A 57,671-nucleotide genomic window follows, 5' to 3' on the forward strand; every position below is an offset into this window, starting at 1 on the left:
GGCCGGCTTCAGCTAAAAAAGATGTTTTATTAGCGATGATTAAGGCTGGTGTTAACATTTGCCGTCTTAATTTTTCGCACGGTAAGCCCGAAGATCATAAAGTAGTGATCGATCTTATCCGCGAAATTAACGAGCAATACAAAACCAACGTGGGCATCCTTGCCGATTTGCAGGGCCCTAAAATCCGCATCGGCCTGGTAAAAGACGGCGGGATTAACCTGGTAAACGGTACCCGGATTAAAATTACCACACACGAGTGCATTGGTAATGATGAGCAGATTTACATTACCTACCCAACCTTCCCGCAGGATGTACAGGCAAATGAAATTATTTTGCTTGACGACGGTAAATTACAGCTGAAAGTTATTGAAACCAACAAAACTGATACCGTAATATGCGAGGTTGTACACGGCGGCATCTTAACATCGCGTAAAGGCGTTAACCTGCCCAATACCAAAGTATCAATTCCAAGCTTAACCGAAGAGGATTTGGTTAACCTTGAATTTGCCCTGCAACAGGATGTTGAATGGATCGGCTTATCATTTGTACGTACCGGCGAGGATATTGTGGAGTTAAAGCGCATCATCGCCCGCAACGGCTCATCGGCCAAAGTTATTGCCAAAGTTGAAAAACCGGAGGCCATTGAAAATATCGACGCCATTGTTGCCGCTACCGACGGCGTAATGGTAGCCCGTGGCGACCTGGGCGTTGAAATGCCGCTTGAGCAGGTGCCTTTGCTGCAAAAAATGATTGCCCGTAAATGCCGCGCCGCATCAAAACCGGTTATTGTAGCTACCCAGATGCTCGAATCGATGATTACCACCCCGCGCCCAACCCGTGCCGAGGTGAATGACGTTGCCAACTCTGTACTTGACGGTGCCGACGCGGTAATGCTGAGCGGTGAAACATCTGTTGGCGAGTTCCCGGTTATTGTTATTGAAACCATGGCCAAAATTGTTCGCGATGTTGAAGAGTACGGCTATCCTTTTTACTCGCCTAAAGAGGCGGTTGTTAAAGACCCGGCTTCTCCAAACTTCCTGAGCAATGCCCTTTGCGAATCGGCTGTTCATATCGCCGAGCAAAGTAACGCCGCAGGTATCGTATCAATGACCACTTCGGGTTACACAGCTTTCGAAATTTCGAGCCACAGGCCTAAAGCAAGCACCTATATATTTACATCAAACAAACAGCTGCTAAACGCGCTGAGCCTAGTTTGGGGCGTACGTACATTTTACTACGATCAGCTGGAAAGTACAGACCAAACCATTGCTGATGTAAACAACCTGCTTAAAGCCGAAGGCTTAATTAAAACCGGTGATGTTGTTGTTAATACAGCCGCTACGCCTATTACCAAACAAGGTAAAACCAATACACTTAAATTAAGTGTTATTGAATAAGGCTTAATACAATATACTTCAATAAGATTGCCTGCCGTGCGAACGAAGGGCTCAAGAAAAAAAGGGGATGGATCATCATTGATGCCATCCCCTTTTATTTGTTTTTTACAACAGCCCCGTGCAATACAAATAATACCGGGCAACACCTGATCAATGTACAGGTGGTTACCCGGTAAAACCGCGTAGTCAATCCTGAGCGCGAAGCCAATAATTTATCTGATCATTGTATAGTGCTGCGTCACTGTTAATTGGCATCGGGCAAACCATCTTTTTTCATGCCTTGCACAAGTAAACAATGAATGATATAATCCATATCAACACCGGTATCTTCCCAGTTGCCGTTAAAGCCGTATGGCCATGAATGCAAACCATCGCCATAAAGTTTGGCTGTAGGGTTCCTGGTCATGAACTGTAGGATCTGGTTGGTATGCTTACCCACACAAACACCATTCACGATAAGCTGGGGCCAAAACCAGCTGGTACCGCCGCCTAATGTATGTTCTATTTCATGAAGTATTGTACCCACGCGCTGGTAACCCGGATTAGCGCCCACATTGATCCATCCCCCATTTACAGCATCAGCAGTAGGTGTTCCGGGCGAATAGTTGATGGATAACGTTTTTTCGCAAGTAGAGAAGTTATTCTGGTACTCAACCGCCTTAGCTGTTGCTTCATCAATTCTCTTATAAGCGGCTTTGGTATCGGCATCCGCGTTAGGGTCTTCATTCACCATACTGTAGGTAACATGCCCGCGCCGGATGGTGGAAATTAATACGTTAGGGCCATAAGTGATTCGCCCAAAGTTATTGATACAATATGCCCTGATATTATAATTGGTAGCTTCGTGGAGGCTGTCTATCCGCACAAAAATATCCAGATCATTATGGCCGGGTGTAATAATTTTACGATCTGTAATTTGCGGGTTAGCGCTGGTTGCGATACAAATACCCGATTCCTTGATGCCCGCAGCTAAACTATCGCGAACGGTACCGGCTGCAAATGCGGTAAAGGCGCCTGAAGCAAACATGGTATCAGTTGCCACACTTATATGGTTTGGCGGGCTCATGGTGGTAATTTGCTTGTCAACACTATACGCAACACCTTTACTGTTAACCGCGTAACTCCTGATCCAATAGTTGGTGTTAGGCTGCAAGCCGCTTATTTTAACCTGGAAGCCGGCATTACCCGAAGAATACGAGGTAGCGGTGGTTTTATTATCAGTAGGATGCTGGCCTGTGCCCCAGTAAACACCCCTGTCTGATATACTGACACCGGACTTGGCGCTTGCGTAAATGGTCATCGAAGTTGCGGATAAACTTCCGATGCTGTCAACCGTTACAGTTGCCAAACCGGGGTTCGCGCTATCAGTCCCCTGCGTGGTGGAAGGGCCCGGTATCGTGTTTTTTTTACTGCAACAAACAGCTGTAAAGATGAGTATAAACAAACAGCTTTTTAGTAGGTTAACTAATTGATTATTTTTCATAACATAATTTAAATTTTAAAGGTTTAAAGAGCAAAAAGGCTATCTGATATCAGAACCGTCCGTATTATCAATATATAGTTGCGTCATTACGCCGTGCTATAGGCGCGTTGAGCAGACGTTATTCCCCTTTATCCTGTTCTATTTTAAGATTAGCTGATTGGATTCCGGATCCGGACGCCGATAAGGTAAACGCTTCCGGCCTGGTACCCGAACGAATAATTACCTGGGCTTTACCGTTAAACAATTTCCTTTGCCAATGGCCGCGAGCGCATTGATCGTGTTCGTGACTACTGGGATCCCCATTGCCAACACCTATTATTTCGGCACTTCCTTTCAGCGTAAAGTTGATCAGGTTGTCGGCGTCGGGAACTTCACGTCCATTCTTATCTAAAACACTAACATTCACAACAACCGCGTCACTGCTGTCTGCGGTCAGCTTTAACTTTGATGGTGTAAGTAAAATTCTTGCTGCCTGCTTCGTGGTCTCTACCGTCGACTTTATCACCCTCGTTCCCTTGTAGCCCACGGCCTGCAGTCGCCCCGGTTCATATTTTACAGACCATACCAGATGCCCGTTACGCGGCATCGCTTTAGTTCCGAGGTTTTTGCCGTTGAGAAACAGGGTTACCTTATCGGCATTAGAATTTATCCATACATCTATGGGCTGCTCCTCTTTGCCTTTCCAGTTCCAGTGAGGGGAAATATGCAATACGTCTTTATCAGTCCACCATGCCTGGTAGTAATAATAAATATCCTTTGGAAACCCGCACATATCCATAATACCAAAGTGCGAATTCACATTAGGCCAGCGGTAAGGTGTAGGTTCACCACGGTAATCAAAGCCGGTCCAGGCAAAGCCACCGATAAACCATTTCCTTTCGTCAGCAATTTTCCACCATGTTTCGGCGGTCGAAGCCCATGACGGGAAGGTAATATCATGGTCGGGTACGTAAGCCCGCACCGTGTCTTTAACATAAATACCCCTGGTGGTAACGGTGCTGGCCACCTCTGTTCCTATTATTGGTTGTAACGGATGCTGCTTATGATAAGCATCAATTCCTGTTAAGTTATAATTGAACCCTCTAACGGGGATTACCTCGTTAACGCCGGGATAGTAATTACCGAGATTAGCCGCGTAGGTGCTTGTTCGGGTGGGGTCAAGTTCCTGCTGCAATAACAGCTGATGCTGAGCCATACGCTTACCAATATCGGTGCGTTGTGTAACATACTCTTCATTTCCTATCGACCACATAAAAACGCTGGCATGATTGCGATCACGGAGAATCAGGTCGCGGAACTGCTGTTCGTATTCCTGTCCGCTGTTTAACAAACGGGTTTCATCCATAACCAGCATACCAAGGCTGTCGCACGCGTCCAATAGTTCCGGCGTTGGTGGGTTATGGGTGGCACGGTAGGCGTTCACCCCCATTTTTTTGAGCAGGTTAATGCGGTAAAATTGCAGATAATCAGGCAGGGCCGTTCCGAGGCCAGCATGATCCTGATGGCAGCTCACTCCCTTTATTTTAACCGGTTTATCATTCAGAAAAAACCCCGAATCGCTTTGGAACCTTAAAGAACGGATACCAAACCGCACCATTGTGCTGTCAACTGTACGGCCGCCTTTAATAATTAATGATATAGCGCGGTACAGGTAAGGATCATCAAGCGACCATAGCCTCGGCTTGCTGACGGCCAGGGAATCGGTCAGTTCCCCGACGCCATTAACAGATAGAGAAACGGGCAGCTTTCGCCCCTTTACAATTATTTTACCATTCCTGTCGGTGATATAACTATATACACTGTCTGCCAACGTACGTAGTGATTTGTTTTCTACCGCGTTTTTCAGGAAAACCTTTGCTTTATCGCCCGTTATGGAAGAATATACAAATACCCCGCCCGCGGTTTTGAAATGAACGTTATCATAACTATTTAACCAGGCATGCCTGTAAATGCCGGCGCCTTCATAAAACCAGCCCTCAAATTGCGTGGCATCCACCCTTACCACCACTACATTCTTTTTACCAAACTGTATAAAATCCGTAATATCAAACGCGAAACTGGTGTAACCGCTGCTGTGCCCGCCAACATAATACCCATTGATCCATATTTTGCTGTCCCGGTAAACGCCGTCAAACTGCAGTTCAAACCGTTTACCCGAATCCGCTTTTTGAATGGTAAAGTTCTTTCTATACCATCCGATGCTATTTTGGGGGAATAAGCCGCCTACAGGTTTATATCCATGCGCATCGATATCATCATTTTTGACATAGGTAAAAGGCAGCTTTACTACCCAATCGTGTGGTAACCGCACATTTTGCCAGGAAGAGTCCGCGTAGTCAACTCCGATACATGTATTACTTGTCTCTCCTGATTTGGAAAAGATGTTACCTATGCCATAATTGAAATCCTTTTCCGGATCTGCGGCATTACCGGGGCTGAATTTCCAGCTGCGGTCAAAATTGAGGTGTTGCCTCGCACTTTGTTGTTGCCCTTTCGCGGAAAGAGCAATTGACAGCAAAAAGAACAACAAAAAGTAGTTGACGTAAAATTTATTTATCATAAGCGCGTTGTGTAACTTTCTATTTACCAACATACTGAACACCATGCATGAATATTTTAAAACCTGTATCACCTGATTGTATCAGAAATTTAAATCATATGACCCGGCAATAACTCAACAGAGCATCGCCGGGCCATACAGATGGGGTTTCGGTTTAATTTATTGATATGCTTCTTTATATAGCCTTACACTACCAATTTTGATATATTGACCAGAGGCATCGATAGTAACTGCAAAGCCTATCGATACTGTTTTAGCTGTGGCCAGCGTAAAATTGAGCTCAGCTGAGGCGATATCTGAAAACGCGATAGACTGTGAACTGATCTTATTCACATCGGGCAATGTAGTACCTTCCGCCACAGCGATAAACCTGCTTCCACCCTTGTTTTGGTCAATTCCACTCAATTTAAAGCTGTAGTTACCAGCCGGAAGGGTGATGGTTTGGTAAATCAACCCGTTGTTTAATGCAGGGAGGCCCCAGCCCGCTTCAAAAGAAAGCACTCCCGTTCCGCCACGGTTTTCAAAGCCCCCATATTTACCATTGCTGATATTCAGGGCGCCCTGATTGCTTGTCCAATCGGCTACGCTGCCCCATCTCGACCCATCATATGCGCCGGATTTAAACGGAGAACCCGTATTCTTCAGATAAGTTGCGGTAACGTCCTCCTGTATAAACTTAGGCACATAACGTGTGGTATAATCAGTACTGAAAGTATCTATCGAAACCGTATCCGGAAGAAAAAGCGTACGATAACGGATATTAGAACTGGTTTTAAAGTTTGCCAGCCTGGTAACCGACGAGTCGATCGGTGTGCGGAGCGTAACGGTTTTTCCGCTTGTGTTGGTGTATTCAACTTCTGTAGCGAAAACCCCTGTTAAACGATCCATCCCTAACCACTTGATAGCAGTGCTGCCGTCAGATTCGGTTTGCGCGCTCGCTATCCCCCTGTTGGCAAGTGAAGCCTGGTAACGGTCACCGTAAGCTTTTCCGGTTTTATAAACCGGTATTGATTTATTGCCCGAAGCATCATAGGTAAATAAAACAAAATTCTGAACACCCTCCCCTATATTGCTTACAAAATAAGAAAGCGTATCTACGGTATTTTTACGCACAACCGGTACTGTTACCGAATCCTGATAATTGTTCCAGAAAATTTTGAGGCTCGTAACTTTTGGGTCGGCCAGGAAAAGCCCCTTAACTAAAACACGGTTACGGCCAGACATTATTTGAACAGAGTCGACCTTACCTGTGTAAGATATTTCGCCGCCCGCTACAAACTTTTTATAATCATCCATTTTTCTGCAGGACGACAGCACTACTGCCCCTACAAAGCACAAGACGAATAATGCAGTATTTAATTTATTTCTCATATATCCTTAAGTTAAATGTGATGTTACCGGGGATCGCCATATACCTGAACCTCCGAAATACTCATAAAAGATGTGCCCGCCCAGTTTTTGATTGATTTGATACGCAGGTAACGTACTTTTTTAGGCGCTACGTTGAAAGTATAGCTGATACCCGCGTTGGCGAAAGCGTAATCTTCGGCTGTTTGAACGCCATAGGCACTGCCGGAAGGCTTTTTGGATGTAAACGAACCTAACAAGATCCAGTTATTAAAGCTGCCGTCGGCCGGAGGGTTATCAGTACCCCATACTTCAAATTGCTTGAGGTCGCCTCCATAAAAGTAAGTTCGGCCATTAAGGTATTCCGGGTAGTCCCAGATCACTATCCGGCTTAAGGTAGCCAGTTTTCCAACATCAAAGGTGCTCCATTGCGGATCGGTGGTTGTCGTATTCGTAAAGTTAACGCTTGGCCAGTCCATAATATTTCCATCCCACATCGCGCTAACACTTGTTCCGCCGTACTGCTGGTGGGTATCTGTAGGAAGAATAACTTCCTTATAGCCACTTTTCGGTATGACAGTTTCGTACAAAGGTTTTAAACTTAAAAACAGCGTATCCGTGTGGTTAAACCAGCGATCGCGAATGGTAATACCGAATTTTTTGGTGAGTGTGTCCATGCCGCGGATAGACTGGTCGAGCTGGCTGGCCGAGGTATAGATATTTTTTCCCGTAGACACCAGTTTGCCTTTCGTTTCCACAAATATTTCGATGGCCAGATCTGCTTTTGCCGGGTTACTGGCCTGGAAATTAATGCCCCCAAAATCGGGTATTACCTTAAGGCTCCTGTATACTCCCCAAATCGGGTTCTCGAGCGGCTTTACTTTTACTACTGTTGGCGCCGATGCTTTTTCACTGCGGTTAACCGCGTATAACGATACATCGTGCTGATCGGTGTCACCAAAACCCTCAACTGTAAGGTTGTTGCCGTAATAAGAGGATTTTACTTCCATAACCTTGCCGTTGGCCAGCGTATAAACCGCTTTAACGTATAAAAGGTCTTTATCCTTGGGCAGGGTGTAGGTAATTGTTGCGTTTCCGGGCCCGTTGGTTACAGATACATTGGTTACCTGGCCGGGCGGCGTATCATTGTTTTCTAATGGTCCGATGCGATCTGCTTTGCAGCTGTAAAGGATCGCCATGATGATGAGCGTTATGCTAACCGGCAATATTTTATTTTTCATGTTTATATCTTTAAGTGGTGTATTACCAGCCCGGATTTTGTACCAGGTTCGGATTAACTGTCAGGTCGTAAGTTCTGATCGGCGACAGGTAGTCGCGCGGTGCGATAAAACTTTGCGAGAAAATAGTACGCACGCGGTAATAATCAGCCGTTGTTCCCTGGTATATACTCCATCCGGTTATAGGCTGGTTAAACAGTTCGGTAGCTCTCTTCCAGCGCAAAACGTCCCAGTAGCGGCTTCCCTCAAAGGCAAGTTCAATCATGCGCTCCTGCTGGATAATGCTGCGCATCCCGTCTTTGGTGGTATACTTGGTGGGATTGGTTGAATAGGCCGACCATGAAGCTTCGACGGTCCCCAACCCGGCCCTTGCACGAATCTGGTTTACATAATTATAAACATCGGCGTTTGGCGCCGCAAGCGATTCATTCAGCGCTTCCGCGTACATCAGGTAAATATCGGCCAGGCGGATTTCAGGCCATGGGTAATCACGATAGGTAGCGCCGTTTTTTCCGTTGGTCATGTTCCAATCCACCACTTTCTTGATAAAATATCCCGTTTCATTATACCAGCCAAAATTATTGGCGCCTGCTACATCGGTAGCCTTGGCCTGTACATAAAACGTACCTTCGTCAGAGTTGGTGGGGCTATCATATTTATACCATACCCCGCCGTCAAATCCCAGGTCGGCATAAAAACGAGGTTCACGATCAAAGTTGATCCTGGCTGTGGTGAACCCGTCCTTAATATAGAAACGCTCGCTCGCAGTAGCTTTTCGCAGCGCGTATTTATCCGAAAAATCCAGCGTTTTGTCTTCGGTAATAGGAACCCCGTTCCTGGTATAAAACATTTCCGCAATTTTTAAAGGAGGAGCCAGCTGCTGTCTTGCACTGCCAACAACCACATCGGCGGTTAAGCGTGGCATGGCATAAAGTTGCAGATCACCTGTACGGCTGTTAGGGTTAGCCCAAACATGTTCAAGGTTCTGGTTAAACCGTTCCGTTACCGCTCCTTTAATAGTTAACTGGCGCAAGGTGGTATCAGACAATTTAAAGGTGGTTCCCGGAAATTGGTAAAGCTTAAAGCCCGCGGTAGTAGCGGCATCAATAGCAGCTTTGGCCGCGTCTGCCGCTTTTTTCCATTTACCCTCATCATATACTGTGTTGAACAGCGCAACGCCATCCTTATCTTTAAACCCGCTGTAATCCGGATTCCCGTTAAACAAAGGGCTGGCGGCCGTCAGTAGCAACTTAGCTTTTATAGCCAGCGCGATAGGTTTAGTGATCCGGCCAAGTTCTGTCGACCTGTCGGTAATAATATTAGGCAAATCCGGAAGGGCCTCATCAATTAAGTTTGAAACATAATTAACACATTCATCAAAAGGCGCTCTTTTTACGCGCACCTGGCTTTCGGGCGCGCTTATTTCCAGGTTCTTATCAATTATTGGAATAGGGCCGTACTTTCTGATCAGGTAAAAATTGTAATAAGCCTTTAAAACCTTCGCTTCTGCCAGCCAGCGCTGGCGTTCGTTAAGTGAAAGGTCGGGCACTTTTGAGCGGTCCTCTATATTGGTGATAAAGATATTGCAGTTACGGATAGCCTTAAACAAACCGTAGTTATCGCCCGGGCCCCCGCCTCCGTAAAAGCCATTCCAGGCATCAAGGAAAGGCTGGGCGGCATTCTGACCGCCTCTTGCGATGTGCCATCCGTAAGAAATAAACTCACGCTCATCCAACGAAGTCCACACTTCATCACCGCTCATATAACCTGCATTAAAAAGCGGATTACCATCTTTAGGCAGGTAAGAATAACAGGTAAACAAAAACTTTTCAGCTTCATTGCGAAGCGTAAAAGCATTATCAATGGTCGCTACGTTATCCGGAACGATATCAAGGTATTTTTTGCAGGAAGTAAGACCCAGTAATCCACATGAGAAAATCATCAGAAATCCCAAACTGATCTTGTTAAATTTCATGGCTTGCATTTTCGTTTTCATAATTATGTTCAGCTTGGGTTACTATAATGAAACACTTAATCCGAGGTTATATACAGTTTGGATAGGGTAACCCAATCCGTTCCCTCCCATCTCAGGATCCCAAAGTTTGAACTTACTGAAGGCGTTCAGGTTGGTTGCATTGAGGTATACGCGGAGGTTTTTAAGCGTGATCTGTTTTAACAGCTTTGGCTGAAAGTTGTAACCCAGCTCCACGCTTTTTAATCTTAGAAAAGCCCCGTTCCGCATCCACCAGGTTGAGGTTTGGAGGTTATTGTTTACGAAGGTTGGACCGAGCCTTGGCCAGAAAGCATAGCTATCGCGGTTTTGCTCAGACCAGTGACTGTCGGCTATCACCTTTAGCAAACCATTTTGCGGTACATTGGGGTTTCCTTGTTCGGTACCAAAGGCAAACGGGGTAATGTTGCCCGGATTGATAAAGAAAGACGACCTTGAAGATCCCTGTAAGAAAGCTGAAAAATCAAATCCTTTGTATCCTACTGTGCCGCCGAAACCGTAGATAATTTCAGGCGATGTTGGCAGGCCGATAGGAACCATGTCCGCATCGCTGATGATACCATCTTTATTTACATCGCGATATTTAATATCCCCGCCGCCATAGTCAGCTCCGGGGCGGCCACCAAATTGTACCGGCGAATTCCGCGCCTCGTTATCGTCTACAAACAAACGCTCGGCGATGTAACCCATTGTCTGTGTAGTTGACAGGCCTACATGAGAACGATAGGATTCGTTAGCCGGGTAAGTGGGTTCATCGTAAATCAGGATCTTATTTGTTGCATAGGTAAAATTGCCACGGGCCTGGATGTATAGCGAATTGCTGAATGATCGGTTATAATTCATCGAAAAGTCTATACCACGGCTTTCGGCCTTGTTGGTATTGGCCTGTATATTGGCCTGCAAACCCATAGTACTTGGAATATAGGTACGGGCAGTTAAGATATTGGAGCGTTGCTGTTTGTAAATATCGAAGGTTAAACTTAAATCGTTAAACAGGGTCATGTCCCAGCCCAGGTTTATTTGCTTTGATCGCTCCCAGGTGATCTGAGCGTTAGGATAACGCGATATCGAAATTCCCGGCCTGGTGTATCCGCCGTCTTCGCCGAAAGTAGCGCCAAAGTTACCGTCATTCATATTAACCTCCGACAGGTAGAAGAAACGGTCTTCAGGCCTGCCGATCTGATCGTTACCGGCAAGACCATAAGTTGCGCGAAACTTCATGGTTGAAATCACGCTGGTGAGTGGCTTAAAAAACTTTTCGTTAGAAATTACATAACCTAAACCGAAAGAAGGGAAAAAACCAAAACGTCCGCTTGCGGCAAAACGCTCCGAGCCATTATAACCAAAGTTAAACTCGGCCAGGTAGCGGTTGTCATAACCATAAGTTGCACGGCCAGATACCCCCTGGTTCCTGGAAGGCAACGACAGTTGCAGCGAACCAGGGTTACCGGAAAGGTAATTACGCATAGTGGTGATCACCATTACGCCCACGGCATGCTTTTGGGCAAATGTGCGGTTATAGTTAGCCGCGAGTTCCGCGTAAAATACGGCATCAAGCGTTTTCTTGCCCTCCGCATAATTGAGGTATTCGGTTCCGACAGGGCCTGTAGATAAGGCGCCGCCGCCATTGATGAGCGTAAGCCCGGTAGATCCATCAGGCTGCTCTGTAGCGCTGTAATAAAAAGGACTGTAAGCTCTCGAAATATCGAAATAGGAGTAACGGCGCACATAACTCATTAATCTTAAGTCCAAACCCTGGGTAATGCCTTTAAGGTCCTGCTTAACCTCAAGCTGTGTTTGAACGGTAGAGGCGTTGGCATCCTGGTAACCTTTAACCATTTCAGCATATGGATTAATGTATAATGCCCCTGTGGGTGAAATGGCATTTCCAAACAAGGGGTGCTTGCTGTAGGGCGACAGGCTGGCAGGAAATATGGCCGGGAACATAACCGGGTTTGACCATATAGCACGGTTAAAAGTAGTAGCTCCCCCGCCTACCGGACCATTATAATCGTCAAATTGGCCATATAAACGAATGGCAGCCGTGGTGGTACCGGTCAGGTTAACGTCGACGTTTGAACGGATGGAGTAGTTTTTTAATTTGATATTGCTGTTAAAGTTATTAAGGTCAGCTACCTTCAACACGCCGTTATCAATATTATAGGTTCCTGCTATATAATAGCGGGCCTTGTTGCTGCCGCCGCTAACGTTCAGGTTAAACCTCTGGTTTAACGTATAATCTTTGATGAGCTGTTTAATCCAGTCGTTGCTTGGATATAATAAGGGGTTATCCCCTCTTGCCGTAGCATCAATCTTGGTTTGCAGATAAGGCAGTACAGCAAGCCTGTTCCTGGTTAAAGCAGCTTCGTTGGCCAATTCCATGTAGGTAACGTTATCAGCAAACCTGAAATTTTTGGTATTGGAAGACAACGAATTTTCTGTACGGAAAAAGAACTGGGTATTACCGGCCTTTCCCGCCTTGGTTAAAATCAACACTACCCCGTTGGCGCCGCGCGCACCGTAAACCGCTGTTGCTGTAGCATCCTTCAACACGTTGAATGATGCGATATCATCGGCCTGCAGGCGCGCCAGATCATTCTGTGTTGATTCGATACCATCAATCAGGATAAGCGGATCCTGCTTACCTGCACCAAAAGTACCAAGCCCCCTGATAAAGAACTGCGCGTTATCTGCTCCCGGTTCGCCGCTTCGCTGATAAGCGATCATACCGGCAACCCTTCCCGCAAGCATGGTAGTAAGGTTACTTGTAGGGCCTTTTAATTCTTTAGGACTGATACTGGTGATGGAACTGATTACGCTGGTTTTTTTCTGCGTTCCATAACCTACCACCGTTACCTCACTCAACCCGTTTTCGCTTTCATTCAGGGTGATATTGATAACGTAGGTGCCGTTCATCAGCGGCGTTATATTTTTCAATGTAGCTTTCTGGGCTTCATAACCCACCGAAGTAAATACCAATTGGGCATCCTTAGCCACATCCAGCTTAAACCGGCCTTTGGTGTCGGTCGTTCTGACCAATGCAGTGCCCTCTACTTTTACCGTGGCACCCGGCAGCGGACCAACCTTATCAGACACCACACCCTCTACGTGTACGGTCTGGGCTTTTACGCTAACAACCATCATCAGCAATACAGCTATTGATAAGAGGCAGCGTTTAAGAATCATTTTTTTGTAGTTTTTTTCCATTTAGTTGTTTTATTTTTTCGTAATCAATTACAATAAGAACCTGCGTAAACCCTGTTTTTCATCTCTCCATAGGCATCGTTTTTTAAGTGTTTAAATGACAATTATTTGATCATAACGAACAAAACCTCCCGGCACTGTCCCGGGATCAGCTCAGAATAAATTTTACCTTTAATGATTTATAATTGGTTTGCTATTTTAGTCAGCAGGTTATTAAAGGTTGTGCTTCCCGCGCCGTTTGATTAAATACAGCCAGCAAACGAGGAACTTCTCAAGCATCATTGACGTTAAGCCATTATGTACTTTGACAATATTAGTGTTATGCGAAAGGAATATTTACCACTATCTTATGAGTTTGTAATATTATCATTACAGTACAATATTATATCCTAAACAAGTCTGTACTATCCGATCTCGTCATAATCGCCTCAGGCAGCATAATTCATATTGCTTTTTTGCTTACTCACCGCCTCAAATTCCTTTTTGTACCTGGAAGGGGACATGCGTTTGTATTTTAAGAACTGCTTATTAAAGTTTGCCGGTGTATTGAAACCGCATTTTAAATAGATTTCGCGGACACTCATTTCAGATTCGACCAGTAATTTACAGGCAAAACTTATCCTGAATTGGTTCAGAAATTCTATATAAGTTTTCTGCACGGTTCTTTTAAAATATTCGCAAAAAGTTGGGATGCTCATGTTCGCTACAGCCGCTATCTCTTCGAGAGTGATCACCCGGTCGAAATTATCATGGGTATATTGAAATACTCTTTCAATCGTATTCCGGTTCCTGCTGTAGTAATTGTTCGGGTCGGCAGTAGACAGCATCTGGGAACCGTCATCAGAAGCCATCATATTCAGGCAGGTGCACAAACTGATGATGCGGTTAAATCCTGTTTGCGATTTGAAATCCTGAACCAAACGCAACACGTCCGGATAAATGCTTTTGCTTAATTTCAAGCCGCTTTTCGCCCGGTTAAACAGCGTTTTGATCTGCGAGGTTTCCGGCAGATCAATAAAATCCTTCCCCAAAAAATCCGATTTAAATTGAACTGAAATAGCTTTGGTTCCCGTTTCGCTTAAACCCTCAAACGCATGTGGTACATTGGTGCCTATCAAAAATATATCGCCGGAGCGGTAAACATCCACGTGGTTTCCGATAAAGTAATTTCCTTTCCCTTCTTTAATCAGAACAATTTCTAAATCATGATGATAATGCGGCGGGATCCCGGGTGTTGATGAAGTAATCCCCGGAAGAAACTTCTCTTCATCGATAACAGGCAAGCTTTGAAAAAAAGGTGTCATAGCTGGATTTTAATAATTTGGTTAGTATCTGGTTCGGCCGGATCAAAGAGAATATTCCTCTCTTGGCTGCCGTTTTTATGATCGCAATCCGAAATTACGGGTGTCATTGCGTTTGCCAGGGGGGTAATTATCGCTAAAAAGGGGGGTGATTATTTTAAACAACCAGGTATAGCGGGTATGTTATCCGGGAGCATCAAAATATTGTCGTCAAATTCACCGGGAAACTAAAAGCTCCGCAAGCTAATTATACCTAACTGTATAAGTGTGGCCGCATTTGCATCAGATAACCGCATTTTAAAAATTAAAAAAATCGAATAGGAAAATTTCAGGCACCCCTATTAGCGATTTTTATCCACCGTGTTGTTTAGAGATACTGCATAAATTCAAATATCGGCAGGGGGACTTTTTGCACGAGAGTTATGCATGCCCCTGTTAAATAAATAACCAAAAAGGGTGTACATGCATACGCCCTATAAACCAAACAAACTTATTATGGAAAGAAATTTTATGAAAGGCCGGGTTATGCATTTGCTTTTGCTATCGGTAATTTTATTCTCGTCAAATTGCAAAAAGGAAACTACACCTGCCTCGCTATCGCAAAATGACAGCGATGCGAAATCTTTAACCGGTAAAATAAAGCTGGCCGCGTTATCCTCGGCAGAACCGCTACAAACGGTAGCTAACGGTACCTTTGTTATTGTTAACAAGCTTAGCGGAAAAGTATTGGATGTAGACGGCTACAAAACAACCGATGGAACCACCGTATGGCAATACGGGGCTACCGGCGGAAGTAATCAAAAATGGACGTTGAAGCTTCGGACCGGAGGGTACTATTCGGCGATTGACAATTCAAGCGGCAAGGGGCTGCAGGTTGATGATGCGGGTAAATCAGATGGCGCTATTACTACCATCGCTACCTACACGGGCGCAACAAAGCAACAATGGCAATTTGTTTCATTACAAAATGGCTATTATAAAATAGTGAACAGATACAGCGGTAAAGTGCTTGACGTGAACGGTGGTTCGTTAGATGACCTGGGCAAAGTACAACAATGGACCAGCAATAATGGTGATAACCAGCAATGGGCGCTATTAAAACCCACTTACAATGGCCAATTAACCTGGCAGCTAACTACAACCAACGTTCCGGCCGATGCGCAGGCCAGAATCAAAGCTGCAATGAACGATGCCTGCGCGCGTTTTAACGCCGGGGCAAACTGGCCCGCACGCACATTAACTGTTGAGTATAACCCGGACGTGCCCACGGCCGATGGAAGCAGCGGATCCAGCAATATCCGGTTCGGGGCTGATGCAAGTTATCAAACCGTACGGACGGCCATGCACGAAATAGCGCATACCTATGGCGTTGGCCAAAGCGGCGGCTGGTATTCCAATACATCTACCGGCGACTTCCTTGGCTCAAACACGGTTGCAACTATCCATGCATTCGAGACCCCTACAAGTGCGATCCATACAGGTGGAGGCCATTTTTGGCCATATGGCTTAAATTACGACGATGAATGGTCAGAAACAGCCGCATTCCGGCAGGTGAAACTGGTATATGCTATGCGTACGGATGGCATGTAGGCGCTTAACCAATCTTCAATAAACCAAAATAAATCAAAAGGATGCTCATGAACAGGGCATCCTTTTGATTTGGCGGTGAACGAGGAATAAAGCAGGAATAATAAACTTAGCCACCATGGTATGGATTTTTTTTCAGGCTGACATTCAGGGAAAGGGTTTTTGAAAAATTTTTGCGGTATTTTTTGATGTAATCTGATGGCCTGAGCCCAAAAAGCTGGAAAAATTGTTCCCGGAAATATCTAACATCTTTAAAACCTACCAATAAAGCTATTTCATTTACATTGCCACCGGAATTGATAAAATATTCTGCAGCTTGCTTCAGGCGTATGTATTTGATAAAGTTGTTAGGTGTTTGATTTGACACTGCCTTAATCTTTTTAAACAAATTTGAGCGGCTCATATGAAGCTCGGTAGCCAGCACATCAACATTAAAATCATCATCATCAATTCTTTGCTCAATTATCCTGATACACTGATCAATAAAGTTTTTTTCATCTTCCGAAATCTTAATATTATGCTCCTGCATGGTAATTTTTCTGAAAAAATAATTTTGCAGGTTGTTCCGGTTTTTCAACAAGGTAGTGATACGGGCAGCTAATAATTCCTTATTAACCGGTTTGGTAAAATAATCGTCAGCGCCGCCTTGTACGCCGCTTAGCCGGATCTCTGGAGAAACGCTGGCGGTGATCAGGATCAGCGGGATATGGGTTAAAGAAGGATTCGCGCGCACTTCGTTGCAAAACTCTATGCCGTTTTTATTGTCCATCATCACATCGCTAAGAATAATATCGGGTATATACTCCTTTGCTGCCTGTATGCCCATCTCCCCGCTGTTAGCCTCAATCACCATAAACTCCCCGCTAAATATTTGTTTGAGGTAGGTCCTCATGTCGGTGTGGTCATCTATAATCAGCATGATCTTTTTGGATGATACCGGATCATCTGCCAGATGGGGCAATCCGGATGCGGGAGGCATGGTTTCACCAGGCCGGGAAGCATTTATACCGGCGTTTGCAAAACCATCAAAAGCGGCCATTTGTTCGCCGGAAAGTTCATCTAAAAAAATAGCCTCCTGATCAGAAGATACTGCGGTTCCTTGTCCCTCGAAGTGTTCTTTCCCTTTCTTAAACTTTAAATAAAAGGTAGTGCCCTCGCCCATGCGGCTGCTGTAAGTTACCTCGCCCTCGTGCATGTCTACAAACTGTTTTACCAGGTACAAGCCAATACCAAAACCGGCCTTGTGCTGCGCTTCTTTATCCTTCGACCTGTAGAATTTTTCAAAAAGCTGATTCCCGACTTCGGGCGCAATCCCTTGTCCGTTATCTGATACTGATACATTTATAGTGTCGTCCAACTCTTCTACCTTTAAAATAACGGCTCCGCCGGTTTTGCAAAATTTAAAAGCGTTGGATAATAAATTGTAAAGGATCACCTCCAATTTAGCCATGTCGCCGTATAAAATTATTTCGTCTCCGCCGGCAACAAACTTATAATCGATGTTTTTAACACGGGCCTGCTGAGTAAAACATTCAAACGCCAATTTGCACAAGCCAGAAAAATTAATGCGGCTTATCTCAAATTTATCATTATCGTTTTCGGTTTTATTAAATAACAACAGTTGATCTACCAAACTTAATAAACGGCGCGCGTTGCGGTAAACTATACCCAGGTTTCCGTCATTATCAGTTTTTGGCAGCATTTCCTGCAGCGGGTTGATGATCAGCATGAGCGGCGTTCGGAACTCATGAGAAACATGGGTAAAAAAAGAGGTTTTCCTTAAATTAATTTCATGTTCCTTCTCGCTGTTCATCCTTTCTAACTGAATTTGAAACTTAAGTCTTTGCTGCTCCGATCTATACCTTATAAAAGGGTAAATCAGGCCGCAACAGCAAATGGTATACAGTATATAAGCCCAAACAGAGCGAAACCACGGCGGTAGGACCACAATTTGTAAAGTGGTTTGTTTATCATTCCATTTCCCTAAGGCATTGGTTGATTTAACATGAAGTGTATAATTTCCTTCCGGAAGGTTGTTATAGTTAATGGTTCGTTGTTTTCCGGATTGAATCCATTTTTTGTCCCAGCCCTCCAGATAATAAGCATACGAAATATGATCAGGCGAAGAAAACTCCAAACCGGCAAAAGAAAATGAAAGAACGGCGTCGTTATAGGGTACCCTGATACCCTGAAGTTGGTTTGTATGGTGGCTGCTTATGATTTTATCAAGGTCGGTTATGTCCCTGTTGTTGATATTAATATCGGTGAATACCACATCGGGCATCGTGGTACGCGTGGTAATTACAGCAGGATCAACAACATTAAACCCTTTTATGCCGCCGAATAACAGCTTTCCTGATTTTAGCTTCAGTGCCGCATGCAATGAAAACTGGTTACTCTGCAAACCATCGCTGGCGAAATACCCGGTGAGTTTTTTTTTGTCAGGATCAAAATTCGTCAATCCCTGAAAGGTACTTAACCATAATTTACCCGCCCCGTCTTCCAGGATATTTAATACCGCGTTGTTAGACAAGCCGTCCGAGTCTGTGAACCTCTCGGTAATCTTTTCTTTTTTCCTATCAAAAAGGCATATACCGCCGCCTTCAGTACCTACCCAAAATCTTCCGGCATGATCTTCATAAATTGCACGCACAGGTTTGTCAAAAGCATAATATTGATGCCGTTTTGCCGCTGTGTCAATTTTTATAAGGCGTTCGGCAGTTCCGCACCATAGCTGCCCCCGCCGGTCTTCATAAAAACAAAACGGATCGCTGATATTCTGATCAAACACCTCAAATCGGTTCTTCGCTCTGTTAAGTTTATACAACCTTCCGTTATTAAAGGTTCCGGCCCATAAATTTCTTTTGCTGTCTTCAAATACAAACCATACCTCGTTCTGTGCTTCGCCTGTCATTTCATTTTTACAAATAAAATGCTCAAACAAATTCGTAACCGGGTCAAAGCGGTTAAGCCCCCCGCCGGTTGTCGCCACCCATATTTTGTTTTTAAAATCTTTTCTTATGGCCGTAATCTCCCCACTGGTCAATGATGAATGGTCCTTCTGTAAATAGGTCAGGTTATTGAACTGATTTTTAGAAACATCCCAAACAGAGACGCCCCTGTCTTCCGTCCCGATCCAAACATGATTGGTATCTGATTCACAAAAAGACGTCACAAAGTTGCTTGCCAGGCTATGCGGGTCGCCCCGGTCATGCCTGAATGTTTGAAAAATACCCTTTTGTGAATCGATGATATTGATACCGGCCCGAAGCGTGGCGATCCAGATGCGCGATTCATGATCCTGGTAAAGATCCATGATTATTTTGCTGTCGAGTTTCCCTGGGGTCTCCCCCTGAGGAATGGCATCAAGTTTACCCGAGTTAAGATTGAAAACATACAACCCGGCGTGTTCAACCCCAAAGTAAAGTTTTTGGTTATCAACCGGCAGCAAACTGATTACGTTAGATCCCCCAACCTCGATCTTAGCTGATGGAAATAGCTTACTGCCCGACCTGTTTTTTTGCGTGTACCGGTATAAGCCATTATATGATCCTAAAAACACGTCGCCGTTATTGGCCGCGTAAATGCAGTTGGCAGAAAGCACGGAGCGATCAACCAGTTCTATCTCCCCGGTTTTATAGTTGAATCTGCAAAGGCCGTAATTCGCAACAAATATCCAGGTGCCGTCCCGGTTAATTGAAATTCCCTGGCAGGTAGCACTATAAAAACTTCTGTTCTCATTTTTAAAATGCAACTGCACACAAATGCTGTCATCGGCTCTTTTCATATACAAACCGGCATTATTGGTGCCAATGAACAGGTTACCCCACTTATCAGATTTGATAAAAGTAATGCTGTAATTGAGTTTTGTTAATTTATGATTCCAGTAAGCGAGATAATAGACCGAATGAAATTTCTCTGTTACCGGATCTAAAATCGTCAGGCCCTGCCCGGTGCCAACCCAGATATTTTGCTGCTTGTCTTCAGAGATCGCATAGATATAGTTGTGCCGCAGCGATGTTGAATCATTAAATTTATTTCGGAAGATCTTGAATTCGTAGCCATCATAACGGTTCAATCCATCAAATGTGCCGAACCACATGAAACCCTTTTTGTCCTGAAAAATACAACGTACAAAATTATTGGAAAGCCCGTTTTCAATAGATAACGATTTCATCATTACCTGGCCCTGCCCTAAAGCGGGATAAAGATAAAACAGCACTAAGAAAATTACCATCCTGATTCTGAGCAGGTATGAACCTGACACATTTTTTTTACTCAGGCCAGATTCACAATCATTTGCGCCCGGAATGGCGTACAAACCTGATTTTTCAAAATATAGTAAATCAATTGCCATGCTACTATTTGTACTAAAATTTGAAACAATTAAGCCTGTTTAGCATCAGATATTTCAATCAAACGAAATTGCAAACACAAGAGTTACCCTTTTTAAACTCTAAGAAATTCTTCATAAGCATGTTTATTAATCGGTTAACGCGGACTTAAGCGTAAATGTCGAAGATTCAACCAGTGTACAGCACGCTGAATTTAACTCATTCGCACCGGATTTTAACATTTTTTAACCTGTTAAAAAACAAAAGTTAAAATAGTTAACCGGTTAATTCAATTATCTGCCTGCTCCTTAAACCCGTTAAGAGGTGCTTTAAACCTTACTTTTCGGTAATTTAACCCCGAAACAATTGTTAACTTTACCGTTGCCCGATCCGGCAGCCTGGGTGTGCCCGGACGGCCTCCCTGTAAAACAACTGTTTAAAAAAATGAGTATTAACAGCTGCTGTAAAGCCCTGTAGTTTTTAAAACCGGCTTGTTGTTTAGCCTGAGGCAGATTAAACAATTTGAAGGTAACCGGGATAATTTAAAACCGCAGCAGCGGAAACAGATCCAAAGGGTTAGCCAATTGGAATGGATGATATAGCCTGCGGAAGATGATTGATAATATTTTAACCTATAAAAACGCGATGTCGAAACCAATAGTAACCGGCCTGATGGCTTACGGAATGTCGGGCAGAATTTTTCATGCTCCTTTTTTAACCACCAACCCTGGTTTTACCTTCAAGGCCGTAGTTGAGCGCCACGAAAAAAAGGCGGGTAAAAAATATCCCGGCGTGATCAGCTATGATACCGTTGATGAATTACTGAACGATGATGAGATAGAACTGATCATTGTAAATACCCCTAACAACACCCACTTTGAGTATGCCGTGCAAGCCCTTAATGCGGGCAAGCATGTGTTTATAGAAAAACCGGCGGCAGTTACCGTGAGCGAGGTAAAAGCACTATATGACCTGGGCAAAAAACTCGACCTTAAAGTAATGGTTTACCAAAACCGCCGGTATGACAGCGGTTTTCTGTCGGTAAAAGAAGTTATTGAAAGCGGCAGGCTGGGTGAGTTAATGGAAGTTCATTTCCGTTTAGACAGGTACCGTATGGCTATAGGCGCTAAAAAGTTTAAAGAAACAGCGGGCGTTCCGGGTAACGGTTTAACCTACGATCTGGGCGCGCATTTGATTGACAACGCTATCAGCATTTTCGGCAGGCCATTGAGCTATCATAAAACAACGGCCGCTTACCGTCCCGGCTCGCAGGTGGATGATTACTTTCATATCCACCTTAAATACCCTAACCAACTCAATGTATACCTTACATCGGGCCTGCTCATTGCCGAGCATACTTATGGCTTTGTGGTTCATGGCACCTTGGGCAGCTTTGTGAAAATGCGCACCGATGTGCAGGAGGCCCAGCTTGATGCGGATATGATGCCAACAGATGAGGGCTTCGGCATTGAACCTGAAGGAAGCGACGGAAAGTTAGTGCTGATGGGGTTGGACGGACAAAAAACTATAGAGTGGATTAAGGCGCCAAAAGGTAATTATAACGGAATATTTGATGCCGTGTATCATACCGTGCGCGAAAACGCGTTATTTCCTGTAACCGAAGAGCATATTGCCTGGCAAATTGAATTGCTTGAAAACTAAAAAATAATATTATTTGTTTCTATAATAATAAAAATATATTTTTAAGCACATGCTGTTTAAACGGCTTATTACTTAAACTTATTTTTATCATGAAAAAAAACGCGTTGAAATTTGACGTGACTAAGGCGACTTTATCACGAGAAGAAATGAAAAATTTAAAGGGGGGATTGGTTTACCAACCACCGGGTGACCCTATTGGCGACGGGCCGCAGTTATATGTTTGTAAAACAAGTTCTGGTGATGAATGGGGGCTTTATGCATCTTCAAGGGGAGAAGCTTTAAACATTTGCGGACAGATGATTAGTGTTGCTTGTAAAACGCCGGGTGAACCTGTATTGAGAGGTCCTTATGCCAATTAAAAAAAATTTATCTTGAACTTTATTCTTGATATATTTGCGTAAGTACGATACATGAATTAACATGTATCATACTTACTTTTTTATGAAAAAAAATCTCTCATTAGTGTTGTTATTCGGATTGATAATAACGATCTGCGGCAGTACATGTGCTCAAACCCTGCCTGTAAATTCTGGTATTCCCCCCTATCATATTCTTACCACAGATAGCGTTTATTTCACCCCGGCCAACCTGAAAAAGAATAAACCTGTAATGGTTATCTATTTCATGCCCGATTGCGGCCACTGCCAGCACCTGATGTACGATTTAAAGCCGGAACTGCCTAAACTGAAAGATGTACAGATAGTGATGATTACCTATACCCCTATGTTAAAAGCATTGCAGGTTTTTCAGCGCGATTTTGAACTGGCTAAATACCATAATATTACCATTGGTACAGAGGGCTATACTTACCTTGTGCAAAAGTTTTATCATGTGCAAACAACGCCTTACATAGCTATTTATAATAAATATGGTAAGCTGGTGCAGGCTTATGACAAAGTGCCGAAAATTCCGGTATTGATGGAAACAATGAAAAAGGTTTAAATACCCTGACACAGCATTAACAAAGCCGGTTACAATATGTTGAACCGGCTTTGTTGTTTAGTATACAATTTACGCTGCAAGGTTTCGATGCTTCTTGCTGCACGTCCCTGTTAACAAAATCAAAACCATAGAAATCACTTTAAAAAAAGAGTTGCCCTTGCCTACACAAAAAAGCCTCACCCCAGCCCTATCCAAAGGAAAGGGGGCGCTTTGTTGCTTAAAGTTCTCTCCTTTGGAGAGGATTTAGGTGAGGCTACACTTAGGATGCACTTTAAACGCGATTTCCCTGATCAAAACCATCCTCAACGCAAAAAAATCAACGGTAATAACTACCTTTGCGCCCATATTTTAAGTTGACGATGAAGAATACCGCATTAACCGATACCCACATAAAAGCGGGTGCCAAAATGGTTCCGTTTGCCGGGTATAATATGCCCGTACAATACGTTGGCATTAACGCCGAACATGAAACTGTACGCAAGGCCGTTGGCGTTTTTGATGTAAGCCACATGGGCGAGTTTATTTTAAAGGGCGAGAACGCGCTCGACCTGATTCAACGCGTTACCAGCAACGACGCATCAAAACTATACGACGGCAAGGTGCAATACTCATGCCTGCCCAATGAAGACGGCGGTATTGTTGACGACCTGCTGGTTTACCGTATTGATGAGAAAACCTACATGCTGGTGGTTAACGCATCAAACATCGAGAAAGACTGGGAATGGATCAGCAAATACAATACTAATGGTGTAGAAATGAAAAACATTTCTGATCGCACGTCGTTGCTGGCTATCCAAGGGCCTAAAGCAGCAGAAGCCCTGCAAAGCTTAACTGAGGTCGACCTGGTATCGATGGAATACTATACCTTTAAAAAAGGGACTTTCGCGGGTGTAGATAATGTGCTGATTTCGGCTACAGGTTACACGGGCGCGGGTGGTTTTGAGATCTATTTCGAAAATGAACACGCCAACCATATCTGGGACGCGATATTCAAAGCCGGCGAACCATTCGGTATCAAGCCAATTGGTTTGGGCGCACGCGATACCTTACGCCTGGAAATGGGTTTCTGCCTGTATGGTAATGATATTGATGATACTACATCACCGCTTGAAGCAGGTTTAGGCTGGGTAACCAAATTCAACAAAGAGTTTACTAATGCCGAAGCACTACAGGCACAAAAGCAAGCAGGCTTGAGCCGCAAGCTGGTGGGTTTTGAAATGATAGACCGTGGTATCCCACGTCATGATTATGCTATTGTTGATGCAGATGGCAACAACATTGGCAAGGTAACCTCGGGCACCCAATCGCCTTCGTTGCAAAAGGCTATTGGTATGGGCTATGTGGATAACGCATTTGCTAAAGAGGGCACCGAAATTTACATCAGCATCAGGGATAATAAAATCAAAGCCAGGATTGTAAAGCCGCCTTTTTATAAGGCTTCCTAACCGCCGAAAGGCATAGCCGTCAACTTAAGCAAAAAGCGATGGAATTGTGCGATTCCCCTCTTGAGAGGGGTGGAGGGGTGTGTTACTCTGCGAAAGGTTATCGCTTGTATAACACACCCCTGCCCCCACATTTACCCACCGCGCCCCCCTCTCAAGAGGGGAAACTTAAAAGCTTGAATTTATTAACTTGACGGTTATATGACCCAAAGGGGGGAACTATCTGTACAATTAATAATTTAAACTAACACAATGTCCGAAAATACAACTACCCAAACTCCCCCTTCAGGGGGCCGGGGGGCGCACGTTTGCCTTAGCCCTGCGCTGTTACCACTGTTTAATGTGGCCGATTACATTGTGGTGGTTATTGATATTTTCAGGGCAACATCATCTATATGTTATGGTATTGAAAACGGTGCTGAGGCTATTATCCCGGTATCACAGGTTGAAGAGTGTGCCGCGTATAGAGAGAAAGGGCTGGATTACCTTCTCGCCGCCGAACGCGACGGATCGGTAGTAGAGGGTTTCGATTTTGGTAACTCGCCCTTTTCCTACACCAGCGAAAAGGTTAACGGTAAAACCATCGTATTAACAACCACCAACGGTACTCATGCGCTGCATTTATCGCGCGCAGCAAAAAAAATAGTTATCGGCTCGTTCCTCAATCTCACGGCTTTAAGCAACTGGTTAAAAACCTGCAACGAAAACGTCCTGCTGGTATGTGCCGGCTGGAAAAACAATTTCAACCTGGAGGATACCCTTTTTGCAGGCGCTGTGGTTGAACAGCTTAAAGACCATGGTTTTGTTCTTGACGATGCCGCCATTGCCGCTAATGATCTGTTCCAGGCAGGGAAAAGCGATATAATCCAGTATCTTAAAAAAACCTCGCACAGCGAAAGGTTAAAGAAATTGGGTATCGAAAAAGATATCGAGTTTTGTTTACAGGTTGATTTAACCAGGGCCATACCTGTATTGGAGGGGGACAAACTGGTGAAGCTGGAGGCGTAAGCCCCTCCTTTGAAGAAAGAGAATAAGCCAGTAAAAGTTATACGCTATGCATAGTTATTACATGGCGTATAACTTTTCTTTTTCTACACCTCGCCGGCAATTGCAAGGCTCAATATCAATGGCATTAATACCCGGATTATTTTCTCACCCTAAAAAACGGCACCTGTTCACCATACCAAAACACGGTCCCGTCGCGCGTGAATCCGGCTTTGGTCAGTACTTTTTGCGATGCCGCGTTGTTGGGGTGGGTAACCGCGCAAACCTCGTTCAATCCCATTTTATTTAAGCCGTAGCTGATCAGCGCTCCGGCCAGTTCGGTGGCTATTCCCAGGCCCCAATATTTAAAATGCAGGCGATAGCCCAGTTCTATATGATTGTGATCGTAATCGCTGGGTTTCAGCATGCAAACACCTATAAAATCGTTATCGGCCGCATTGAAAATTCCCCAGCGGCCAAGGCCGGTATTGTTCTTATAATCTTTAAGTGTGTCTTTAAATACCTGTCTGCTCTCCTGCGGCGTACGCTTTTTAACGTATTGGGTAAGGCGCTCGTCGGCATCTATTAATACAGATAGTTCTTCATCATCAGGCGTAAACTCGCGGATTAAAAGCCTGGGTGTTTGTGTGATAATTTTCATAGCCACTCAAAAATATATTTTTTGAATGGTTGTTACATAATGTATTGGTTTCTGATGCGATCGTTTCAGCATGGCATTTACAAGGATGCCCTCCAAGGTTATCCTATCAGAGGGTTACCAATCAGGCTTCGTCAATATCCGGGCCTTTCAGCTTGTCGCGGTTAACGCCGCCATCCAGCGAAAGTAAAAACGCAGGCAGCAGGGTAAGGTTGCTGATCATAGCAACCAGCAGGGTTATTGATAAAAGTATCCCCAGGGCGGCAGTACCGCCAAATTTTGATACCGCGAAAATACCAAAACCAAAAAACAACACCGTAGCGATAAAAATCATACTCACACCCGTTTCGCGGATGGTATCCGAAACTATTTGTGAAATACTTTTTTTGCTGTGGCGCAATTCATGGCGGTAGCGGGTAATAAAATAAATGGTTTGATCTGACGAGATCCCCATCGCTATACTGAAAATCAATATCGTTGATGGTTTAAGCGGGATGCCGAAAAAGCCCATAATGCCCGCGGTGATAATTAATGGCACCAGGTTAGGCACAAGCGAAATAGCTATCATTTTTATACCGCGGAATAAGATCCACATTACACAGGCTACAAGCAAAATGGCCCAGGCCAGGCTTTCGTACAGGTTTTTAAGCAGGTAATTGGTGCCTTTTATAAATATAATGCTCGAGCCCGTAAGCTCAACATGAAACTTCTGCGGGTTAAAGATCGAGTCGATGCGGGGTTGCAGCTCGGCTATCACCCCGTTCATTTTTTTTGAACCGGCATCAACCATCTCAAAGGTAACCCGTGTTACGCGGCGGGTGCTGTCCAGGTAGCTTTTAAGCATGCTCCCAGCTCCTTTACCCGAGTTGCCCGCATAGTTCAATATAAAATTTTGCTCCAGGCCATCGGGCAGGCGGTAGTATGCAGCATCGCCCCCGTAAAAGGCCTGGGTGCTGAATTTTAATACCTGGATCAGCGAAACCGAACGGCTAAATTCGGGGTATGATGAAATCAGTTTTTCCAGTTTCTCTACCTTGCGGATGGTGCCGAGATTCATTACACCATTTTTGCGTTTGGTATCGATACTTACCTCTAAGGGCAACACGCCGTTAAAGTTCGATTCAAAAAATTTCAAATCGTGCAGGGTATTGTTGCTTTGCGGCAAATCATCAACTACATAGCCATTAATATTCATTTTCAACATACCGAAGCACGCTACCACAATCAATGCAACCGTTGTGGTGTAAATAACTTTACGTTTGCTGTGTACCAGCTTATCAAGCCCGGCCAACAGCGCATCCATCAGCCTGCTGTCTTTAATACCGGTTTGGCTTGCCTTGGGCGCGGGCAAAAAACTAAAAATAACGGGCACTAAAACAAGACTTAAGGCAAAAGTGAGCAAAATACCTATTGACGCTACCAGGCCGAACTGGGTTAACAACTCGCTGTTGGTAAAACATAAAACCCCGAAGCCGATAGCCGTGGTAATGTTGGCAATAAAGGTGGTAATCCCGGCGCGCTCAACCGCAACCTCAAGCGCGGCCATTTTATTGCCGCTTACACCATACTCGTGGAAGTATTTATTGAGGATAAATACGCAGTTAGGAATGCCGATCACCACAATAAGCGGTGGAATGATCCCCGTAAGGATAGTCATTTCGTAATGCATTAACTGTAGCACCCCCAGGCTGGATATCACACCTAAAATCACGATCAGGATAGGGAAGATAACGGGAAAAAACGAGCGGAAGAAAAGCAGCAAAATAACCGCCGTAATAATTACCGAAAGGCCCAGAAACAGCGAAAACTCATGCGCCACCAGGTCGCCAACCACGGTACGGATTAACGGCAAACCCGAGTAATGTACTTTGATATGATGCTTTTTTTCAAAAGCCTGGCCAAGCTGATTGATCTTTTTAATGATGGGCACCCGGTACGGGGTGTTGATGATCTTATCGTCAAAAGTGATCATCATGAGGGTGCTTTGCCCGTCGTTACTTACTATCAGGCCCTTATAAAAAGGCATAGCGGCCAGTTGCCGTTTAACGCTATCTACATCGGCAGCGGTTTGCAGGGGTTGTGTAACTAATGGTTTTAACACAAACTTATGTTGCAGCGTATCTTTTTGCAGGTTGTAAATATTGGCGGCAGATACCACAGCTTTAACACCTTTCACTTTTTTCAAATCCTCGCCGATGCTGTACCAATCGTTAAAAACGTCCTTAGTAAAAATATTGGACGATTTAATGCCTATAACCATGGAAGACGCGTCCTGCCCGAAGGTTTTCTTAAACTCCGCGTAACGGATAAAAGCCGAATCGGTTACGGGAAGCACCTTGCCGCCGTTAAAAGTGATCTTTACTTTGGATGCCTCGAAGCCCATAAAGGCACTCAGCGCCAAAACGCAGATTAACAGGATGAGCCGGTTTTTAATAATTGCGGATGCTATATGTTTCCAGAACATTATTATCGTCTATGTAAAAAAGAGCCGCAAATTACTAAAAATGCACCATCCGCTTGTGATGATGTTGACAATGTGACAAAACGCTATGCATCGGTTGCATACAGTGACGGCAACATCGCTTTTAAGCGCTATGGTTCAAAAAGATTATGAATTTGTATTTTTGAGCATGAAAAGGTTGATCAGCAGTTTTGGTTTCGCGTTTAAGGGATTGCGGTACGCGGCCAAAACACAACCTAATTTCCGCATCCACCTCGCTGCCGGTATTACTGCCGTAACGCTTGGTTTATGCTTTAAAATCTCCACTGCCGAATGGCTTTGGGTTATGGCCTGTATCGCTCTCGTACTCATTACCGAGCTGCTAAATACCGGGCTCGAAACCCTTACCGACCTGGTTTCGCCAACTTATCATGAAAAGGCGGGGCATACCAAAGATGCAGGTGCCGCGGCTGTAGTTATAGCAGCCTTGTTTTCGGTGATTACCGGTGCCATCATATTTTTACCTAAAATTATTATCCTTTTCGGGCATGCTGCATAAAACCAGGGGCATCGTATTTAAAGCCACCGATTACGGCGAGAGCAGCGTAATTGTGCAGATTTTTACCGAAAAATTTGGCCTGCAATCATACATTATCAACGGCGCCAAAAAGCCTAAAGCTAAAATAGGCCGCAATATGTTGCAGCCCTTAGCCCTGCTCGACCTGGTGGTTTACCACAAAAATACCGGCAGCGTACAACGTATTGCCGAGCTTAAAAACTCGCCGGTGCTGCTCACCATCCCTTATGATGTAATTAAAAGCTGCCTGGCTATTTTTTTAAACGAAGTGCTGTATAAAGCGGTGAAACAACAATCGCCGGATGAAAACCTGTTCAACTTCATTTTCAGCGGCATTGAATGGCTCGACCATCAAACCGAGGGGGTTGCCAACTTCCACCTGGTGTTTTTAACAAAGCTTAGCCGCTACCTTGGTTTTTACCCCGACAGCTATATGGCCGGAGATACCGATTATTTTGACATCAAGAACGGGCAGTTTACCCGCTATAAGCCCGATAGTATTTCATACCTCTCGCCCCCGCATACGCAAAACTTCGCCATGTTACTGCAGCGCAATTTCCAGGACATGCACCTGTTTAAATTAAGCAACGATGAGCGCCGTTACCTGGTGCAAAAACTACTGGAATATTATGCCATGCATATCGAAAGCTTCGGCAATATCAAATCAAATGATGTGCTGGAAGAGGTATTGGCTTAAGTTGTGATAAGAAACTGTTTAAAATGGAAATTCATCCTTGCTGATAAGTAATTTCTGAAGTACAAATGAGTTAACTATTTTGTCATTCCGAGCGATAGCGAAGAATCTTCTGCGCAAAACATAGCCGCCTTGCAACTTGTAGAAGATCCTTCGCTATCACTAAGGATGACAGTGTTGTTGTAATAATCAACATTCAGAAGGTTGGTCTCCGTCACTTCAGATTAACATCGCGGTGAGCTAAGAGAATGCCGAAAAAATCATGTTGTCTCCTTATAAAACACCATCCCGGCATGATAAAAAGCGCCGTCTATAAAATCGCCTTCGGCGGTAAAACCGGTATCGTCAAGGTACTCAACGTGGTTGCCTAATACGCTGTAGTAACCGGCAAAGGCATTTCGGTTGTCGCCACGCGCTTCCACATAGCGCCCGTTTGGTAAAAATTCGTGACGGATAAAGCCATCACGGGTAACCCACACCCCTAAATATGGTGTTGTTATTGTTGTATTGCTGTTGAAAGGCTTAATTCTTTCCATGCTTCTAATTCGTTTTTAACGAAGGCAAGCTTTTGTTCAACCAGGCCGTAAGCATCTTCGCCTAAAAATAAATTCAGCGGCGGGTTAGCTTCGGTGCTGATCCTGATCATGGCTTCGGCTGCCTTTTCAGGATCGCCGGCCTGTTGCCTGTCCATATCGTTCTGGTGAAAATTAACTGCGTTACGTACGTTCTCGTATTCGGCTATCTGGTTTTGCGGTACCGCCAGCGATCCTGCCGAAAGGAAATTGGTGCGGAAGTATCCCGGCTGCACAATGGTAACTTTGATACCAAATGGCGCAACCTCGGCCGATAGAGTTTCAGAAAACCCGTTAACCGCAAACTTGGTGGCGCAATAAATACCGCCGCCTGCAAAAGCTCCGGTAAAACCGCCTATCGATGAGATGTTAAGTATATGACCTGATTTTTGCGCCCGTAAGTACGGCAACGCTTTACGAATTACATTTAACGAGCCGAATACGTTAACTTCAAAATTATCGCGGGCCTCACGGTCGGTTAATTCTTCAATACCGCCCAGCAGGCCGTAACCGGCGTTATTCACTACCACATCTATTTTACCGAAAGTTTTAATAGTGAGCCCGATGGCTTCCTGTACGCTTTCTTCGTTGGTTAAATTAACTGCCAGCGGCAAAAAGTTGTCGTTAGCGTTGTCAACTGCTTTGGTTAAATCGCTTAAACTGCGCGAGGTAGCGGCTACTTTATAGCCCTGTGCTAATAGTTTCCTGACTAAGGCAAGTCCCAGGCCTTTCGAAGCGCCGGTTACAAACCATATTTTGTTGTTTTCCATGTTTTTTTGGGATTACACCGATTATTTGTTGATTACACCGATGTTGTTTTTAATAATTAAATTGATTGATTTGATTACACTGATTTTGTTTCAGCTTACGGGGAAATCGCCTTTTTTAAAATTAATGCCATTGCCTATGTAAAAGCCTCACCCCGGCCCTCTCCAAAGGAGACGGAGTGTCTTGTTATTAAAGTCCTCTCCTTTCGAGAGGATTTAGGTGAGGCTACATTTAGGATGCCTTAAAGCGATTGTCCTGTTTCAGCTTATTGTTTTATAGGTAGATGCAGGGTTGATGTTTTAAAAATCAGTTGAACAAGTTACGTCCTGCCATTGGCGATAGGCGGCATCCAATACGTGCAGTTTATCCAAAGCCCGGTTGTAGGCGTCGCCGCCCAGCAATAAATATACCGGCGGGTTTTCTTCATAAACCGTATTGATAATTGCTGTAGCTGCTTTTTCCGGATCACCGGCTTGTTTGCCATTCATCTTTAACAGCTTATCATGGCTCTCGCGTACCGCGGTGTACCCTTCAATTTTGTTACCGGTCATGATTAACGAATCTGCCGTTAAAAACTGCGTACGGAAGGCGCCCGGCATTACTACGGTGGCATAAATACCAAACTCCTTAACATCAGCAGCCAACACTTCGGTTAAGCCGATAACGGCATGTTTGGCGGCCCCGTAAACGGCCCAGCCTATGCCCGGAGCCACACCTGCGATAGATGAAATATTGATGATATGCCCCGAACGTTGTTTACGCAGGTAAGGCATCACATAGCGGATAACGTTTAAAGTGCCAAAAACGTTAACATCAAAAGCCATACGTGTTTCCGCGTCACTTAGCTCTTCAATGGCGCCGCCAATGCCATAACCGGCATTATTGATCACCACATCAATACGGCCAAATGTTTCATTAGTACGCTGCAGGGCCAATGATACGCTGGTTTCGTTAACCAGGTCGACCTGCAGGGGTAAAAAATTATTGCTTGTAGTGTTAACCGCAGCGGTTAACTCCTGTTTATTGCGTGAAGTGGCGGCAACAAGCTGACCAGCTTCAAGCAGCTGTTTTACTAAACTGAGCCCAAAACCTTTGGAAGCCCCGGTAATAAACCATACTTTTTTGTTGTCCATAAATTACTGTTTGTTTTGCTTTAGAGTAAGCAAAGTTACAGCGACAACCAGGCGAAGGCATTACATGAATCAAACCAAAGGTTACAAAATTCAAACATTCCTAAAGGATGACGGGGTTTGTTTGGTTTGCTTTTTAAAAAAATTATTGAAATGGGTAGGTTCTTCAAACCCGAGGCAGTAACCAATTTCCGAAATATTCCAGTCGGTATGCCTTAACAATGATTTGGCCTCGCTCAGCAGCCTGTCGGCAATATGATCGGTAGTAGTTTTTCCCGTGGTTTCGCGGATGGCCCTGTTCAGGTGGTTAACATGTACAGAAAGCCGTTTGGCAAAATCATTGGCCGAACGCAGGGAAAAACGCTGCGAAGGTGTTTCGATGGGAAACTGGCGCTCCAGTAATTCGGTAAATACCGACGTGATGCGCGATTTGGCATCCACATGCTGGTACACGTTTTCGGATGGCTGGGTTTTAAGCGCGTAGTAGGCCAGCTCGGTTACATAACTGCGGATCAGCTCATACTTGAAAGCGTATTCGGTATTGATCTCATTCAGCATCTTTTCAAAAAGCTGGGTTACATAGGCATCCTGCTCATCATTTAAGGCATAAACAGGCTTGGCATTAAGGCCAAACATCGGGAACTCGCTCAGCCCGGTGCGGAACTTTTCAAGAAAAAACTCTTCGGTAAATATGCAGAAAAAGCCTGTACGATCGTCAGACATGGTTTCGAAGGTGTAGGGAACCATCGGACTGAAAAACATCAATGTAGTACCCGAAAGGGTGATGCTTTTATCGGCATAGTGAATGATGTTATCACCACGCATCATACTGATCTTGTAAAACGTGCGGCGGCTGTAAGTAACGTGCCTGGCATTGGGGCCAATACAATCCTCAATCCTGAATACATTAAAATGACCGATGTTCTGCTGCACGCTGCCAGGCAGCCAGTTCATCTTGCTTTGATAAAAATCATCCAGTGTTTCCGTTTTCAACATAAGATCAAAGTTACAAAAATCAAACCTTGGTGTCAAGCGGACCAGGGAGCGGCAAAGTACCGAAAGAAATTCCCCTTAAAAAAATAAAAGCCGCCCAGACCTTGCGTCGGGCGACTTTCAACCTAAACCTTATCACAATTAAACCGGTAAGATTACCAGTTCGTTCTGTATACGTCAATCACTGTGCCAAAGTTTCTACGGTTACTTATTTTTTATTTAATGCAACGTTATTGATACTTTAATATAGGCGGTAAAGTTCTCAAACCGTGTCAAAAAGACACATCCCAATTTGCAAACCATACAGAATACTGAACACTTTATGCCTGTTTTGCAGCTTTTTTTCTACGCAAGTAACTGTCAGTTAAAAATAGGGCCAAAATGACATCTAAAATGAAAAAACTTTGCACAAAGGTTTTTTTGAATTCACCTGAAACGTTAAACAGTTTCGCGCTATCGGGCAATTTGAGGTTTACATTTACCGGAAACTTTTCCGAAATCTGGATATTGGAACCCATTAGCACCAGTAAAGCCAGGATGCTCAATACAAAAAACGCCGCTATACCTAATATCAGTTTTTTATTAATGGTAGCCTTTAAAGGAGTTAAAGCCTGCTCCGCCCGGATAGCTTCCATTACCTTATAATTAAACCCCATTGATGGCTCATCCAGTTCCATCGCGGCAAATTCAGCGTTCAGGGCCAACAGCTCTGCATATTTTGCAGCGTAAGCCTCATCCTGCTCAATAAGCCGGGCAATGGCTTCCTGCTCGGCCGGCGTGCAGTTACCATCAATATAATTCCAAATTTTCTCTTCGATGGTTTTCATATCAGTTCTTTCACCTCATGTTTTAAATTGCGCTCCAGCTTTTCTTTCAAACGCTGGCGCGCCCTGAATAGTTTAACCTTAACCGTGTTGGTTTCAATGCCCATGGTTTGGGCAATTTCTTCTAACGATTGCTCTCCTTTGTAAAAAAGGGTTATAATAGTGGCATCGTCGGGTAATAGCTGCTCAATAGCCTGGTTAAGGTAAAACGATCTTGATTTGTTTTCAACGTTATTGGTATCAAATGCCGACGTGTGGCCTTCAACCTGCACAAATGTTCCTTCGTCATCAATAGAATCGATATCAAGCCGTTTCTTGCGTAAAAATGTCATGGCTGTAGTATAAACAATACTGTACAACCAGGTACTGAACCTGGATTGCCCCTGGAACGAGCCCAGCGACCGGTAAGCTTTCACAAAACAATCCTGCGCTATTTCCTCCGCGTCTTCACGGCTTTTGGCAAAACGCATGGCGAGCGTAAAAACAAAACGTTGGTGGCGCTTTACCAGATCGGCATAAGCGAATTGGTTGCCCGCCAGGGTTTGCTCAATAAGTTCGATATCTGAAAGCTTGCTCTGCATTATATAACCGTGTGACTACGGCTTTCCTGTTCAGGTTACACTATAAGATAAATATATTTTATTGCTGAACAGCAACAAATAGCACCCGCAAAAAAAAAGCCACCGGTACACCGGGTTTAACATCAAAAAAGAGGCTATTATTAAAGTGTATTTGTATTTTAGCGGCGTTTAAACTTACGCCTTCACAATTTATGAAGCTACTTTATATTTTCCTAACGGCAATTTTACTGTCTCCGTTCTACGCGCTATCCCAGTCAAACTATAAACCGGGAGTAATCACCACAAAAAACGGCCAAACCATTAACGGGTTTATCAACTACCGGGAATGGTTATCAAACCCGGAAAAAATAAGCTTTAAAGAAAAATTGACCGCTGATGCCACAACTTACGGGCCGCAAGAGTTGAGTTACTTTGAAGTTACCGGTTTTGAAAGTTACCAAACCGCAACCGTATCCATCAGCAAGGCAAAAAACGACATTCAAAATATGTCTGATGAGATCGATACATCTTCGTATACGGCTACTGTATTTTTGAAGTTATTGCAAAAAGGCAATAATGTATCGCTATTTTCATATACCGACGATGTTAAAACACGGTACTATGTAAGCGATAGAGATATCACTGCCCCGAGGGAGTTAAAATACCAGGCTTATTACGACCATGACCTGCAGAGTGTGAAAAAGAAAAACACCTACTACGCGCAACTTATTGATCTTGCAAACAAATATAAAGGCAATAACGCCCAGGATTTGATAAACAGCATTGTAACCCTTGATTATAAAGAACGTGATTTATTGAAAATTATTAACCGGTTAAATAATCAGGACGTTAACAACAGGCTTAATACAGCTGTTGCTGCACCAGGCTATCGCTTTTTTGCGGGAATAGGCGCAAATATAAGTACAACAAGCAGGGCAGATGATCTGCCTGCAGGAACGTACGATGTATCTAAGCAATATATCATGCCCGAGTTGATGTTAGGTGTCTCAACGCCGTTTAACCCAAACACCGGAAAATTAGTTTTCCGTACCGAATTAGGCTTGCTGCTATCAAAAGCCAGGATAGATAATCATGCTGACTCGTATACAGCCAATAAGGTTTACAGTACAGCATATAGTGAAATAACGGTTTCGCTTCGTCCGCAGGTTGTTTATAATTTTTACAATGCCGATAGTTTTAAATTTTATAGTGGGGCGGGCCTTGCTATTAACCTGTCGAGATATTACGATATTACCTATACAACAACTACATCAAGCACCGTGGTTGCAGGCTATAACGGTACCGAAAAACTTACCGTTCCGCCGGCTACCAGCACCTGGTTTACGCCGATGCTACGTGCAGGCTTTGTTTTAAATAATAAAGTGGACATCTCGATGGCTTACCATGTTAAATTAAAAAGCACTTACGCGGCCAACCTCTTGTATGTAAACAAGTCGCTTACCGAAATCGGCGTCAATTATATTTTTTAAGCGGTTAACACAAACATAAAGCACACAAGGTAGGGTACCTTGTGTGCTTTATGTTTGGAGTTAGCGCTGTTCGACGGCCTTCTTCACCATAAAATCCAGGGCCGCTTTATCCGGAAGCGGTTTTGCTGAGGGCTTTTCGCCTAAAATCATTATCATATTATGGTTAACCGTATAAGCAGGCCATTGTGATAAACCTTTAAGCTACAGGCATACTTAATCTGTAGATGGATTGTACGGGAAAGCAGAAAAGTCGCGATGGCGCCTGGAAAAACCTTCGCGACTTTGCCATAAAAACAATTTGCGATTAAATGTTTATGGCTTTACCGCACCCTTCACATACTTATCCACACGCCCATCCTTAATCACACCCTTCCAGTTCAAGCCAAAACCAAAATCATATTTGTTACCTTGTTCATCCATGTAACACTTTAAATCATGCGGCACATCTTCAAACTGGGCTTCTACTGTTTGCATATCTGCAGGCATCTGCAGCGGCAACAGGGCCGATGGTTCAGCCTTACCTGTCATGATATCCAGCGAAGCCTGGCCCTGCACCCCAAAATCAACAATAATAGCGCTGGCCTGCTTTTCAAATTCGCCAAACACCATCGGGTTGTTCATATTAACCGATACAATAACCGGCTTCCCTTTCATTTTGGCATAAGTATCGGTAACCATAGCCAAATCGGTAATATTAATGGCTTTGCTCAATTTATCCTTATAGGTACGGTTAGTGAACTTCTCCAGAGGGTCGCCGCCTGCAATACTGGTTGCACGGGCTGTAGTTGCCTTGTATTCGCCATATTGCAGGCTTACCGGTACATAACCGTTCCCGCCGCTTTTGGCATCTTTACCATCATACCCGCCGCCGCTGTTCGGGCTGGCAATAAAAACCAGAGCGTAATCGGCCTCATCCGGGTTATCAGTTACCTTGAAATATTTTTTTACGGTTTCGATATTAACCGGGTATTCCAGCTTTTCGGGCGTTTCCATGCCCAAAAAATTGCGCCCCGCCGGGGTGAACTTTTTAGGCACATATACGGTTTTGCCTGTTTGTAAAGGCAATGCGTTAGCCTTGTTTTTCAGCATCACTATCGATTTTAACTGCGCCTGGTAACCGGCCTCCATAAATTCGGGTTTGCCAACTACCTGTTTGGATGTTTCGGGGTCGAGGTAAGGGTTTTCGAACAAACCTGTCCGGAAAATGTTGCGGAGCAACCTCACTGCCGATTGCTCGAACCTTGCGCGCATATAGGCTTCGCCATGTTCTTTCACGCCAATCCGGTAGGCTTCAACAACCGGGGCAACTTCATTATTGCCACCAAACTGGTCGACACCCGCCATCAGTACCTTATAATGGCGCTGCGCGATGGTTAAACCCTCAACACCCCATGATTTGCCCGACAGAAACGAATCCAACGCGGTTTCATCGCCGGTAACCAGCCAATCGGTACAAACCACGCCATCGTATTTGTATTTTTTGCGGAGCAGATCATTAATAATATATGAGTTGTAGTTATTGGCCACATTCTCGTGGTTTTTAACATCCTGGTTATAGGATATGGTATAATAAGGCATCACCGCCGCGGCCGTGCCGGTTTTACCATTCAGTTTAAAGGCCCCTTCTGTAAACGGGATTAAATGTTGCTTAAAGTTGTTGCCCGGGTACACCGCGTATTTGCCAAAGGCATAATGCGCGTCGCGCCCGCCTTCGCCTGCCCCGCCGCCCGGCCAGTGCTTCACCATGGCATTAACACTGTTATATCCCCAGCCGTTGGCAATTTCCTTTTCGGCAGCCGAGGTTTGAAAGCCGTCGATATAGGCCCTTGCCATATCGGCGGCCAGTTGAGGGTCTTCCCCAAAAGTACCGCTCACCCTCGACCAGCGTGGATCTGTAGCGATATCAACCTGTGGCGAAAGCGCCGTAGCGATACCTAAGGCACGATACTCCTGCGCGGCGATATGACCGAAGTTTTTTACCACCTCCGGGTCAAAAGTAGCCGCAAAGCCGAGCGAGCCCGGCCACATGGAAATGGCACCTCCTGCCCCGGCATTGTATTCGGCGGTGGCTACGGTGCCGTGCCGTGGGTCGGAGCTGTTATTATTCGGTATGCCTAAGCCTTGCCCTTCCACAAAAGCCTGGGCGTTGTTATTCCATTGCGCGGCAATTTCGGGGCTTTGTACCGATGTTACCAGCACATGCCGCACATTATCCTTAGCCAAAAACTGCTTTTGCTGGTCAGACAGATCAGACGCCTTCGCACTGCTTTCGGCAAACACTTTGCCGCCGTATGTTCCGGCAAAAGGGCCTCCTGCCGCGGCAGGGATAGGCTGGTGACGGCTATACAGCATCAAGCCTGCAATTTGCTCAACGCTCATTTTCGAGGCCAGGTCTTTGGCGCGTACATCAACGGGCAGGCGCCAGTCTTCATATTTATCCAGCTTGCCGTTCTTGTTCAGATCTTTAAAAGCAAGGCCATCCACCGTTAATATTTTTACGCCCGATGTGCTGCTGTAGCCCAGGCTTTGCCCGCCCGCATTGGCAACAAAAACAATATCACCCGATTTCCTCTCCGTCCATTTGGTTTGAGCCGAAGCTACGGCTGCAGGCAGCAGAGCCAGCAAGGCCATAATTTTTAGTTGATTAGCCATGATATGATGATAACTTGGTTGCAAAAAAATACCCCTGTAGAATTTCTTCAAACAGGGGTTGGTTTTAGTTTAGTTTTAGCTCGTTTATTGTTTGATCGGGCGCTAAGGCCTTATTCACCTTCTCAACCGTGATATCTTTAGGCAGGCTAAATGTTGCCGTTTCTTCAATTTTGCGCGATGATGAGCCTATGTTAACCTTGTAGCTGCCTTCATCGGCTATCCACGCTTCGCGGTCGGTATAAAACGATGCCAGGTCTGGAGCCTTTAAAGTAAAAGTAAGTGTTTGCGATTCACCCGGTGCCAGCAGCCTGGTTTTGCCAAAGGCTTTTAATTCATCTTCCGGCTTATCCAGATCTTTTTTAGGCGCGGCCAGGTATAACTGAACAACCTCCTTACCGGCAACATCGCCGGTATTTTTAACCGTTACCGTAGCGGTGATCATATTTTTAAACACTTTCGAGCTTAGTTTCAGTCCGCTAAACTTAAAGGTAGTGTATGATGAGCCGTAGCCAAACTCGTAAGCCGGGGTAATTTTAGCCGCGTCGTAATAGCGGTAGCCAACGTAAATGCCGTCCTCATAAATAACCTGCGTTGGTTTTCCTTCGGGTGTACCGGGGAAGCTTTTGGCCGAAGGCACATCTTTATAATCGGCAGGGAAAGTAGTGGCCAGCTTGCCCGATGGGTTTACCTTTCCACTCAATACATCGGCAATAGCGTTACCTGCTTCAAGGCCCGGCTGCCAGGCCAGTAAAATGCCGTCAACTTTATCTCGCCAGGTAGTAACATCAATTACGCCGCCAATGTTTAATACCACAATCACCTTTTTGCCTTTGGCATGAAAGGCATCGGCAATGCTGTTAATCAGGCTTTTTTCGGCATCATTTAAATAGTAATCGCCGGGTAGTTTACGGTCAGCGCCCTCACCGGCATTACGGCCGATAGTGATCAGGGCTTCATCAGCGCCATTGGCCTCGTCGGCCAAAATGCCGGTCACATCCATTTCGGGAATAGGGGCCGGATGATCAAAAAAGTTTTTAGGTTTGGGCTGTTTGGCCTTCATATCCGCTAAGTAGCTTTTATAGCTGTCAGAAAGTTTCTCCTGCAGCTTGAAACCGGCATTGGCCAGGCCCTGCATCAGCGAAATGGTATAGGCCTTGTTCACATCGCCGCTGCCTGTTCCGCCTGCAATAATATCGTATGAGGTATTGCCAAAAACAGCTATCCTTTTACCGGCTCCAAATGGCAAAGCCTTCTCCTCATTTTTAAGCAATACCATACCCTGGGCGGCGGCTTCACGCGCTACGGCAGCGTGGGCTGCCAGATCAGGCGCGTCCGAGTATTTATATTTTTTAAAAGTGGGCGATTGTACAATCACATTCAGCATGCGCTCTACATTGGCGTCAAGCTGCTGCGCGCTGAGCTTACCGCTTTTTACGGCAGCCACAATCGCGTCAGACTGGTAAGGGCTGCCCGGCATTATCAAATCGTTACCGGCTTTCATTTGCTCTACGGCATTATCTCCGCCAAACCAGTCGGTCATCACAAAGCCCTTAAAGCCCCATTCTTTTTTCAGGATGGTAGTCAGCAGGTCACGCCTTTGAGAAGTATAGGTGCCATTCAGTTTATTGTATGAAGACATCACCGTCCAGGGCTGCGATTTTTTTACCGCTATTTCAAAACCCTTCAGGTACAGCTCACGCATAGCACGCTCGCTCACAATGGTGTTGATAAAGTTACGGCTGGTTTCCTGGTTATTGGCCGCGTAATGTTTAATAGAGGTACCAACCCCGTTTGATTCGATACCATTAACAATAGCCGCGGTCATGCTGCCGGCCACCAGCGGGTCTTCAGAATAATACTCAAAATTACGCCCTCCCAGCGGATTGCGGTGAATGTTGAGACCAGGGGCAAGCAGTATATCCACACCATACTCGCGCACTTCGTTACCAAAGGCAACACCAACCTTATTAACCAGCTGCGTATCCCAGGTAGAGGCCAGCAGCGTGGCCACCGGGAAAGCGGTTGCATAATATGTTTTTGATTTATCACCGTTGCGGATGGGTTCGATCCTTAAACCGGCAGGCCCGTCGGATACGGTGATAGACGGGATCCCCAAACGCGGAATAGCATGTGTACGCCCTGCAGCTCCCGGTACTTTTTCAGGAATGTTATAGGCGTCCGGATCAGACGGCGGCAACTTAAAGCCGCCTATATCAACAGGCTCGTTCTTTTTATCTTTTGCAGGCGGCGGCATACCGGGCATTTTGAAACCCATACCTACCACCAGCTTTGATTTTTCTTCGAGGGTCATGGCTGCTACCACCTGTTTAATATTGGTAGCGCTTAATTGTGGCGCCGGCTTTTGTGCCTGCGCCGCACCCCGAAAACTTCCGTAGGCTAAAATAAAGGCAAAAGCAACGTAGTGTTTGTAGCTTGATCTCATATTAAAATTTTAAAAGGTTTATAATGCCGATTGGTGGTAACCTAATGACAGACAAGCAAAACAAATCTTTGTGTCATTATTACACAATAGTAAATATTAACTTTTATAAAAACAAGTATTATTGATGAATAACCAAACAATTTGAACGGCGTAAGTAGCTCCCGTTAACGGGATTGATTGCCTCCGGGTAAACTCAACAACGGTCTTTGTTTGTTAACTAATCCTGCTAAATCGATAAATTTTAACCGGCGCGAAACCCCTGGTAAAACGAAAAGTATTATTACCTATAAAAGCTTGCTTGTTAAAGCAGGCTTTTTTTATATTAGAGGAAATCAAAACCCTTGAAAAATATGAGTTTTAAAACCCGGCTCAGTTCTATTTTTGTTGATGAAAACAATATCCCTCCCGAGTTTCAGATTGAAGAGGTACACCAGCGCGAATACCTGAGCGGTGGCGAAATGAAAACCTGGAACGGCGAGGTAAGCGAAGTATACTCGCCCGTTGGCTTTTGGGGCGAGGACGGAACTTTTAAACGTAAGCTGATAGGCACCTACCCGGTTTGTACCGAAAAGGAAGCTTTTGAAGCATTGGATGCCGCCCTTGAGGCTTACGATAACGGCCGTGGCGAGTGGCCAACCATGAGCATTGCCAACAGGATAAAATGTATGGAGCGCTTCATTTTTAAAATGAGCGAACAGCGCACCCTGGTGGTTAAACTGCTGATGTGGGAAATCGGAAAATCGTATGCCGATTCGGCCAAAGAGTTTGACCGTACCATCGAGTACATCAATGCCACCATCGATGCTTTAAAGGATATCGACCGGCAGTCGTCGCGCTTTGAAATGGCTGAGGGCCTGGTAGCCCAGATCCGCCGTTCGCCCCTTGGGGTGGTGCTTTGTATGGGGCCGTTCAATTACCCGCTTAACGAAACATTCACCACCCTGATCCCCGCCCTGATTATGGGGAATACCATTTTATTTAAACCGCCTAAACATGGTACGCTTTTACACTACCCTTTGTTAAGGGCTTTTCAGGAGTCGTTCCCGAAAGGCGTGGTAAATACCATTTATGGCCGTGGCGCGGTAGTTACTCCGGGGTTAATGGCATCCGGAAAGGTGAATGTGCTGGCCTTTATCGGTTCGAGCAAGGTTGCTAATGATCTGAAAAAACGTCACCCTAAAATTAACCGCTTACGTGCTGTTTTAAGTTTAGATGCCAAAAACGCGGCCATTGTAACCAAACACGCCGATTTAAACCAGGCCGTTAGCGAGTGTATTTTAGGCGCTTTATCATTTAACGGCCAGCGTTGTACCGCCATTAAACTGATATTTGTACAAAAAGAAGTAGCCGACGAGTTTCTGAAACTATTGAGCGACGCGGTTGCCAACCTGAAATTTGGTTTGCCCTGGGATAAGGACGTTAAATTAACCCCGTTGCCCGAACCAAACAAAACTGAATACCTGACCGATATTGTAAACGACGCCATTGCCAAAGGCGCGCGCGTGGTTAACGAAAACGGCGGCGAAACTTCGGCCTCGTTCTTCTTCCCGGCTATTGTTTACCCGGTAAATGAAAACATGAAACTGTACCGCGAAGAGCAGTTTGGCCCGGTGATCCCGGTAATCCCGTACGAGGATATCGAAGAGCCGATCACCTACCAGATCGATTCGCCGCATGGTATGCAGGTGAGTATTTTCAGTAACGATGCCAAAGAAATTTCATCGCTGATCGATCCGTTTGTGAACCTGGTGAGCCGTGTAAATATCAACAGCCAATGCCAGCGCGGACCGGATGTATTCCCGTTCACCGGCCGTAAGGACAGTGCAGAGGGTACCCTGTCTGTTCATGATGCCTTGAGGTCATTCTCTATCCGATCGTTGGTTACCACTAAAATGACCGAAACCAACAAGAATATCATTAATGAGATTGTGAATGACAATGATTCGAACTTTTTAAGTACGAAGTTTATATTGTAGCCCCCGGCCCCCTGAAGGGGGAGCAAAAGATTAGTCCTTGCGGGGTTTAAAACCCCGCAAGGACTTGTATATAATGAGCGTATTATTTATTTGTTGAAAAATAGTTTTTTTGATATTTAAACAAAATCTCCACGAAAATCAAATTAGGCACCCAGCTTAAAAAAGCGATGATGAGGTAATTGTTATCAAAATCAACCCCAATCCCCATAACCGAAAACATCCAGATATAGAAACGCAGGGTTACCGCGCCGAAGGCCAGGGCGTAGCTGCGGTTCATCATTTTGATGTGCTCGTCAATCTTCGCTTTTTTAACCAGCAGCAGGGCGGCTAAGGTAAAAACCATCCAAAGTGTATTTTGCAGCAGGAAAGATATAAATACGCCGGTACCCCGGTTAATGAATAGGGTCATTACGTAAGCCCCCGGAGCGGCAAAAAACAATACGCCGAATACATATAGTTTTCCTAAAGCCCGGTGCAACGGTTTATTATTGTAAACTTTTTTTGTAAACTGAAAAAAACCGGCAAGTAAAATTATGCTGCTGCCAAAAATATGGGCATAAAAGGCGGGTAAGTACCAGCCGGTTGCAACAGCTTTCTGCTTGATTAATAAAAAAGCCTGGTGAGTATTAAAATTAAGATATGGAATTACCCCTATGCATAGCATAACAATCCAAAACAGGGCAACTCCTCTTAAACTGAGTTTTAAAATCATTAGTTATTCAGCGCCAAAGTATTCTTTTTGATTACCGGCAGGCTTTTCAGCTTTTTATCAATCCACTGGATATTATACTTATCAATTTCGGTAAGTGAATCCTGCACGTTTGTGTTTTCGGCTTTATAACTACCGTAAAACTGTTGAGAGAATATCTCAGTCCAGCGTTTGTCTTTAAACTTATAATTGTAATCGGCGTAGATCTCGTTTTTCATATAACGCAGCACTTCTGCCGAAATGGCACCGTTGCTCTGTATCTTGTATTTCCCATCATCATCAAGCTTTCCAATCACATAACAGCCGTTTATAAAATGATCGTCCATTTTCTGGTATTTGGTAAATGAGAAAACCCTTTTGGTATTTAGAGTCTCTTTCGCTTTCCCATTTTCAATTTTTAAATAATGAAATACAGGCAATTCGCCAAGATAGGTTTTGTTATTATAAAGTTCTATATCGGCAGTTGATGTTACTTTAATCTCCAGCAATGAATCGGTAACGGTATTTACGCTAAACTCGTTGCACTTGCCACTGTAATCTGCGCCGCCTTCTTCGTTACTGATATCGGTGCGAAGGGCGTATGCATACATTTTATTTTTTTTATTGTCGATGAGCACGAGGTTGCTGCTATCATAAAATTCACTTCGGCCACCTATAAAGTAATCACGGATGGAGTAGAAGGCGGTTTGAAACCAGTTGCCACCGTCGGTTGCCACGGCTTTAACGGGCAAAGCTTTGGCTTTTACTATGTATTCTGAGCTTGCCTCATCAAAATAAACATGCTTGCGTAATGGGTTTTGAAACTCTTTAATTTGTGGTAACAAATTAAGATCAACCAGGTATGACGGCGGAAGATAAATTGCGCCGTGACGTTCTTTAGAGTTAAATTCTGTAATGTTACCGGCCGGGTCGGCTTTTAATGTGAACGAAGCGGGTTGTTTCAACTTGCTGAAAATATCGCTGATACGAATATCTTCTTTTACTGAAACTGTAAAGTCGCTTTTCAGCCAAAAATAATCGTTCCCTTTTCTGATAGCGGCAATGTTTTCGCTGTCATTCAACGGGAAAATTTCATCGTATTCCACCGGTAGCACAACCTTCCCGGATAAATCATAAAGTCCTCGTTTATGATATTTCTCAACTTCAACAAGCCCCGGAAAGCTGCTGCCGATGCTATGGATGATATCGTATTTAGCGGGGATCAATTCCTTGAAATCCGGCCCAACCAACCCTATTTGATAAGCTTTTACACTATCAGCTTTATCGTCTCCATTAAAGTAGTTCCACTGCCAGTTGCCTTTTACAACATAAAAATAGGTTTTATCCTTAATGTGGCTGAACCAAATCACGCTATCATACCTTACTTTCAAATTAGCAGCATCAGTAAAAGCTTTTAAAGTCGCCGGGCTATAAATTTCTTTATCTGTATAGTTTTTTTGCCATGCCTGGCCTTTATAGATCTGATAGTCACTCATAAAGGCGGTGCCGTCAACACTATAAATCCTGTAACGGTTATCTTCATCCTTTTGTATGATAAAAGTCAATGAACTATGTTTGGTAGTCAGGTGATCGCCGCTAAAGGTTACCGGAATGGTAACGCCTGCAAGTGCCGGGTTGTAGAAACTGATTTTACTGTTATCAATATCCAATCGAAGGTTAAATACTGCTTCTGGATTACCGGCTTTGGGGTCGTTAATTAATGTTGTAAGCAAGGTATTTAAAACCTGGCCTTTTTGCCTGTTGGCAAAGTAATGGTTAAGCGAATCAAGATTGCCTTTTTCAACCTGCCTGTTAAAGTTTTTCAGGAACTGTGTTATTTCGCCCTCCTTAGCTGATGTTGCATTTTTGCCGCGGAAAAAGATAAAATAAGCACCAATGGCTAAAACCACGATAGCTACCGCCGCGATAATGATAGGTTTAGTTTTCATGCTACCAAGTTAAGTATTTTCGAAATAGAAAGAAGAGGAATAAGTATGATTCGATGCCATAAAATCCTACTATATCATCAAATTGAAATTATAATCAAAATCTATACCTGATAGAATATTAGTATTCGGCAGCCCCTCTAAAATTTTTATATTTGCATCAACATCAAAAGAAATATCAAATTATGTTAACGATAGGACAAAAATTCCCACAATTTTCTAAAACAGCGGTAGTAAGCCTTGAAAAAGGTAAAGAGTTTGAAACCCTTACTTCTGAGTACCTTACCAACGATGATAACGTTTGGACCGTAATGTTCTGGTGGCCAAAAGACTTTACTTTTGTTTGCCCTACCGAAATTGCTGAGTTCAACAAAAATTATGGTGAATTCCGCGACCGTGAAACCCGCCTGATCGGCGCTTCTACCGATTCTGAGTTTGTTCACGCTGCATGGAGAAGAGATCACGACGATCTGCGTGATTTGAAATTCCCGATGCTTGCCGATACTTCAAAATCATTGGCTGAAGACCTGGGCATTTTAGAGCCTACCGAAAAAATCGCTTACCGCGCTACTTTCATCATAGATCCTCAAGGTATCATCCGTTGGGTATCTGTTAACGACCTGAGCGTTGGCCGTAACGTGAAAGAAGTATTACGCGTACTTGACGGTTTACAAACTGACGAGCTTTGCCCTTGCAACTGGGAAAAAGGTCAGGAAACTTTAACTGTATAACATTTAAGCTTAAAGCCAAAGGCTAAAAGCTTAAAACGAAAGGCTCAGAGCAAAGAAAGTAAATGCTTTCGGCTTTGGGCCTTTTCTTTAATTCAAAAAAGCTGAAAGCGAAAGGCCAAAAGCTTAAAGCCAGAAAAGAAAAGCTTTTGGCCTTAGGCTTTTAGCTTTCGGCTAAAAAAATTCAGATCAAAACACAATATGAACGAAAGCACCGAAGTGATCCAGGAGATACTTGAAAGTATCGGATTAGATAAAAATTACCGTACCGCCAGTCTTACCTTATTAGAAACAGGCGAATCACGCTACCTGCGCGATTTAAAACTAAACTTTACCAGCACCCTTACCTCGGCCCATTTAACCAATAAAGAATGCGCCTTGTTAGGTTTGGCTACCGCCGTGAACAATAATAACCTGCCGCTTACCAACTATTTCACCAAATACGCTAAACAAAACGAAGCTACCGATGCCGAAATTGGCGAAGCTGTGGGTTGCGCCTCGTTGCTGGCCTCAAACAATGTGTTTTACCGTTTCAGGCATTTTACGCAAAAGGAAAAATACACCCAGATCCCGGCCCGCATCCGTATGCAGCTGATGATGAAACCTGTTACCGGTAAGGAGTTTTTTGAACTGGCCAGCCTCGCCGTATCGGCAGTTAACGGCTGCGAAATGTGCGTGAACGCTCACGAAGATTCGCTGATCAAATTAGGCACTACCGAAGAGCGTATTTTTGATGCCGTACGTATCGCCTCATTAGTTACCGCCACCGGAAAAATTGTATTTTAATAAGCTTTGCTTATTTTAACGATAAAAAAGGCATGAAACGATTAAATTTCATGCCTTTTTCATAAATAGTATTTTATTGCCGAATAAAATTTGCGTTTATTAATTAAATTCCAGTAAATTTATACCTTAAGATTAAACAAACCCCGGCAACATTATTTTTTTTAAAACAATTGTTCCTTCGGGGGGAGTAACTTAAATTTTAATTGTTAATTTTTTTTGGGGAAAGCCGTTCCGGTAATAGTGGAACGGCTTTTATCATTTAGTGCGCGTCGGTAGCGGCTTTAAGCTTTTTAAACGGCTGCAGGTAAAGCAGCGGAATGGAGAACAACATCACCAGGCCCGAAATCCAATAAGCATCATCATATGTTAGCAACATGCTTTGACGGGTAACCATGCCTTCAATAGCCTGGTAAGCCATATGGGTAGCATCCAGCATTGATTTACCTTTGGCCATAAAGCCCTGGGTAAGCATATGCAACCTATCATTAAACGGCGTGTTGTATGGGTTGATATTGGTAAGCAGGTTATTACGGTGTACCCCCTGCCTGATGTGGATAATGGTGGTAAGCGTAGCTATACCAAACGAACCGCCCAACTGGCGCATCATATTGTTCAAGCCAGATCCCTGCCCCAGTTCGGGCCCTTTTAAATCGGCCATAGCCAAAGTGGTAAGCGGCACAAATAAAAGCGCCATACCCACACCACGGATCAGTAATGGTATCAATACATCCTTCTCGCCGGTAGCCAGCGTTGAACCTGCCAGCATATGGGTAAACACATAAAACAAAAACATACCTGCCGTAGCCATAAATTGGGCTGGGATGCCTTTATTCAGCATCTTACCAATAAACGGCATCATCACAATGGTACACAAACCGCCGGGGAACAATAATTCGCCGGTTTGCTGCGCGTTAAAACCCAACAGGTTTTGGCAAAACACCGGGAACACAAACACCGATCCGTACAAACCAAAACCAAGTATAAAGGAGGTAAACATACCCACCGCAAAACTCCGGTGCCGCAGGATGCCAAAGTTTACTATCGGGTGCTCGGTACTCATTTCACGCCATATAAATAATATGGTACCTAATACCGCCGATATGGTTAATATCAGGATGTAGGGTTTGGCAAACCAATCTTCACTTTCGCCTTTTTCCAATACGGTTTGTAAGCTGCCTACGGCAATGGCCAACAGGATGATCCCCCACCAGTCAACCGGTTTACCCTTGGCATCCTTGGGCGTTTCGCGCACAAAGGTATAAGTACAAAATGCAGCCAGCGCGCCTACCGGGATGTTCACGTAAAATATCCAGGGCCATGAAAAGTTTTCAACTATCCAGCCGCCAATGGTAGGGCCTACAGTTGGGCCTACTACCGCGCCTAAACCAAATAAGGCAGTAGCCGTACCTATTTGTTCGCGCGGCCAGGTTTCAAGCAGGATAGCCTGCGCGGTAGAAATCAAACCGCCCCCGGCTACACCCTGTATAATCCTGAACAATACCAGCTCGTTCATGGTATGCGCGTTACCGCACAAAAACGATACGATGGTAAACACAATTATAGAGGTAAGGAAATAGTTTTTACGCCCAAAACGGCCGCCCAGCCAGCCCGACATGGGCAATATAATTACGTTAGCCACCGCGTAACCGGTAACCACCCAGGCCACATCCTCGAGGGTTGCACCAAGGTTACCCTGTATATGCGGTAAGGCTACGTTTACGATAGTGGTATCAATCAGCTCCAGTAAAGAAGCTGTGATCACCGTAATGGTGATGATCCACTTTTTAAAGCCAGTTTCAGCCATGATTGTTATTCTTTAATTACAGATACATTTACGCTCATACCTGGGCGTAGTTTTGCAAGGTCTTCTTTGCTGCCTGATATTTTAATTTTTACAGGCACACGCTGCACAACCTTTACGAAGTTACCGGTAGCATTATCCGGAGGTAATAGTGAAAATTTGGCGCCGGTAGCAGGCGAAAAATTATAAACCGAACCTTCCAGTTTCATATCGGGGTAAGCGTCAACTTCAACCTCAACTTTTAAACCGTTTTTAATGTTGGTTAGCTGGGTTTCTTTGTAGTTGGCGGTAATGTACAAACTGTTATCATTTACAATAGAGAACAAAGTTTGACCGGCCTGAACCAGCTGACCTAACTGCACGTTCTTTTTAGACGCGATACCGCTTGCCGGCGATTTTACAGTAGTGTAGCTTAATTGCAGCTTAGCATAATCAATATCAACCTGCTTTTGTGTTACGCCGGTATTGGTAACCTTTAACTGGCTGCGGATTGTACCAACCTGCTCAAGCGCTGCCTTGTACTGATCCTGTGATGCTTTATAGTTAGCTTTAGCTACATCAAGGTCGGCTTTGGCCTGGTCAAATTGTTGTTGGGTTACCGAGCCGTCTTTTACCAGGTTGGCATAACGGTTGTAATCTTTTTGTACTTTTTCTAAACGGGCCAGGTTTGACGCAACCTGCGCCTTTGCGCCTGCCGAACTTGCCTGGTTAGCAAATATTTGTGATTGGTTTACGCCGATACCTGCGCTTGCGCCAACCTGTGCGGCCTGAGCCTGCTCTAATTTCACTTTATAATCGCGGTCGTCAATTTTAACCAAAGGCTGACCTGCATTTACGTGGGTATTTTCTTCAAAGTAAATCGAGTCAACGTATCCGCCAACGCGCGCTACTACAGGGCTGATATCGCCATCAATCTGAGCATCATCAGTATCAATGTGTTTGCTAAAATAGATGTATTCTTTTATACCGAAAATTACGCCGCCAATCAGTAATACGCCTAATATGATGGGGATAACTTTGTTTTTCTTTTTCGGTTGTTCCGGTGTTTCTTGTTCCTTTGCCATTTTATTTAAAGGTTTTGGGTATTATTATTTGTTAATTTTTCCTGTTGATTTTAATAAAGTATAGTAAGCTAAACCGGCATCAGCTTTAGCCAGTTCTAAGTTGATCTGCGCCTGGTAAAGCAGGGTTTCGGCATCGGCCCTGTCTGTAGCCGAGGCGATATTGCTTTTGTATTTCGATTCGAGGATCTTGTTGTTTTCACCGGCCTGTTCAATAGATGTTTGCAGCAGCTTTACCTTAGCCAACGCCTGGGTGTAGTTCTGGTAACTTTGGTTCACCTCGTCTTTAATCCTGTCTATAGTGATGTTTTTGTTAATCTCCACCTGCTGCTCTTCCAGTTTAGCCTCTTTCACCTTGTTTTTGTTGGTCCAGAGCGAGCCGAAGTTCCATGAGGCGGTTAAACCGATAGATATCGGTGTAATGTAATTACCGCTTTTAGGGATCGGGTTAGCGTTCACATCAACATAATAAGCAGCGGCCGATGCGCCTACCGTAGGCAGTTCATTAGCTTTAATGCTTTTGGTATTAATTTCGGCAACGCGGCTGCGTAAAGCAAACTGTTTAAACTCGGGGCGCGCAGCCATTGCAGTATCCAGGTATGAGGTTAGCGGGGCAACCTGCCTGTCGGCCTCTGTAATCTGATCGATGTTTAGCTGGGTGCCTTCCGGTAAACCTAACAACACGTCAAGGTTGTAGTTGATAATCCGGCGGTTGGTTTCCAGGTCTACACCGTTAACTTCAATGTTTGAGCGTTGCAGCTGGAAACGGAGCACATCGTTTTTGGTTACCAAACCCTGGTCAAAAAAACGTTGCGCCTGTTTAATCTGCGCATCAACGGTACTTAAGTTTTGGGCAACCACTTTTTTGCTTTGCAGTACCTTATAAAGGTTGTAGTAGGAGTTGATGATATCGTAAACTACTTCATCCTTATTATTTTCCACATCCAAACGTGCAACCTGGGCAAGCAGATCAGTTGATTGACGGGCATATTTAAGTTTATTACCGCCAAATATGGTTTGATTTAAGCTCAGAATCCCCAGATATGCGTCAGCATGCGATGGCAGGTTAAAGCTCTCTTCGCCAAGGGCAAGCCTGTTGGCCGGAATCTGAGCCCGGTTATAACCAAAGCTTACCTTACCTGTTGGCAGGGCCTGATCTTTAGCCTGGTTGTATTGAGAAATAGCCTGTTCAACTTTGGAGTTCGACAGCTTTAAGGTTTTGCTGTTTTCAAGACCCAGTTTAATGGCCTCGTCAAGCGTGATAGTCCTGTCTTGAGCGGCGGCTGCAAAAGGCAGGCTTAATACTATGAGGGCGATGCTGCCGCGTAAAACGGCCCGCAACACCTGCTTTAATAGTTTAAGGTGTTTGGTTTTGTTATTTAGAGTTGTCATGTTCATTAACTAAGTATGCTTTTAATAGTCGTTTCATATATGTTTTTACACGGGGTTTGAGTTCTTTCTCCATAAATTCCACATCGCGGATGTCATGGCCAAGCACAATCGAAGATAGCTGCGGCATGTTAACTATATAATTTTTTGTACCGAACATGGTAGCTATAACTAATGGCACATCGGCATCCTTGTAAAACTGGCCGCTGCTTACACCCTCTTCAATGATCTTTTTTACCTCGTTAACGTTTACCATCAATATCTCTAAGATCTTATCGGTAAGGTCGCCGCGTTTGTTCATAGATAGCTCCCGGTTAATAAGTTTCTGAAAGCAGTTATTGGCTATAATGCGCTCAACATAATTCTCGATACATTTTTCCAGTTTATCCCATGGTGTCATGCTGCCATCACTGCCGATGTTTTGGAGCAGTGTGCGGAAAGAGTTAATCTTACGTTCAAAAACTGCCAGGAAAAGCCCTTCTTTGGAGCCGAAGTAATAGTTAAGCATGGCCATGTTTACACCGGCCTCACCCGATATGGTACGGGTGGAAGCGCCGTCATAACCCAAATCCGCGAACACCTTTTCGGCTACATCGAGGATATGCTCTTTTTTATCTGTTTTATCTTTTTCCATTGTTTTAACGGCACAAAATTAATCAAACGATTGATTAAGCGTATCGGATTAAAGCAGAAAAAGTTAATCAACTGATTAAGATTACCACAGAATGACAAATTTGTTTTATGGGTATTGAAATTTTAATAAAAATCCGAACTATCCGTTACAACATTCAATAGTAATTTCAACAAATGTTAACATATTTATTGTACCGGTAATCCAATTGTTATATTGTTGATACAGCAAATGCGGAATATCTATCTTTCAATATATTTGTTGTTATGAAGCGTATCTACCTCATTGCATTACTATTACTAACAACCGTTTTCTTAAAAGCCCAAACCAACCCGCCAACAGATCCCGGCAGCATCCAGCAAAACTTTAAAAAGCTTAATGTATTGGGCAGCGTACTATACGTAGCCGCCCACCCCGACGATGAAAACACCCGCTTGCTTGCCTACCTGGCCCAGGAAAAGCATTACCGCACGGGCTACCTGTCGCTCACCAGGGGTGATGGCGGCCAGAACCTGATAGGTAACGAGCAAAGCGAACTTTTGGGGCTGATCCGTACGCAGGAACTATTAGCGGCCCGACGCGTTGACGGCGCCGAGCAGTTTTTTACCCGCGCCAACGATTTCGGTTTTTCGAAAGGGCCGGAAGAAACGCTAAAAATCTGGGATAAAGAAAAAGTGTTGGGTGATGTAGTTTGGGTGATCCGTAATTTCAGGCCCGATGTAATCATTTGCCGTTTCCCTACTACCGGCGAGGGGGGCCACGGCCACCATACCTCGTCGGCCATACTGGCGCAGGAAGCTTTTACTGCCGCTGCCGATCCAAACCGCTATCCGGAGCAGTTAAAATATGTAAAACCCTGGCAGGCCAAACGCCTGTTGTGGAACACCTTCAATTTTGGCAGCATTAATACCACAGCCGCCGACCAGTTTAAGATAAATGTTGGTATTTACAACCCTGTATTAGGCAAGGCTTACGGTGAAATAGCCGCCGAAAGCCGCAGCAACCACAAATCGCAGGGGTTTGGTTCGGCTAAGCAACGCGGCGAAGCTTACGAGTATTTTAAAACTATTTTAGGTGATGCCCCGCAAAATGATTTGATGGATGGCGTTAATACTACCTGGAAGCGGGTTAAGGATGGCGACGCCATTGAGGCTACCTTAGGTGTGATCGCTAAAAGCTTCAATCCCGAAAGCCCGGAGAAATCCGTTCCCGCCCTGATCCAGATGCTCGGCAAAGTGGAAAAAATATCAGATACTTACTGGCGGGAGCAAAAGGTGAAAGACCTGAGTAACTTTATAGCTGCCTGCAGCGGTTTATGGTTTGAGGCTTATGCTACCGAAGCTACCTATGCCCTGGGCGATAACATCAGTATCCGCGCGCAGGCCATCAACAGGTTTAGCAACCGGGTAAAGATTAACAGTATCACAAGTGAGGATAATACCGTAGCGCTTGATAGCAAGGTGTTGCCCGAAAATGAAGTGCAGACTTTTGATGCCACGATCACCGCTTCGCGCTTAACACAGCCTTACTGGCTGGCGCAACCGCATCCTATAGGTATTTATACCCTGCCCGATAATACCCTGGCGGGAAACCCCGAAAACCCCGACCTGCCAAAGGTTACCTTCCAGTTTATTATTGAAGGCAAGCCGCTAAATATCGACAGGAGGCTGGTGTACAAATTTGTTGACCCGGTTCGGGGTGAGGTTTATCAGCCCATCGAGATCACGCCGCCGGTAACCGCTAACATTGAAGGTAAGGACTATATTTTCAACTCGCAGCAACCTCAAACAGTACTGATTAACCTGAAAAGTTTTACCAAAGCAAGCGGTAGCATCAGCCTGAAGCCGGTGAATGGCTGGAAGATCAGTCCCGAAAAAATTGATTTTACCGATAAGGATAAAAATGATGAATGGTCGGTAGCCTTTACCATAACCCCAACGGATGCCAAACCCAAAACAGCTGAGCTGGAAGCAGTGGTTAATGCCAACGGCAAGCCGTTTTCACTAAGCCTACGCCGTATCAGGTACGACCATATACCGGCTATTACCTTATTCCCCCCGGCTCAAACCAGGCTGGTTTACCTCGACCTGAAAACGGCAGGCAAAAAAATAGGCTACATAGCCGGTGCCGGCGACCAGATGCCCGAAGCGCTGCGCCAGGTTGGCTACGAAGTACGAATGTTAACTGAAAATGATGTAATGAACGCCGATCTTTCCGTTTACGACGCCATTGTTACCGGTGTGCGCGCTTATAATGTGAATGAGCGGCTTATTTACCAACAACCCAAACTATTGGAATACGTTAAAAACGGCGGAAACCTGGTGGTGCAATACAATAATAATAATGGCATAGTGGTAAAACAGATAGGCCCCTATCCATTTACGGTAGTTAACCGCAGGGTAACTGATGAAAACGCGGCGATAACCGTTTTAGACCAGCAAAACCCGGCGCTTAATTATCCCAACAAAATAACCAACGACGATTTTAGCGGTTGGATCCAGGAGCGGGGCTTATACTTTGTAACCAATATCGACCCGCGGTACAAAGCCATTTTGCAAATGAATGATAAAGGCGAAGAGCCATTGAACGGCTCACTGATAGTGGGCGATTATGGCAAGGGAAGGTTTGTATATACGTCGCTGGCATTTTTCAGGGAGCTGCCTGCAGGCGTACCGGGGGCCTACAGGCTGTTTGTTAATTTGCTGAGCAGGCCGAAGTAATTTCGGAATTGGATTTTCGATTTCGGATTTTCGGCAGCAGTAATTAGATACATGTGCGCGGGCCACGTTAGGGATAGTAGTGGAAAGCCCACAGCGCGGTTTGGCATTGCGTGCGGGCAAAGCGAGGACTTGGAACGGATAGCCCGGCCGCAGGCAACGCCCATATCTTGAACCGTTGATTTTTTTTGATTACGTTGATTTTGCTGATTTTTGTCTGAACCGGGATTTTGGGAGATTTATAGGATTAAGTGTTTTTTTTATCAACTATGAGGGTTCAGGCAAAATCTTGTCCATCCCCAAAATCCACTCAAATCCCGATTCAGACAAAACACTTGCATGCGGTCGTGAAGACACGACCGCCGGGGTAAAACCTCGGTTCAGACAAAATCATACCCATCCTAAAAATCTACCCAAATCCCGGTTCAGACAACAAGAAAATCCTTTAATAAACAACCTAATTTAAACTACCAAACCCTACACAATCCTTTTACAAAACAAACTTTGGTAAAATTCAATTAATCACCTATTTTTGTTGCAATCATATACATAACATCATGGGACACCATAAAGAAGAAAAAGATAACTTAGATTACATATACTACCTGGTAGGCTTATTGAGCGGCTTGTTTATAGGTTTTATTCTGGATGTAGGCTTCACCTGGATTTTTGTAGGTGGTATTTTAGGCTTATTAACTGCTGCTGCATACATCGCCGTGTTAGTTCGTGGCCGTAATGAAGAGGCCTGATCCCGACCTCCCTTCATTTATAAAAAATTGGAACCAGTTTTACGGCATTGTTGCCGCATGGCTGGTTTTTTTAGTTTTAGTATTTTGGCTCATTACCAAATTTTTTGAATGAGTTTAACCGACTGGATCGTACTCGCCCTTACCATCCTCACAATTGTTACCTACGGCATCTGGAAAAGCGGCAGGAATCAAAATATCGACCAGTTTCTGGTTGGTAACCGTTCATTGCCCTGGTACCATGTAGGCCTCTCGGTAATGGCCACGCAGGCCAGCGCCATTACTTTTTTATCGGCACCTGGGCAGGCTTATTCAGACGGGATGCGCTTTGTTCAGTTTTACTTCGGGCTGCCGCTGGCCATGATTGTGCTTTGCATCACCTTTGTGCCCATTTTTCATAAACTAAAGGTTTATACAGCTTACGAGTTCCTGGAACAGCGCTTTGATTTGAAAACACGGGCGCTAACTTCTTTTCTTTTTCTGATACAACGGGGGCTATCTACCGGTATCACTATTTATGCCCCATCAATCATCCTGTCAACCATATTAAATATAAACACGGCTTATACCACAATATGTATTGGTAGTGTTGTAGTGATTTATACCGTTTACGGCGGCAGCAAGGCGGTATCTTATACTCAACTGCTGCAAATGAGCATTATTTTCCTGGGCATGTTTTTAGCAGGGGCGCTGGTGGTGTACTTGTTGCCAAACAACGTGAGCCTGGTTGATTCGTTAAAAATGGCGGGTAAAATGGGCCGCATGAATGTAATTGACTGGAAGTTTGACCTCAGCAACCGTTATACGCTCTGGAGCGGATTAATCGGCGGTTTCTTTTTGCAGCTCTCTTACTTCGGTACCGATCAAAGCCAGGTGGGGCGATATTTAACCGGCAGTTCGGTAGGGCAAAGCCGTTTGGGATTGATCATGAACGGATTGATTAAAATACCCATGCAGTTTTTGATATTGCTGATCGGTGTACTGGTATTCGCTTTTTATCAGTTTAACCGCCCCCCTATGTTTTTTAATCAGTACGAGGTAAAGCAGATCAAAAAAAGCAGCTACGCCACCCGGTACAATTACCTCGACCGGCAATACACCCAGGCCTTTGAAGAAAAAAGGGTAAAAGCCAACGAACTGATTGAAGCTATCGACAGCAAAAACGAGGATAAAATAAACCATGCCCAGCATCAGTTAAAAGTTGCCGATACCAAGGCAAGCACCATCCGGCAAAACGCCATCCAGCTGATGAAGAAGAATAACCCGAAAGCCGATGAAAATGATACCAATTATGTATTCCTGAGTTTTGTTACCCGGTATCTACCCAAAGGATTGATCGGTTTGCTGATCGCTATCATCTTCCTGGCCTCTATGGGGTCGACAGCCAGCGCATTAAATTCCCTCGCTTCAACCAGTGTAGTGGACATCTACAAGCGGATTATTAATCCCAACGCTACAGATCAAAATTACCTGAATGCTTCCAGGCTGGCCACCGTATTTTGGGGAGTGATCTGTATTGGTATGGCACTTTACGCAAGCAGGATAGGTAATTTACTTGAGGCGGTAAACCAGTTAGGGTCGTACATTTACGGAACTATCCTCGGGGTGTTTATTGTGGCCTTCTATCTTAAAAAAATAAACGGAACAGCTGTTTTTACAGCGGCGATCATCACCGAGGCTATTGTTTGTGGTTTGGGTTATTTTGATGCCATTGCTTATTTGTGGCTCAATGCTATCGGCGCTGTTTTAGTGATTGTTATTGCCGGATTAATCAGCATGTCACCCCCCGCAAGGACCGCCCATAGGGTATAATCACGGGATTATCCTTAAAATAAAACAGGCCGGTATGTTAAACCGGCCTGTTTTAAAGAGCCTCTTCCGGCAATACCGGGTGCTACTTGTTTTATTC

General features: G+C 44.5%; 41 protein-coding genes (2 of these 41 cut by a window edge). 16 read left to right on the forward strand and 25 right to left on the reverse strand.

What is annotated here, in order from left to right:
* Positions 1-1,397 carry the 3' portion of a pyruvate kinase gene (gene pyk / locus LX99_RS17240; RefSeq protein ID WP_109608999.1) on the forward strand. It extends 43 nt beyond the left edge of the window, so the window shows 1,397 of its 1,440 coding nt (coding positions 44-1,440); the start codon falls outside the window, past its left edge; its stop codon occupies positions 1,395-1,397.
* Positions 1,398-1,641: 244 nt separating this feature from the next.
* Here pyk and LX99_RS17245 read toward each other — a convergent pair whose 3' ends face one another.
* From LX99_RS17245 to LX99_RS17275, 7 genes are all read right to left on the reverse strand, one after another.
* The gene (locus LX99_RS17245) at positions 1,642-2,697 is read right to left on the reverse strand and encodes a fibronectin type III domain-containing protein (protein ID WP_146203151.1); all 1,056 of its coding nucleotides are present in this window, start codon (positions 2,695-2,697) and stop codon (positions 1,642-1,644) included.
* A gap of 301 nt (positions 2,698-2,998) precedes the next feature.
* Complete coding sequence (gene galA, locus LX99_RS17250) at positions 2,999-5,440, reverse strand: beta-galactosidase GalA (RefSeq protein ID WP_109609055.1); 2,442 nt, start codon at positions 5,438-5,440, stop codon at positions 2,999-3,001.
* Positions 5,441-5,599: 159 nt separating this feature from the next.
* A complete protein-coding gene (locus LX99_RS17255) occupies positions 5,600-6,811 on the reverse strand; it encodes a DUF4998 domain-containing protein (RefSeq protein ID WP_109609001.1) in 1,212 nt (403 codons plus the stop codon).
* Between the two features lie 23 nt (positions 6,812-6,834).
* Positions 6,835-8,028: a DUF4959 domain-containing protein gene (locus LX99_RS17260; protein ID WP_109609002.1), complete on the reverse strand. Its 1,194-nt coding sequence runs from the start codon at positions 8,026-8,028 to the stop codon at positions 6,835-6,837.
* Positions 8,029-8,050: 22 nt separating this feature from the next.
* Entirely contained in the window at positions 8,051-10,021 is a 1,971-nt protein-coding gene (locus LX99_RS17265) for a RagB/SusD family nutrient uptake outer membrane protein (protein ID WP_245927955.1), read from the reverse strand.
* Between the two features lie 21 nt (positions 10,022-10,042).
* Positions 10,043-13,243 carry a SusC/RagA family TonB-linked outer membrane protein gene (locus tag LX99_RS17270; RefSeq protein WP_109609003.1) on the reverse strand — a complete coding sequence of 1,067 codons (3,201 nt, stop codon included), beginning with the start codon at positions 13,241-13,243 and terminating at the stop codon, positions 10,043-10,045.
* 425 nt (positions 13,244-13,668) lie between these two features.
* On the reverse strand, positions 13,669-14,544 hold the full coding sequence (locus LX99_RS17275) for an AraC family transcriptional regulator (RefSeq protein WP_109609004.1): 876 nt from the start codon (positions 14,542-14,544) through the stop codon (positions 13,669-13,671).
* 492 nt (positions 14,545-15,036) lie between these two features.
* On the opposite strand from LX99_RS17275, the gene LX99_RS17280 reads away from it, so the two are divergent.
* The gene (locus tag LX99_RS17280) at positions 15,037-16,131 is read left to right on the forward strand and encodes an RICIN domain-containing protein (protein WP_170122732.1); all 1,095 of its coding nucleotides are present in this window, start codon (positions 15,037-15,039) and stop codon (positions 16,129-16,131) included.
* A gap of 106 nt (positions 16,132-16,237) precedes the next feature.
* Here the strand turns inward: LX99_RS17280 and LX99_RS17285 are convergent, their stop codons facing one another.
* Positions 16,238-20,485 carry a hybrid sensor histidine kinase/response regulator transcription factor gene (locus tag LX99_RS17285; protein WP_109609006.1) on the reverse strand — a complete coding sequence of 1,416 codons (4,248 nt, stop codon included), beginning with the start codon at positions 20,483-20,485 and terminating at the stop codon, positions 16,238-16,240.
* Between the two features lie 622 nt (positions 20,486-21,107).
* Here LX99_RS17285 and LX99_RS17295 point away from each other — a divergent pair.
* The 5 genes from LX99_RS17295 to LX99_RS17315 all read left to right on the forward strand — a co-directional run bounded on the left by LX99_RS17295 (position 21,108) and on the right by LX99_RS17315 (position 25,516).
* Positions 21,108-22,124: a Gfo/Idh/MocA family oxidoreductase gene (locus tag LX99_RS17295; protein WP_109609057.1), complete on the forward strand. Its 1,017-nt coding sequence runs from the start codon at positions 21,108-21,110 to the stop codon at positions 22,122-22,124.
* 89 nt (positions 22,125-22,213) lie between these two features.
* Positions 22,214-22,483 carry a hypothetical protein gene (locus LX99_RS17300; RefSeq protein WP_109609008.1) on the forward strand — a complete coding sequence of 90 codons (270 nt, stop codon included), beginning with the start codon at positions 22,214-22,216 and terminating at the stop codon, positions 22,481-22,483.
* Positions 22,484-22,565: 82 nt separating this feature from the next.
* The gene (locus LX99_RS17305) at positions 22,566-23,066 is read left to right on the forward strand and encodes a peroxiredoxin family protein (protein ID WP_146203152.1); all 501 of its coding nucleotides are present in this window, start codon (positions 22,566-22,568) and stop codon (positions 23,064-23,066) included.
* A gap of 359 nt (positions 23,067-23,425) precedes the next feature.
* Positions 23,426-24,511: a glycine cleavage system aminomethyltransferase GcvT gene (gene gcvT / locus LX99_RS17310; RefSeq protein ID WP_109609010.1), complete on the forward strand. Its 1,086-nt coding sequence runs from the start codon at positions 23,426-23,428 to the stop codon at positions 24,509-24,511.
* 249 nt (positions 24,512-24,760) lie between these two features.
* On the forward strand, positions 24,761-25,516 hold the full coding sequence (locus tag LX99_RS17315) for a 2-phosphosulfolactate phosphatase (protein ID WP_109609011.1): 756 nt from the start codon (positions 24,761-24,763) through the stop codon (positions 25,514-25,516).
* A gap of 136 nt (positions 25,517-25,652) precedes the next feature.
* Here the strand turns inward: LX99_RS17315 and LX99_RS17320 are convergent, their stop codons facing one another.
* A complete protein-coding gene (locus LX99_RS17320) occupies positions 25,653-26,153 on the reverse strand; it encodes a GNAT family N-acetyltransferase (protein ID WP_109609012.1) in 501 nt (166 codons plus the stop codon).
* A 121-nt stretch (positions 26,154-26,274) separates the two neighbouring features.
* On the reverse strand, positions 26,275-28,614 hold the full coding sequence (locus LX99_RS17325; RefSeq protein WP_109609013.1) for an efflux RND transporter permease subunit: 2,340 nt from the start codon (positions 28,612-28,614) through the stop codon (positions 26,275-26,277).
* A gap of 130 nt (positions 28,615-28,744) precedes the next feature.
* Between LX99_RS17325 and LX99_RS17330 the strand changes: the two genes are divergently transcribed.
* Complete coding sequence (locus LX99_RS17330) at positions 28,745-29,149, forward strand: diacylglycerol kinase (RefSeq protein ID WP_022832161.1); 405 nt, start codon at positions 28,745-28,747, stop codon at positions 29,147-29,149.
* Entirely contained in the window at positions 29,139-29,864 is a 726-nt protein-coding gene (recO, locus tag LX99_RS17335; RefSeq protein ID WP_109609014.1) for a DNA repair protein RecO, read from the forward strand. Before LX99_RS17330 ends, recO begins: the two co-directional genes overlap by 11 nt.
* Positions 29,865-30,121: 257 nt before the next feature.
* Here the strand turns inward: recO and LX99_RS17340 are convergent, their stop codons facing one another.
* From LX99_RS17340 to LX99_RS17365, 6 genes are all read right to left on the reverse strand, one after another.
* Positions 30,122-30,397, reverse strand: coding sequence for an Atu4866 domain-containing protein (locus tag LX99_RS17340; RefSeq protein WP_022832159.1), 276 nt, complete (start codon positions 30,395-30,397; stop codon positions 30,122-30,124).
* Complete coding sequence (locus tag LX99_RS17345) at positions 30,358-31,203, reverse strand: oxidoreductase (RefSeq protein WP_109609015.1); 846 nt, start codon at positions 31,201-31,203, stop codon at positions 30,358-30,360. The genes LX99_RS17340 and LX99_RS17345 overlap by 40 nt, the downstream gene beginning before the upstream one ends.
* A 297-nt stretch (positions 31,204-31,500) precedes the next feature.
* Positions 31,501-32,334 (reverse strand): SDR family NAD(P)-dependent oxidoreductase, encoded by an 834-nt coding sequence (locus tag LX99_RS17350; protein WP_109609016.1) that lies wholly within the window; start codon positions 32,332-32,334, stop codon positions 31,501-31,503.
* Between the two features lie 90 nt (positions 32,335-32,424).
* On the reverse strand, positions 32,425-33,327 hold the full coding sequence (locus tag LX99_RS17355) for a helix-turn-helix domain-containing protein (RefSeq protein ID WP_109609017.1): 903 nt from the start codon (positions 33,325-33,327) through the stop codon (positions 32,425-32,427).
* 317 nt (positions 33,328-33,644) lie between these two features.
* Positions 33,645-34,151, reverse strand: coding sequence for an anti-sigma factor family protein (locus LX99_RS17360; protein ID WP_109609018.1), 507 nt, complete (start codon positions 34,149-34,151; stop codon positions 33,645-33,647).
* A complete protein-coding gene (locus LX99_RS17365) occupies positions 34,148-34,729 on the reverse strand; it encodes an RNA polymerase sigma factor (protein ID WP_109609019.1) in 582 nt (193 codons plus the stop codon). The genes LX99_RS17360 and LX99_RS17365 overlap by 4 nt, the downstream gene beginning before the upstream one ends.
* Before the next feature lie 191 nt (positions 34,730-34,920).
* On the opposite strand from LX99_RS17365, the gene LX99_RS17370 reads away from it, so the two are divergent.
* A complete protein-coding gene (locus LX99_RS17370; RefSeq protein ID WP_109609020.1) occupies positions 34,921-36,198 on the forward strand; it encodes a hypothetical protein in 1,278 nt (425 codons plus the stop codon).
* 312 nt (positions 36,199-36,510) lie between these two features.
* Here LX99_RS17370 and LX99_RS17375 read toward each other — a convergent pair whose 3' ends face one another.
* On the reverse strand, positions 36,511-38,850 hold the full coding sequence (locus LX99_RS17375) for a glycoside hydrolase family 3 protein (protein ID WP_211319045.1): 2,340 nt from the start codon (positions 38,848-38,850) through the stop codon (positions 36,511-36,513).
* Between the two features lie 64 nt (positions 38,851-38,914).
* Entirely contained in the window at positions 38,915-41,293 is a 2,379-nt protein-coding gene (locus LX99_RS17380; RefSeq protein WP_109609021.1) for a glycoside hydrolase family 3 C-terminal domain-containing protein, read from the reverse strand.
* A 350-nt stretch (positions 41,294-41,643) separates the two neighbouring features.
* On the opposite strand from LX99_RS17380, the gene LX99_RS17385 reads away from it, so the two are divergent.
* Positions 41,644-43,269, forward strand: coding sequence for an NADP-dependent glyceraldehyde-3-phosphate dehydrogenase (locus tag LX99_RS17385; RefSeq protein WP_109609022.1), 1,626 nt, complete (start codon positions 41,644-41,646; stop codon positions 43,267-43,269).
* Between the two features lie 82 nt (positions 43,270-43,351).
* Here LX99_RS17385 and LX99_RS17390 read toward each other — a convergent pair whose 3' ends face one another.
* Entirely contained in the window at positions 43,352-43,981 is a 630-nt protein-coding gene (locus tag LX99_RS17390) for a DUF2306 domain-containing protein (RefSeq protein WP_109609023.1), read from the reverse strand.
* Positions 43,981-45,906, reverse strand: a complete 1,926-nt coding sequence (locus LX99_RS17395; RefSeq protein WP_109609024.1) for a WG repeat-containing protein — start codon at positions 45,904-45,906, stop codon at positions 43,981-43,983. Before LX99_RS17395 ends, LX99_RS17390 begins: the two co-directional genes overlap by 1 nt.
* A 182-nt stretch (positions 45,907-46,088) precedes the next feature.
* Between LX99_RS17395 and LX99_RS17400 the strand changes: the two genes are divergently transcribed.
* Both LX99_RS17400 and LX99_RS17405 read left to right on the forward strand, forming a co-directional pair.
* Positions 46,089-46,634 (forward strand): peroxiredoxin, encoded by a 546-nt coding sequence (locus LX99_RS17400; RefSeq protein WP_022832359.1) that lies wholly within the window; start codon positions 46,089-46,091, stop codon positions 46,632-46,634.
* Between the two features lie 198 nt (positions 46,635-46,832).
* Entirely contained in the window at positions 46,833-47,417 is a 585-nt protein-coding gene (locus LX99_RS17405; RefSeq protein WP_109609025.1) for a carboxymuconolactone decarboxylase family protein, read from the forward strand.
* A 259-nt stretch (positions 47,418-47,676) separates the two neighbouring features.
* Here the strand turns inward: LX99_RS17405 and LX99_RS17410 are convergent, their stop codons facing one another.
* The 4 genes from LX99_RS17410 to LX99_RS17425 are packed head-to-tail and all read right to left on the reverse strand — an operon-like array spanning position 47,677 to position 52,302.
* The gene (locus LX99_RS17410) at positions 47,677-49,221 is read right to left on the reverse strand and encodes a DHA2 family efflux MFS transporter permease subunit (protein WP_022832361.1); all 1,545 of its coding nucleotides are present in this window, start codon (positions 49,219-49,221) and stop codon (positions 47,677-47,679) included.
* A 5-nt stretch (positions 49,222-49,226) separates the two neighbouring features.
* Positions 49,227-50,282, reverse strand: a complete 1,056-nt coding sequence (locus LX99_RS17415; RefSeq protein WP_109609026.1) for an HlyD family secretion protein — start codon at positions 50,280-50,282, stop codon at positions 49,227-49,229.
* A 24-nt stretch (positions 50,283-50,306) separates the two neighbouring features.
* Positions 50,307-51,671, reverse strand: coding sequence for a TolC family protein (locus tag LX99_RS17420; protein ID WP_170122733.1), 1,365 nt, complete (start codon positions 51,669-51,671; stop codon positions 50,307-50,309).
* Positions 51,655-52,302: a TetR/AcrR family transcriptional regulator gene (locus LX99_RS17425; protein ID WP_022832364.1), complete on the reverse strand. Its 648-nt coding sequence runs from the start codon at positions 52,300-52,302 to the stop codon at positions 51,655-51,657. The genes LX99_RS17420 and LX99_RS17425 overlap by 17 nt, the downstream gene beginning before the upstream one ends.
* A gap of 263 nt (positions 52,303-52,565) precedes the next feature.
* On the opposite strand from LX99_RS17425, the gene LX99_RS17430 reads away from it, so the two are divergent.
* The 3 genes from LX99_RS17430 to LX99_RS17440 all read left to right on the forward strand — a co-directional run bounded on the left by LX99_RS17430 (position 52,566) and on the right by LX99_RS17440 (position 57,574).
* Complete coding sequence (locus LX99_RS17430; RefSeq protein WP_109609028.1) at positions 52,566-55,019, forward strand: PIG-L family deacetylase; 2,454 nt, start codon at positions 52,566-52,568, stop codon at positions 55,017-55,019.
* A 554-nt stretch (positions 55,020-55,573) separates the two neighbouring features.
* Entirely contained in the window at positions 55,574-55,765 is a 192-nt protein-coding gene (locus tag LX99_RS17435; RefSeq protein ID WP_109609029.1) for a hypothetical protein, read from the forward strand.
* 108 nt (positions 55,766-55,873) lie between these two features.
* Positions 55,874-57,574: a sodium:solute symporter gene (locus LX99_RS17440; RefSeq protein ID WP_109609030.1), complete on the forward strand. Its 1,701-nt coding sequence runs from the start codon at positions 55,874-55,876 to the stop codon at positions 57,572-57,574.
* A gap of 91 nt (positions 57,575-57,665) precedes the next feature.
* On the opposite strand, the gene LX99_RS17445 is transcribed toward LX99_RS17440, so the two are convergent.
* Positions 57,666-57,671: the 3' end of a DUF2911 domain-containing protein gene (locus LX99_RS17445; protein WP_109609031.1), read on the reverse strand. Its footprint extends 849 nt past the window's final position; only the last 6 of its 855 coding nucleotides appear in the window; the start codon falls outside the window, past its right edge — the gene reads right to left on this strand; it ends in the stop codon at positions 57,666-57,668.

The organism is Mucilaginibacter oryzae, from assembly GCF_003148845.1.
Taxonomy (GTDB): Bacteria; Bacteroidota; Bacteroidia; order Sphingobacteriales; family Sphingobacteriaceae; genus Mucilaginibacter; species Mucilaginibacter oryzae.

Bases quoted from the DNA above. Each gene is read 5' to 3' on its own strand.
- LX99_RS17245 (WP_146203151.1), bottom strand. From the start codon at position 2,697: ATGACCATTTACGCAAGCGCCAAGTCCGGTGTCAGTATATCAGACAGG.
- galA (WP_109609055.1), bottom strand. From the start codon at position 5,440: ATGATAAATAAATTTTACGTCAACTACTTTTTGTTGTTCTTTTTGCTG.
- LX99_RS17255 (WP_109609001.1), bottom strand. From the start codon at position 6,811: ATGAGAAATAAATTAAATACTGCATTATTCGTCTTGTGCTTTGTAGGG.
- LX99_RS17260 (WP_109609002.1), bottom strand. From the start codon at position 8,028: ATGAAAAATAAAATATTGCCGGTTAGCATAACGCTCATCATCATGGCG.
- LX99_RS17265 (WP_245927955.1), bottom strand. From the start codon at position 10,021: ATGAAAACGAAAATGCAAGCCATGAAATTTAACAAGATCAGTTTGGGA.
- LX99_RS17270 (WP_109609003.1), bottom strand. From the start codon at position 13,243: ATGGAAAAAAACTACAAAAAAATGATTCTTAAACGCTGCCTCTTATCA.
- LX99_RS17275 (WP_109609004.1), bottom strand. From the start codon at position 14,544: ATGACACCTTTTTTTCAAAGCTTGCCTGTTATCGATGAAGAGAAGTTT.
- LX99_RS17280 (WP_170122732.1), top strand. From the start codon at position 15,037: ATGGAAAGAAATTTTATGAAAGGCCGGGTTATGCATTTGCTTTTGCTA.
- LX99_RS17285 (WP_109609006.1), bottom strand. From the start codon at position 20,485: ATGGCAATTGATTTACTATATTTTGAAAAATCAGGTTTGTACGCCATT.
- LX99_RS17295 (WP_109609057.1), top strand. From the start codon at position 21,108: ATGTCGAAACCAATAGTAACCGGCCTGATGGCTTACGGAATGTCGGGC.
- LX99_RS17300 (WP_109609008.1), top strand. From the start codon at position 22,214: ATGAAAAAAAACGCGTTGAAATTTGACGTGACTAAGGCGACTTTATCA.
- LX99_RS17305 (WP_146203152.1), top strand. From the start codon at position 22,566: ATGAAAAAAAATCTCTCATTAGTGTTGTTATTCGGATTGATAATAACG.
- gcvT (WP_109609010.1), top strand. From the start codon at position 23,426: ATGAAGAATACCGCATTAACCGATACCCACATAAAAGCGGGTGCCAAA.
- LX99_RS17315 (WP_109609011.1), top strand. From the start codon at position 24,761: ATGTCCGAAAATACAACTACCCAAACTCCCCCTTCAGGGGGCCGGGGG.
- LX99_RS17320 (WP_109609012.1), bottom strand. From the start codon at position 26,153: ATGAAAATTATCACACAAACACCCAGGCTTTTAATCCGCGAGTTTACG.
- LX99_RS17325 (WP_109609013.1), bottom strand. From the start codon at position 28,614: ATGTTCTGGAAACATATAGCATCCGCAATTATTAAAAACCGGCTCATC.
- LX99_RS17330 (WP_022832161.1), top strand. From the start codon at position 28,745: ATGGTTCAAAAAGATTATGAATTTGTATTTTTGAGCATGAAAAGGTTG.
- recO (WP_109609014.1), top strand. From the start codon at position 29,139: ATGCTGCATAAAACCAGGGGCATCGTATTTAAAGCCACCGATTACGGC.
- LX99_RS17340 (WP_022832159.1), bottom strand. From the start codon at position 30,397: ATGGAAAGAATTAAGCCTTTCAACAGCAATACAACAATAACAACACCA.
- LX99_RS17345 (WP_109609015.1), bottom strand. From the start codon at position 31,203: ATGGAAAACAACAAAATATGGTTTGTAACCGGCGCTTCGAAAGGCCTG.
- LX99_RS17350 (WP_109609016.1), bottom strand. From the start codon at position 32,334: ATGGACAACAAAAAAGTATGGTTTATTACCGGGGCTTCCAAAGGTTTT.
- LX99_RS17355 (WP_109609017.1), bottom strand. From the start codon at position 33,327: ATGTTGAAAACGGAAACACTGGATGATTTTTATCAAAGCAAGATGAAC.
- LX99_RS17360 (WP_109609018.1), bottom strand. From the start codon at position 34,151: ATGAAAACCATCGAAGAGAAAATTTGGAATTATATTGATGGTAACTGC.
- LX99_RS17365 (WP_109609019.1), bottom strand. From the start codon at position 34,729: ATGCAGAGCAAGCTTTCAGATATCGAACTTATTGAGCAAACCCTGGCG.
- LX99_RS17370 (WP_109609020.1), top strand. From the start codon at position 34,921: ATGAAGCTACTTTATATTTTCCTAACGGCAATTTTACTGTCTCCGTTC.
- LX99_RS17375 (WP_211319045.1), bottom strand. From the start codon at position 38,850: ATGGCTAATCAACTAAAAATTATGGCCTTGCTGGCTCTGCTGCCTGCA.
- LX99_RS17380 (WP_109609021.1), bottom strand. From the start codon at position 41,293: ATGAGATCAAGCTACAAACACTACGTTGCTTTTGCCTTTATTTTAGCC.
- LX99_RS17385 (WP_109609022.1), top strand. From the start codon at position 41,644: ATGAGTTTTAAAACCCGGCTCAGTTCTATTTTTGTTGATGAAAACAAT.
- LX99_RS17390 (WP_109609023.1), bottom strand. From the start codon at position 43,981: ATGATTTTAAAACTCAGTTTAAGAGGAGTTGCCCTGTTTTGGATTGTT.
- LX99_RS17395 (WP_109609024.1), bottom strand. From the start codon at position 45,906: ATGAAAACTAAACCTATCATTATCGCGGCGGTAGCTATCGTGGTTTTA.
- LX99_RS17400 (WP_022832359.1), top strand. From the start codon at position 46,089: ATGTTAACGATAGGACAAAAATTCCCACAATTTTCTAAAACAGCGGTA.
- LX99_RS17405 (WP_109609025.1), top strand. From the start codon at position 46,833: ATGAACGAAAGCACCGAAGTGATCCAGGAGATACTTGAAAGTATCGGA.
- LX99_RS17410 (WP_022832361.1), bottom strand. From the start codon at position 49,221: ATGGCTGAAACTGGCTTTAAAAAGTGGATCATCACCATTACGGTGATC.
- LX99_RS17415 (WP_109609026.1), bottom strand. From the start codon at position 50,282: ATGGCAAAGGAACAAGAAACACCGGAACAACCGAAAAAGAAAAACAAA.
- LX99_RS17420 (WP_170122733.1), bottom strand. From the start codon at position 51,671: ATGACAACTCTAAATAACAAAACCAAACACCTTAAACTATTAAAGCAG.
- LX99_RS17425 (WP_022832364.1), bottom strand. From the start codon at position 52,302: ATGGAAAAAGATAAAACAGATAAAAAAGAGCATATCCTCGATGTAGCC.
- LX99_RS17430 (WP_109609028.1), top strand. From the start codon at position 52,566: ATGAAGCGTATCTACCTCATTGCATTACTATTACTAACAACCGTTTTC.
- LX99_RS17435 (WP_109609029.1), top strand. From the start codon at position 55,574: ATGGGACACCATAAAGAAGAAAAAGATAACTTAGATTACATATACTAC.
- LX99_RS17440 (WP_109609030.1), top strand. From the start codon at position 55,874: ATGAGTTTAACCGACTGGATCGTACTCGCCCTTACCATCCTCACAATT.